We start from the raw sequence: 42798 nt of genomic DNA, 5'->3' as shown, positions 1-42798 counted from the left end.
ATGAATGGTAAAACGGTAAATCCATTGAGCACCTCCATCTTTACGCTTATGAAGTAACAAGCCGGCACCATCATTATATTTACCAGCTCGTGGGTGTTGCGACAGCCCTTGCATTAAGACGATTCATAAGAACCATTTTTACTCCTTTCTTATACAGTTTTTATCCACACACTCATCCCACTTGTTATGTGCAAATGAGTGGTTTTGATTGATTCAAGATAAACAGATTTGAAATGAGAGAATCCTACGTTATTCGAGACTCTCATTCAACATACAAAACAGTAAATTATCATTATAAATCAATATCTTGTTGTAGCCAAAACCTAAACCATGGGAGATTGTTGGAAATGTTGGAACTATCCTTGGTACTTTTGCTGGGCTTAGCGACATCAGAGCGAAAGAAAATATTGTACGAGTAGGGCAGCGAGATGGACACAAACTCTATGAGTATAATTACAAGGGCTATCCAGAGCGGCGCTATCGCGGGGTGATGATGCAAGATGTTTTGAAGTCAAAACCTGAAGCTGTTTTCTTGTATAAGGCGACAGGCTTTTTGCATGTGGATTATGGCAAGCTTGGCTTTGAGATGGAAAGGGTGCAGTGATGGAACAAGAAAACACAAATTCTCTTTTAAAGTTGTTTGATCCAAAATTTTTGCGTCCCTTGATATATCAGGGTATGTATCAATTGCCAAAGCATTTGTTCGAACAGCTTTCTACGCCTCCAAGCACACCGTTTGAAGGGCGATACAAGCCAAGTTTTTTAGAACGTGCTGCTTTTAGCACAAACCCTTTTGATGCNGTTCGAACAGCTTTCTACGCCTCCAAGCACACCGTTTGAAGGGCGATACAAGCCAAGTTTTTTAGAACGTGCTGCTTTTAGCACAAACCCTTTTGATGCGAGCAATGGGGATAATACTCCACAAAAATTGAGTCCTACAGAGCTTATTCGTGGTTCTCAAGCAGGGACAGAACAAGCTGGGAAAAAAACGCCAGCAGAATTGATTATGTCTACAGATGATTTAAAGCGCCAAATGCCTCCATTGCCGGATGTTTCAAAGGATACTGTTAAGATACAAGAGGCGCCAGAGCAACAAAAGCATGACTTCTCAGAGCAGGGAGGTGTTGCATCAATGATTCCTCAATCTCCACTTGTTGCGAACATTGATTAGTCTAGTGGGGATGAAGCTGGGCGACAGCAAAAAGATGTGATGGATTATATTGCTCAACTTAATGAGAAATCTATAGCGGAAAACTCTTTGAAAAACGATTCTGGAAATGATGAGGAAAAGCTTTTTGAGGCACCTATAGGAGAAGAAAAACATTTGAATGCACACTTACCAGAAGAGGAACATTTAAAAGCAAGTGGTGATCTTGAACAAAAAACAGATTATATCAAGTCACTTGATAACTTTGTTCAGACAGGAGCAAATCCAAGTAGCTTATGGGAGCGTTTTAGAAAATCAGAATTTTCCGAGCATTTAATGGATTTTTTTGCGGGGCTTGCGTTAGGAAAGACACCACAAGAAAGTTTTTCAAATGCATCTATCCTTATGCGGCAGGGCAATAAGGAACGCGCACAACATAAACAAACTTTGCAATTTTTACGCTCTAAAGGGTATAGCGATGAAGATGCGCAAGCACTCACACAATATCCAGATCTTGCCATGAAAATCATAGGCAACACGTTAAGCCCTCAAGAAGGCTATAGAACATTGCTTAAAAGGCTTAATCGGGGTGATTATGAAGCTGTACCAACCGAATTGCAGAAAATGGACCAAAGCCAAGTGGCAAACGTTTACAAGGTCTTGTACTCCGGCGTGTATCAGAGGCAGGGCTATGGACGAAAGGGGCTTGTGCTTCTGCTAATTATCAAACAGTAGAAACGGGGGGGTAAAGCAGAAGCATTGGCACCCATTATTGGTTCTTTCTCAGGTCTTGGCGGTTTTTTAGCGGGCAATGGTCTAGTTCAATGGGCTTTAGCCGCCATTATGGTTTGAGCCGCATATGCTGGCATTTTCTTTGTTGCTAAACGTTTTCAGGAGCACTGCCTATGAATCTTATGGATGAAAAGAAATCTGATGCTAACAGGTGCGGCTTTAGACGCTTTTTTTTATGATTTTAGCAAGAGCCTTTACTCTTGGAAAAAAAGCAGAACAACAAAAGCAAACAGAAAAAGCTTTAAAAGCAGCCACAATACGTCTGGAGGTGGAAAGTGAAGTTAATCAAAAAAGTGCTGCTGATGTGCGTGCTGCTCTCTTTGATTGATTGCGCGACAAATAAATATGCTTCTTCTTGTGTTGGTTGGTTACCTGTTTATTTAAGCCGGCAAGATCTGAACACCATCAGTTCCAATTTAGTAAGAGAGATCTTAAAGCACAATAATCTAGGTGAACGCTTGTGTGGGTGGAAACATGGTTAGAAAAAAATCCAAAAAACACATAGAGCTTACAGAAGTAGAAAAGAAATGCTTCAAGAAATGATCATCACCTATCAAAGCGTGAAAATGATGTCTCGCTTGATGAAGTGGATAGCATTTTTTCTTTTTTTGCTTATCCTTGATTTTGCACGCCTCATGGATGCAATAGACAACATCTTCGCACATTTAAAACAATGGTTCTTAAAGAATTAGAAAAACTGTCATACAAGCAAAACTTCGAAAAATCCTTTTTACTATGAATTGGAGATCCAATCATAAGCGTAGTTCAGAATGCAAACCAAGTCGTAAGAGCTCTAGTGTTTTGGTATCTGGCTTTCGATAGATCACAACTAAATCTGGCTTGATATGACAATCACGACAATTGCGCCATTGACATGTTAGTGCATGATCTCTCCAATGCGCCGTTAGCGGTTCATTCTCCGCTAACGCTTTGACCACAAGCAGTAAATTCTCCTCTAGTGCATTAGCATACCTACCTTTGCTTTCATGTTTAAGATCACACCGGAATGAACGCGTATAGACAATTTCCCGCATAGCAAGCTTAGGTTTGCTTTTCAGATTTACGCATTTCGGTTCTATCTTCCCGTATCATGGTCCTTAAGCCGTCTAATGATGTATGTTCGATGCGTCTCATTTCAGCATCCTCGATAGCTCGTAATGTTTCCGGATTTGGTTGGAATAGATCAAGCGGTAATGCTCGATCTCTAGCAATGCGGGTCATAAACATGCGTACTGCATCCGATACAGTTAAACCCGTAGACTTAATAACTGCACTTGCAATTTCTTGAACTTCATCAGGTATGCGGGCTTGAATTTTTCCCATTGCTAAACCTCCTATTCAATTGTAGTACAATGTACTACACGTTAAGTTTATGTCAAGAGTTTCAACAATAGCTTTTCACAAGAGAACTTAGCAAAATTCAAAAAATGATTAGAGAAAGTTGGCAGAATAAGATATGTTTTGTAGAAGAATATTGGAAAATCCTATTCCCTAACCTTTATTTATGAACCTCGCACTTTTAAAAAAACTATATAAAATCAATGTGATATATGAATAAAAAAGAGCATAATATCACTAAAAGAGTGTTATAGAAATGATGTATCATGACGATTCTACCACTCGATAGTGCTTCGATAAGAGAAGCAATAGCGCTTCTTGAAAAAGGGAAGTTAGTAGCGTTACCAACGGAAACTGTTTATGGATTAGCGGGCGATGCAACCAATGGGAGGGCAATTTCTTCTATTTATTCTACAAAGGGTCGTCCGCAAATTAATCCTCTTATTGCGCATGTCAGCGGCATCGAAATGGCACAACGTTATGTTGAAATTGACTTTCTTTCACGCCAATTAATGGAGGAATTTTGGCCAGGGCCTTTGACATTGGTTTTGCCTTTAAAGGAACAGCATAATATCCATCCTTTAACAACCTCTGGTTTGAATACCTTGGCTGTTCGTTTTCCAGACAGTCGTTTTGCGGAAGTGGTACAACATTTTGGCCGTCCACTTGCTGCTCCTAGTGCGAATCAATCGGGGCGTCTTAGCCCTACTTCAGCTGAGGCTGTTTTTGCATCTTTGGGGGAATCTGTTCCTTTAATATTGGACGGAGGACCTGCTAAAATAGGGCTAGAATCAACGATTATTAAAATTTGTGGTGAAAATATTTATCTTTTGCGTCCAGGGGGGCTTACGGCTGATAAAATTGAAGAAGTTGTGGGGAAGTCTTTAAAACGGATAGATCAAAGGGCGGCGATTGAAGCTCCTGGGATGTTAAAATCGCATTATGCCCCCAATGCCACGGTTCGTTTGAATGTAGAAAAGGTGGAAAATGGTGAAGCGCTTTTAGCATTTGGTTCAAAGCGTGTTATGGGGGCTGAAAATGCCGTTTCTATTTTAAACCTTAGCGAAGATGGAAAGTTGGAAGAGGCAGCCTCTCATTTATTTCAATATATGAAGGAATTAGATTCATTTAAAGTGAGATGTATCGCAGTAGAACCTATTCCATCATACGGATTAGGGGAGGCTATCAATGATCGTCTTATACGGGCTGCAGCTCCAAAGGAGAAATGAACATGGAGCAGGAATTAATTGAGGGGTTTAGGGAAATTGTTGGTGCTAAGCATGCTATAACAGATCAAGCGTTGATTGCGCCGTATTTGCTTGAAGAGCGTGGGCTTTTTCATGGAAAAACACCTTTACTTTTACGTCCATCTTCTTGCGCAGAGATCTCATCGATTATGCAGTTAGCGAGCAAAACGCGCACACCGATTGTGCCACAGGGTGGAAATACAGGGCTTGTGGGGGGACAACAACCAGATGAAAGAGGAGGGAGCGTTCTTTTATCCATGGAGCGATTAAATAAGATTAGAGCTATAAATCTTGAGGGAAATTTTGTTGTTGTAGAGGCTGGTGTTATTTTACAGGATTTACAGAAAAAAGTGGATGAATCAGGTCGTTTTTTCCCTCTTTCTTTGGCATCTGAAGGTTCTTGCCAAGTAGGAGGCAATCTTTCGTCGAATGCTGGAGGGACAGCTGTTTTAGCTTATGGCAATATGCGTGATCTTTGTCTTGGTTTAGAAGTTGTTTTACCGGATGGGCGTATTTTAGATGATTTGCGTTTTGTTAAAAAAGACAATAGCGGTTACGATTTAAAAGATCTTTTTATTGGTGCAGAAGGCACATTGGGAGTTATAACCGCAGCCGTTTTGAAGATGTTTCCAAAAATAAAAGGAAAAGCTGTTGCTTTGGTGGGATTATATAGTCCGGCGAAGGCTTTAGAGTTTTTATCTCTGGCTCAAGAATATGGAGGAGGGATGTTGACAGGTTTTGAGCTCATGGGAAATCTCAGTTTGCAAATGGCTTTAGATTATAAGGTGTGTGAGAAGCCTCCTCTTCAGCGGAAACATGAATGGTATGTATTAATGAACATTTCATCGTTGCAAGGCAATGATGAGGCATTATCGGTATTGAGTACTATTTTAGAAGAAGCTTTAAAGAATGCGGTGATAGAAGATGCAGTTGTTGCGCAATCTTTAAAACAGCAAGATTTTTTTTGGCAATTACGAGAAAGTATATCATCAGCACAAAAGTTAGCAGGAGGGTCCATTAAGCATGATATTGCAATCCCACTTGCTTCTATTCCTGATTTTATTGCTGAGGCAGCGCTTATTGTAGAAGATATTGCTCCAGGAGCACGGGTGATTTGTTTTGGACACATGGGCGATGGAAATTTACATTATAATATTACACAACCTGTAGGAGCTGATACGACAGTGTTCTTGCAGTTATGGTCAACAATGAATCATCGCATTCATAGTTTAGTGGTGGACTATAGAGGTGCATTTTCTGCTGAGCATGGAATTGGTCAGCTTAAGCGCGAAGAACTTCGTTCTTTTAAATCGCCTGTCGCATTGGATATTATGCAAGGGATTAAAAAAACGCTCGATCCTTTAGGGATAATGAATCCTGGAAAAGTATTATAATTCAAGAATGGTTATCATGTATTTTTGTTTAGATTTTAATAACCAAAAAAGAAACCAGTTGTTTTTTATTCAAACTTTTAATAATCCAATGAGAAAAAGCTGCTAAAGGGTGTATGTTATTTAAGATAAATTGGGATAATGTATATGGCTAATCAATGCTTTAATCAGGCAAAAGCGGTGCTTGAATTTCGGTTAGATCCGTGCCATTTGCCACAAACGACGACATATTTTTCATCCAAAACGGGTAATCAGGTTATTTGTTCGTTAAATGAGCGTGGTGTTTCTTTTAAAACGGATATGCCTTCAAGTTTATCGCATTTAATACCCCCTTATCATTTCCAAGGAATTGCAGCACGTACCGTAAAAACGCGTTCAGGAGAAAGAGCTGTTGCATTAGAATTACTTCATGCCGATGAGGAAGCTTGTATACCGCTTTTGGTTTCCAGAGATTTGAATAATGTTCTTCTGGATTGGCGGTTATGGGCGGATACTTATGGCCTTCCCATGCTTATGATCAATGAAGATAATCGCATTCTGGTTGTAAAAGATCGTTCTGATTTACATCGATTTTTTGGTACAACAGCACATTCTAAACAAAAGCGTTTTTTACTTCGTTATAGCAATCCGTTAGGCTTGCGTTTGGTGATTGCGAATCGAATTGCACTCCAGTAATATTAACATGCATTTATTTTTGTACTACCGTCAGCATTTATCTTGTTGTGCTGTAAAACATCGTTGTTTGGAGCGGTAATATAAGGCATGTAAACTTCACACATGAAGTGTTTTAGGAGATATGGCAAATATTCTTAAGTTTGCTTGTAGGTATTTGTGTAAGTGCAGCATAGGAGTGGGAAGCAAGAGGAACCCGCTCAATGAGAATCCAGACCTTTACAGACGGGATTTGGTGTGACTTTTGGTTCTTGAAAACAAAAAGAGGAAGTCAATGATTGTAAATGAGAGTTTTTTGACACCATACATTGGCAGCAGGAATCGATTATGTAAAACGCTTTTTTCGGAGAGGTAAAAACGGTTTTCATAACAATAGAAACTGTTTTTTTTGGCGGTATAATTTTGGGTTTTTGCCACATCATAAAAACACCAGCAGATTGCTGGAAGTGTTTTTGAATTTTTTTATAAATAATTTCTCCATGTTGAATGAGAGCTTTGAATATTGCAGAATATTCTTATTTCATCTCTCTCTCTTATAATCAAAATCATTTAGATAGAAAGGGTTATCGTAATATTGAGAGTTGGAAAATACAAAGATGGTATCGGTTTTTATTTTTATTCCAGAAAGATGGAAGAGTGGATTTATACTATTTGCAGGTAGTGTCGTAAAATGGGAGTGATGAGCATGAGAGGTATTGTTTAAGAATTTGTATGTGAATAATATAACTATCTTTTTTGGGCATTTTATTTTTTGTAAAAGCGGAATTTCATTAAAAACGCGATAGATAAAAGAAATGATAGTATATATGTTTTTCTTCAGGACTTTATAAGAAAGAAAGTGTTTATAAAAATGATGAGAAAATACGTTTAAAGTAACAGTAAAATGATCATTTTATATTACATTTTCAGATTCAAAAAATTTTCCTATTTTATCATGAGTAGATATTCTATTTATAATATTTGATTGTTCAAAGGAAAGCACACTCATTTTTTCAAAATTATGGTCAACGTAAAACAGTGAGAAAATTTGTGTGTCATGCTCTTATATAAAATAATAAAATCGTAAAAAAGAATATTCAAAGGATTTTATTTTCTCGCGCAACGGCTCTCCATCCGATATCACGACGAACAAAACCTTCTGGCCAATCAATACAATCAACAGCTTCATAGGCACGTTTTTGTGCATGCGTAATCGTTTTTCCTGTTGCAGTTATATTGAGAACACGTCCACCATTTGCAATGAGTTCTCCATCACGCAACACTGTACCAGCTTGAAAAACTTTCACATCGGGAAGAGAGTTTACTTGATCAACGTTACGGATAACAGTACCTTTTTGGGGAGAGTCTGGATAACCATTAGCAGCCATAACAACGGTGAGAGCAGCTTTTTCAGACCACCGAAGAGGCTTATTTTCAAGTTTTCCTTGAGCAGCAGCAAGAAAAATTGGCAAAATGTCATCTTTGAGGCGCATCATTAAAACTTGACATTCAGGATCACCGAATCGTACGTTAAATTCAATTAATTCGGGTCCTTTTTGCGTTATCATTAATCCGACGAAGAGAATACCTTTAAAGGGAGCGCCCATTTCTTTCATGCTTTTTAAAGCTGGTTCAACAATTTCTTTGAGAGTACGATTCACTATTTCTTTGGTCATGATGGGCGCTGGTGAATAAGCACCCATACCACCGGTGTTTGCTCCAATATCCCCATCACCTACACGTTTATGATCTTGAGCAGATCCAAAAGGAAGAGCAACTTTACCATCACAAAGGCAGAAGAAGCTTGCTTCTTCACCTTCAAGAAAAGATTCTACAACAATTTTGTTTCCTGCATCTCCAAATGTACTTTTGAAGCAGGCATCAACTGCGTTAAATGCTTCTTCCATAGTTGTTGCAACCACAACACCTTTGCCAGCTGCTAAGCCATCAGCTTTAATAACAATGGGAACATCTTGTTGCTGAATGTAAGCTTTAGCTTTAGAGGCATCATTAAAGCATTGGTAACTTCCTGTAGGAATGTTATTCTTACGACATAAATCTTTTGTAAAAGCTTTTGAACCTTCTAGTTGAGCAGCTTTTTGAGTAGGACCAAATACACAGATGTTAGCGCTATTAAGAGAGTCTGTTATACCCGCAACCAATGGTGCTTCTGGTCCTACAATTACAAGATCAATAGAACGTGCTTTACAAAAATCAATAACAAGGGAATGGTCATCAATGTTTAAATTAATATTTTCACCAAATTCTGTTGTTGCAGGATTTCCAGGAGCACAGTATAACTTTGTTAGCAGTGGTGATGCTGCTATTTTCCATGCTAAAGCGTGTTCTCGTCCACCTGAGCCAATAAGAAGAATATTCATTGCTTGCTCCTCTCATAAAAGATGATTAATCTCATCCCCTTCTCATAAGAATGAAATGTCTCTATCGCAAGACCAAAGGTAAATCATTTGATGAAAAAAAATAAAAATATCGCGCATGTTCAGTCCTATGATAGCCAAGGACGGGTTATGGATGCATCTTCCAAACAATGGGTCTACAATTTCCTTCCCTGTTCTTTATGGTTTTATGCGCAATTGGCGCGTTGGGATCGGCCTATTGGATGGCAATTGTTGATGTGGCCTTGTTTTTGGTCAACAACAATGGCTTTTTTCTCTTATAAAATGCATTACGATACTCTTTTATCAATGTTTCTTCATTGGGTTTGGTATCTTTTTCTTTTTTTTCTGGGATCTATTGCTATGCGAGGGGCAGGATGTACTTGGAATGATCTTATTGACCATAAAATTGATGCTCAGGTAGAAAGGACACGTTCTCGCCCATTGCCGACAGGTCATGTGAGTCGGTTTCAAGCAAGAGTTTTTATACTTGTGCAATGTTTGGTTGGTTTAGTTGTTTTATCACAATTTAATAGGTTTAGTTTTTTTCTAGGTATTTCGTCATTGATAGCTGTTGCATTTTATCCTTTTATGAAACGCGTAACATATTGGCCGCAGTTTTTTTTAGGCGTTGCGTTTAATTGGGGGGCATTAATGGGGTGGGCTGTTGTCTTTGGAAGTTTAAGCTGGGCACCAATCTTGCTTTATGTGGGATCAATTTTGTGGACCATAGGATATGATACAATCTACGCACATCAAGATAAAGAAGATGACGTTACTGTTGGTGTCCGTTCTACGGCTCTTCTCTTTGGTAAAGCAACCAAGCGTGCTTTAGTATTTTTGTATGGTGGTTTTGTGATGTTCATTAGTCTAGCATTTTATTTAGCTGGAGTCCCTTTTCTTAGTTTTTTGGGGATTTTTGTGGCAAGCATCCATATGTTTATTCAAATTAAAGTCATTGATATAGATGACAGTTCACAATGCCTCAGGCTTTTCAAATCTAATTCGCTTATTGGTTTTGTGATTTTTGCTGGTTTAGTATGTGGGGGTATATGGACGATATTTTATCCTGCGGTCTAAAAATAAGTTAGCTAAAATCATAGTTTCTACTGAATACAGTATGTTTTTTAAAATAAGCTTGTTGCTAATCTATTTTTAAGCGATACAGTAGAAAATATTACTAATCAACTGTTACAGTGGAAATGAAATTCTTCTATTTAAATAAAATAAATCATCTTCTTTTAGAATTTTTCAAATAAAAAATATTTGTTTAACTGTTGGGAAGAAAAAATCTTCATAACGATGAAATTTGAAGGATTAGGGATAAAGTTTTTGTCTTTTCCAATCGCTGTGTTCAACACAATCGCGTGTAAAAAGCAGACGATCATGTAAACGAAATGGGCGATCACACCAGAACTCTATAGAAAGGGGTTTAACACGAAACCCAGACCAATAAGGTGGTCGTGGAATATTACCTAGAGCATAACGCGCAGTATATTGAGCAATTGCTTTTTCGAGCACAAAACGATTGTCTAAAGGTTGAGATTGTTTAGATGCCCATGCACCAATTCGACTACCACGTGGTCGTGATTGGAAATAGGCATCGGCTTCCTGTTGACTTACTTTTTCAACAATTCCTCTAATTCTTACCTGACGACGGAGCGATTTCCAATGAAAACCTAAGGATGCTTTCATTGATTTTAAAATTTCTTGTCCTTTACAGCTTTCATAATTGGTATAGAAGACAAAGCCTTGGGGACTGTAGTCTTTGAGGAGAACCATACGAACATTAGGGAGTCCTGTTTCGTCAACTGTTGCTAATGCCATAGCATTCGGATCATTTATTTCACTTATCGTTGCTTCTTCAAGCCACTTTGCGAAAAGTTCAAAAGGTTTTTGCATTTGCATAAAATGATCATCTGTTGGTATTTTTTTGCTCATAGCTTCTCCAAATATCAGTGAGCATGGGTGAGGCATTTTCTCATTTACTTTATCATCAAAAAGTCACAGTACCATTTTTTCTCATTTTCAAAAAGCCAATGCTATCGTGTATTTCTATGGTAGTTTAATTATTTTTACTTTAGCATAGACTACAATGAGCTATATTAAATAAATGTCTCATTTTATCTGGTATTTTAGTTTATTGATAGACATATAAAGAGAAAAGAAGAAATTATTCTCTAGAATAGATTGATGAAGCTATAAAGGGTATTAACAACGTATCAGTTGATATTTTGAAAACGAAGAAATTGAAAAGAGGGCAATATGCGTGATCCCTACACGATTCTAGGTGTGGCACGTACCGCAAAATCGCAAGAGATTAAATCGGCATTTAGAAGATTAGCAAAGAAGTATCATCCAGATCATAATAGAGATGATGCAAAGGCTAAAGAAAAATTTGCTGAAATTAATCAAGCTTATGAAATTATAGGTGATAAAGATAAAAAGGCACAATTTGACCGCGGTGAAATTGATATGGAAGGAAAACCGCTTTATCAAGCCTATGGTACTGGTGAAAATTTTAGCAATAAACAAAATCCCTTTTCAGGAAGAGCAAAGGGATTTGATTTTTCCTCTTCAGGTGGTGCAGGTTTTGATGCGAGTGATATTTTTCGGGATCTGTTTGGAGGAGGAGGTAGCTTTTCGAATTCCACACACTATAACCGTCCCCAACAAGGAGCACATGTTCGTGCTAATCTTGCCATAACACTAGAGCAGATGGTTGGCGCAGAAAAGGTGGAAGCTGTTTTTCCAAATGGAAAAAAGTTAAAAATTAAACTTCCATATTATATTGAAGACGGACAGGTTATTCGTTTAAAAGGTCAGGGAGAAGAGGTAGCTCTTGGGCAAGCAGGAGATGCGTTGATAACCATTCAGATTCAAAAACATCCTCGTTTTCGGGTTGAAGGAAGAGCACTTCATCTTGATTTACCAGTTTCTCTTAAACATGCTGTTTTGGGAGCAAAAGAAGAAGTTGAGACGTTGGAGGGACGTGTGGTTTTAACGATTCCTGCGTGGTCAAGTTCTGATCGCGTTTTACGGTTGAAAGGGAAAGGGCTTCGTTTAAAAAATGGTACAAGAGATGATCTTTATGTGCATGTTCGCATTATGTTGCCGGAAGGTGAAAATGCCGCGCTAGAACAGTTTTTGCAAATGCAACAAGATTAATTTTAAAATTTTTATATATAAAAGCGTAGTTTTTGTTTGATTTTAAACCAATTGCTTGAAGAAAAAGTTGACCTGTGTCATAGGCAGATGAATAATATTAATTTTAAGTAACAATGGGGCAGTGCTGATGGCTAAGGGTAATGGTTTATTGTACGGTAAGCGTGGTTTAATTTTGGGGTTGGCCAATAATCGCTCCATCGCTTGGGGAATCGCTAAAGCGGCAAGTAGCGCAGGGGCAGAGCTTGCTTTTACCTATCAGGGTGAAGCAATGAAAAAGCGTGTTGAGCCTTTGGCTGAAGAATTAAAGGGGTTTGTTTGTGGACATTGTGATGTTTCTGACAGTGTCTCTATTGATACGGTCTTTAAAGAAATAGAGAAGAAATGGGGAAAACTCGATTTTTTAGTTCATGCTATTGGTTTTTCTGATAAAGATGAATTAAGTGGTCGTTATATTGATATCAGCGAATCAAATTTTATGATGACCATGAATATTTCCGTTTATTCCCTAACGGCTCTAACGAAGCGTGCAGAAAAATTGATGCCAGATGGTGGTTCAATCTTGACACTGACCTATTATGGAGCAGAAAAGGTTGTTCCAAATTATAATGTAATGGGGGTTGCTAAAGCGGCTCTTGAAGCGAGCGTGAAATATTTAGCGGTAGATTTAGGTCCTCAAAATATTCGTGTTAATGCTATATCTGCTGGACCCATTAAAACGTTAGCAGCTTCTGGTATTGGTGATTTTCGTTATATTTTAAAATGGAATGAATATAATGCTCCATTACGTCGTACGGTAACAATTGAAGAGGTTGGTGATTCTGCGCTTTATTTTCTTTCAGATTTGTCTCGTTCTGTTACTGGTGAAGTCCATCATGTCGATTCGGGTTATAATATCATAGGTATGAAAGCCGTTGATGCACCAGACATTTCTGTCGTTAAAGAATAAAGTTTGGTTTATAGGATTTTATTGGACAGCAGTAATTTGACCAAATTTAAAGTGGCTAAGAGTATTTGAGCGCAAAGAGCTACCTTGTGTATAGCATACAACATGCGTTGTCGTTGTAATATTTGACAGAGAAACGGATCTTTTTCATGTCGCATAATACATTTGGTCATTTGTTTCGTGTAACAACATGGGGTGAAAGTCATGGTGCTGCTCTTGGTTGTGTCATTGATGGTTGTCCACCTGGAATTATTTTTACTCTTGCAGAAGTTCAAGCTTATCTTGATAAACGCAAACCAGGACAATCAAAATATACAACGCAGCGCCGAGAACCAGATAAAGTAGAGGTCCTTTCAGGAGTTGTTGTTCAAGACGATGGGACGACATTGGTGACAACAGGTACACCAATTTCTCTGTTGATTCGAAACACAGATCAGCGTTCGAAGGATTATAGCTCGATTGCCCATCAGTATCGTCCAGGACATGCGGATTATACTTATGATATTAAATATGGCATTCGTGATTTTCGAGGCGGGGGACGTGCTTCGGCACGGGAGACGGCAGCACGTGTTGCAGCTGGTGCATTTGCTCGTAAAATCGTTCCTGGTTTGATTGTACGAGGAGCAGTGATAGCAATTGGTCCTCATAATATTAATCGTGATCGTTGGGATTGGTCAGAGGTTAATAATAATCCTTTTTTTACAGCTGATGCAGAGATGGTTCACATTTTTAGTGATTATATCAGTGAACTCCGTAAAGAGGGAACATCTGTTGGAGCGGTTGTTGAGATCGTTGCAGAAAATGTTCCGGCAGGTTTAGGAGCCCCTATTTACGCAAAGCTTGATCAAGATATTGCCTCGTTACTTATGTCGATTAATGCGGTAAAAGGTGTGGAAATTGGTGATGGTTTTGCGGCAGCCCGCTTGAGGGGAGAAGAAAATGCCGATGAAATGCGAATGGGAAATGATGGAAAACCGCTTTTTTTATCAAATCATGCGGGAGGTATTTTAGGGGGAATATCGAGTGGACAGCCAATTGTTGCACGTTTTGCTGTAAAGCCTACTTCATCAATTTTAACACCTCGTCGCTCTATTGATGTTGATGGTCATGATATAGACGTTATAACAAAGGGGCGTCATGATCCATGTGTTGGGATCCGTGCCGTTCCTGTTGGTGAAGCGATGGTTGCTTGTGCTATTGCTGACCATTATCTAAGACATCGCGGTCAAGTTGGGTGATTGAAAAGGTGAACAATGGCGTATGATGAAAAAAAAATTGTTTCTGCACTTAAAGCTTTTGAACGCGGTGAAATTGTTGTGGTAACAGATGATGATGACCGTGAAAATGAAGGTGATTTAACTGTTGCTGCAGCGCATTGTACAGAAGAAAAGATGGCGTTTATTCTTCGTCACACAACAGGTATTGTGTGCACACCTATGCCAAAAAAAGAAGCAAAACGGTTTAATCTTTCTCCTATGGTACCAGATAATAATTCTGCACATGGGACACAATTTACGGTTACTGTTGATTTTAAACACGGCATAACAACAGGGATCTCAGCACATGACCGTACATTAGCTGTACGTAATCTTGCGAATTCAAATGCAAGTGCGGATGATTTTGTTCGTCCAGGGCATGTTTTTCCTTTGATTGCGCATGAAGGGGGGGTGCTCATGCGTTCAGGTCACACAGAGGCGGCTGTTGATTTATGTAAATTAGCTAATTTGCCGCCGGTTGGTGTTATCGGTGAGTTAGTTAATGATGATGGAAGCGTTAAACATGGCGATCAGATTATGAAATTTGCGCAAGAACATCGGTTGCATATTATAACGGTTGCAGATTTAATTGCTTACCGCCAACGTAAGGAAATATTGATCAAAAATGTTGGAGAAATGCCTATTGAAACATTTGTAGGTCCCGCTATTATTCAAAGTTATCAACTCCCTTGGGAAGCCGTTCAGCATATTGCAATTGTTTTTGGTGATGTCCGTGAGGGGGAGGATATTCCTGTGTATTTACATCATGAAAACATTATAAATGACGTTTTTTGTCAAACTTCAGATATTATGGTGATGATGCGGCGTATGATGGAAAAAGAAAAACGTGGCGTATTTATTTATTTGCGTGAAGGATCTGTTATACAATCAACTATTGATATTCAAAACATGGCAAGAGACAGTTCAGAAAACCATGTGCAGGCGATTGAACGCGAAGAAGAATGGCGCAAAATTGGTTTAGGATCACAAATTTTAAAATATTTAGGAATAGGCTCTGTTATTGTTTATGCTTCTAAAGAGCGCCATTATGTAGGTTTGGAAGGTTTTGGAATTCGTATATCCAGAACAGATATTTTTTGAGGTTCATATGAAAAAAGAGATACAAGAGGGAGATATTACGACCTTAAGTTTCGAGCAAGCGCTTAAGCAACTTGAAGTTATTGTCGAAAATTTGGAACGTGGCGATGTGCCTTTGGAACAATCCATTGATATTTATGAACGCGGTGAAGCGCTTAAAAAGCATTGTGAAAAACTCTTAAGAGTTGCTGAAGCTAAAGTTGAAAAAATCCAGTTTTCAGAAGAAGGTTCTCCAGAAGGAGTAGAACCACTTGATGCTAAATAATATTAAATCTTTTTGGATATTTATTGTGGGACTTAAGAAATGCAATAACCTTAGTTTATAAACAGAAAAATTTATTGATTTCTTTTTTATATAATAATTTAAAAATGAGGAAATTATAGTTCATCTCAATAGAAAAGAGCATTTTTCAGTAAAAAAAGATGCAAAACTGTAAATAAGAGTAGAGAAGATGTATTTCGTTGCGTTTTCTTGAGTTAAGATAATAGAAAGGATTTTTTTTGTCTCAGGTCCTAACACCATTGCTTGACCGTGTTTGTTTTCCGCAAGATTTGCGGGCATTGCATGAGTCTGATTTGGTACAGTTGGTTGATGAGTTGCGGACAGCAACAATTGATGCGGTTTCTGTAACAGGTGGTCATCTTGGGGCGGGACTTGGTGTTGTTGAGCTCACTGTTGCATTACATTATATTTTTAATACACCAGAGGATAGGATTATTTGGGATGTTGGTCATCAAACCTATCCACACAAGATTTTAACGGGGCGTAGAGAAAAAATTCGCACATTACGTCAAGAGGGCGGATTATCTGGTTTTACAAAACGTTCAGAAAGTGTGTATGATCCATTTGGAGCGGGGCATTCATCTACTTCTATTTCAGCGGGGCTTGGCATGGCGGTGGCAAGTGCTTTGAAAGCAGAGACAAGACGCAATATCATAACTGTCATTGGTGATGGTGCAATGTCTGCGGGTATGGCATATGAAGCAATGAACAACGCTGGTGTTTTGAATGCGCGCTTGATTGTTGTTCTTAATGATAACGATATGTCTATAGCACCACCTACAGGTGCTATGAGTGCACATCTTGCACGATTAGTGTCTCGTCCTTCTTATCGTCATTTGCGTGAACGCGTAAAGATGTTGAGCGAAAAATTGCCAAAGTTTTTTTTGGATAAGGCCCGTCGTTCAGAGGAATTTGCGCGTGGACTTTTGGTTGGGGGAACTTTATTTGATGAGCTTGGCTTTTATTATGTTGGACCCATAGATGGGCACAATTTGGGGCATTTATTGCCTGTTTTTAAAAATGTTCGTGAATATCCTAATGGTCCTGTTTTGGTGCATGTTGTAACCCATAAGGGAAAGGGATATCCACCTGCAGAGGCCTCGTCTGATAAATATCATGGTGTTAATCGTTTTGATGTCACGACAGGAAAACAGGTTAAAGCATCAAGTAATATTCTACCCTATACCAAGGTATTTTCTAAAGCTTTAATAGAAGAAGCTCACCATGATGATAAGATTGTTGGCATAACAGCAGCGATGCCAACAGGGACAGGTCTTGATTCTTTTGCGAAAAAATTTCCTGAAAAAATGTTTGATGTTGGTATCGCTGAGCAACATGCCGTAACTTTTGCGGCAGGACTTGCTTGTGAAGGGTATAAGCCTTTTGTTGCAATTTATTCTACTTTTTTACAGCGTGCTTATGATCAAATTATTCATGATGTATCAATTCAAAAATTACCGGTACGTTTTGCTATTGACCGAGCAGGTTTTGTGGGGGCAGATGGCGCAACACATGCTGGAAGTTTTGATATTGTTTTTTTGTCCACTCTTCCTGAGTTTGTTGTTATGGCACCTTCTGATGAGCTTGAATTGATGCATATGGTGCGTACAGCTGCAGCTTATGATCAGGGACCAATTTCTTTTCGTTATCCGCGTGGTGAGGGGATTGGTATAGATTTACCGCAACGTGGTGAGTTATTAGAAATTGGAAAAGGGCGCGTTCTGCGTGAAGGGAATAAGATCGCTTTGGTTTGTTTTGGAACGCGGATGTCAGAAGTGTTGCAAGCTGCTGATGCGTTGGAGGTTGAAGGGTTATCTACAACGGTTGCAGATGCACGGTTTGCAAAACCTTTAGATAAGGATTTGATGCGTCGTTTGGCACGTGAGCATGAGGTATTGGTGACAATTGAAGAAGGGGCAATCGGTGGATTTGGAGCGCACATATTACAATTTTTAGCGCAAGAAGGGCTCTTAGAGCATGGTTTGAAAGTTCGTACACTACAACTTCCAGATGAATATTTGAATCACGGCTCACCAGAAAAAGTTCTTTCACGTATCGGGCTTGATGCTATGGGCATTGTCAACACGGTTTTTACAGCTTTGGACCGCGAGATTCGAACAGGATAGAAAATTCGAGTATGAGATGGCTGCCAGAAAAAGACTCGATATTCTTTTAGTTGAAAAAAACTTTTTTAAGACACGTTCACGCGCACGTGATGCTGTTATGCGCCAAACTGTTAAAGTTAACGGAGAAATCGTTTTTAAAGCTGGGCAAATCGTTTTTGATGATGCAGAGATTACCGTTTGTGATCCAGCGCAGAATTATGTTTCTCGGGCAGCGTTAAAATTGATTGCTGCACTTGATGCATTTCCAATTATAACAGATAAAGTGACAGCCATTGATGTTGGTGCATCAACAGGTGGTTTTACGCAAGTTCTCTTAGAGCGTGGAGCAGATCATGTTATTGCCGTTGATGTTGGGCATCATCAATTTGATAAACGTTTATTGGGCAACAGTGCTATAACGTTATTAGAAGGCTTGAATGTCAGAGATTTTAAACAGGAACATTTAGGTGGGCGAGAAATTGATCTTATCGTTTCAGATGTTAGCTTTATTTCGCTCAAACTTGCATTGCCTCCCGTGTTGTCTTTAGCCAAGAAGGGTGCCCAAGCTGTTTTACTGGTAAAGCCTCAGTTTGAGGTTGGTCGTAAACATTTTAGTAAGGGAGGAATATTAAGTCCATCAAGTGCTAAAGAAACTTCTGAGGCACTTTTTGTTTGGTTAAATACACAAACAGGGTGGAGTGCAAAAGGTTTAATTTCTTCCCCTATTACAGGTGGTGATGGCAACGTGGAATATTTACTATTCGGAGAAAAACAAGAGTGAATGACAATGTCATAATCGATCATATCGGAGCAAATGGTTATGGTATTGCTAAGACGTCTCACGGCTTCGTTTCTGTTCCTTTTACTTTACCAGGAGAGTGTGCTGAAATTACTGTTCATGGAAAATATGCAACATATATAGCATTAAAAGAAAAATCATCAGAACGCATTGATACTCTTTGTCAGCATTTTGGAGAATGTGGAGGGTGTACTCTTCAGCATTGGCATATGGATGCTTATCGCGTATGGAAACAACAATTGGTTGTTGAGGCGCTTAAAAAGTATGGACTTAATAATGTTGTTGCGCCTTTAATAGAATGTAAACCTTATAGCCGACGGCGGATTACTCTAACAGCATCCATGACCCCACAGGGGCAAAAAGTTGGTTTTAACCGTTATCTCTCTCATGAGATTGTAGCTCTTGAGGAATGCCCAGTAAGCCGTCCAGAGCTTATTTCTCAGTTGCATAATATCAGAGAGCTCTGTGCTTTTCTAAAGAACTCTGCCAAACGGTTTCATGTTACGATAACATGTGTTGAAAATGGTTTAGATGTTGCTTTAAGCGGTTGCATTATACACCATGAATCACTTCGTCAGAAAATGATCAGTGCTGCTCTTTCATATGGGATTATACGTTTATCTGTTGACGGTGAAATTTTGGTTGAACGAGAAAAACCAGAGATTTACTTTGGAGATGTCCGTGTTGAATTTCCTTCTGGTGGTTTTCTGCAAGCAACTTGTGAAGCGGAAAATATAATGGGCAATATTATTTTGACTCATTTAAAAAAAGCAAAGAATGCTGTTGATTTGTTTTCAGGGGTAGGAACATTTACCTTGCGTATGGCAAAAAAGATGAGTGTTCATGCAGTAGAAAATAATGAAGATGCATTAAGAAATCTAAATACAGCAGCACGTTTTGCGACTGGTTTAAAAACGGTCACTTGTGAAAAACGTGATCTTTTCCGACATCCCCTTTCTGTAAAGGAACTTGAATGTTTTGAGAGTGTTGTTTTTGATCCTCCCCGTGCTGGTGCAGAGCAACAAGTACGTGAATTAGCGAAGACAACAGTATCACGTGTTGTGGCAATTTCTTGTAATCCTACTACATTTGCTCGTGATTTATCTCTTCTTGTTGCAGGGGGGTATACAGTAGAAAAAATCATACCGATCGATCAATTTTTATGGTCACCACATGTCGAAATTGTTGCTGTTTTGAGCAAAAAGAAAAAAAAGAAAGGTTGGAAACTTTAGCCTAATTTTTTTTAAAAGTTTACCTGAGTATTATTATAAAATCTCTCCAAAATTTATCTATAATAATAACCTTTTTCTCGTTGATCTAAGAGCACTGAATGTAGAAAGTGCTTTTTTATTATGAAATATAAAAGACAAGTTACCCCACACAAAAAAACCACAAAAAAGACGAATGGATTACGAAGAATATGTGTCTGAATAAGCCTGTTCCATCGTTATATTTGCCATCTCCCAATGTTTCTAAAATTCTTGGTACTTGAGACGGTCCATAAGAAGAATCTTTAGTTCTTTCTTGTACAGTTTTTATCCATATAACTCTCCCTGCCTGTAATGTATAAACGAATGATTTTGATTGGTTCAACAGACACAGATTTAAAATGAGAGAATCTTACGGTATTCAAGGTTCTAATACAATATGAATAACGCTAGATTATCTTTATAAATCAATGCATTGTACCCCCTCACAAAATGGTCGTAATAGACGAGAAGGAGGCAATACGGGGAAGGAATGAGCAAGCTTATTCCTCTATAAGCGCAGTTCCACCGATTGTCATATTATTGATTCGAAGGTGAGGTTGGCCAACACCAACAGGGACATTTTGGCCAGCTTTTCCACACATACCAATACCATTATCTAGTTTACTATCATTACCAATCATTGTGATACGTTTCATAGCATCCGGTCCATTTCCAATAAGAGTTGCCCCTTTGATTGGTGCACAAATTTTACCATTTTCTACTCGGTATGCTTCAGTACATTCAAAGACGAATTTTCCAGAAGTAATATCAACTTGTCCTCCACCAAATGAAACAGCATAGATACCACTTTTAAGTGAAGAAAGGATTTCTTCAGGTGTTTTATCTCCTCCTAGCATGATTGTATTGGTCATTCGTGGCATTGGTGCATAAGCATAAGATTCACGCCGTCCATTTCCAGTTGATTTACCTCCCATAAGCCGTGCATTAAGCCTGTCTTGCATAAAACCAACGAGCTTTCCATCTTCAATGAGAACGTTATATCCTGAAGGGGTCCCCTCATCATCAACAGTGAGAGAGCCACGGCATTGTGGAATTGTTCCGTCATCAACAACTGTAACACCTTTTGCTGCAACTTGTTGTCCTAAAAGTCCAGCAAAAGCGGATGTTTTTTTACGGTTAAAGTCACCTTCTAAACCATGACCTACGGCTTCATGGAGCATAACACCAGGCCATCCGTTGGCTAAGACAACATCAAAAGATCCAGCAGGTGCTGCTTCTGCTTCTAAATTTGTTAAAGCCATACGTAAGGCTTCATCTGCAGCTTTCTTCCAATTGTCTTCATGAATAAATTGGTTAAATGCTTGTCTCCCTCCACACCCATAAAAACCATTTTCACGTCGATTGCCTTCAGCTACGACCACAGATATAGAAAGTCGCACAAGGGGACGAATATCACGAACCAAATAACCATCTGCACGTAAAATTTCAACATGTTGTAGCGAGCCGGAAAGAGAAACAGTCACTTGATGCAATTTATCATTTTTAGCACGTAAATAGGCATCAATTTTTTGCAAAAGAGCACTTTTTTCTTCAAATGATGGAGCATCAAGGGGATTATGCGGTTGATAAAGTCTTTTGTTTGTTTGTTGAGGTGCTATACTATAAGGCCCTGCATGATTATTATAGGTAACAGCTTTAGCAGCTTCACTGGCACGTTTGAGTGCAGCAGCTGATAACTCACTAGAGTGAGCATATCCAGTAGCCTCTCCAGCAACAACGCGTAGTCCAAATCCCATATCTTGATGAAATGAGCCGTTTTTAAGCTGCCCATTATCAAATAAAAGAGCTTCGCTTTCTGTGTACTCAAGGTAAAGCTCACCATCATCAGCATGATGAAGTGTTTCCTGTACAAGTGATTGCACTTTAGAGGAAGCAATATCAAAATGATCAATCAGCGATTTCATAAGAATTATCCTATTTTTATGGGGGCTTAGAAGATTTTTATCAATCTAATTTTAAGAATCTTTCAAAATATACGATGAAATTTCAATCGTTTAAAGTGTATTGATTTCACTCATGTTGGTAAGGTTGCATAGGCGTCGCCAAGACCATGAAGGTCAACAAAACCTCCAATCCCTTGTTCCGGAGTTGTAAAGATAAAATAGGTTGCCATTTTTCCTTTTAAAAAGAGCTGCAATATGTCTTCTTTAAGAAAGGCTTCAGCAACACAATTATCACCAAGACAACGACGATATTCCATTCTGCCCATATTTTTATCGTCAATTTTAATTCCAACGCCAGGACGTAATTCAACGCGAATCGGAACAAAAACACGCATCAAGGCACCTTGCTTTTGAGGAAGTTTATAAAATGTAACGCGCAAGGTAATATCTTGACGCCCTTGTGTGTGAACGTTTTGTACAACTTCACACTGCATGTTAGGTGTACCTGGTGGTAGAGAACAAACTTTTGTCCATGCACCATAGGTTTGTGGAGCAGGGACACTTTGCGCATAGGGTGTTTGTGCAAATGCATGACTGATAAAACTACTATAAAGTGTGTAAAAAACAGTGCCAATAAAAAAAGTTTTTTTGAGTAATTTATAAAGTATCACAGAAAATCCTATCCGACTCAACACTCACAACCATGCATAGATTTACATAAAAAATGAATTCCCTATAAAAACTATAACACAAAATCAGTATTTACCCAAATATATTAATTCATAGGATATATTTTTATGATACACTTGTAATATGGGAAAGAACGTTGATTGAAAAAATGTGTTTTTATTGCCAGTATTTTCATCTACTTTTAGGGTATACGTGCGAAAGAGATATTTCATATTTTCTCAAAAATACGATTGGTCTTAATTGGTCATTTCCATACGCTAGATAATATTTGTCAGATAATATTGGGTTTGTGAATGACAGAAATGGAAAAGGGCTTTGAGTGGAATGTCAGTTTCAGAAAAGTTATCGGTTGTGAATGGTAAATCAACGCCACCAAAATCCACTATTAGTGATTATATCACATTATTAAAGCCACGTGTTATGTCTCTTGTGATCTTTACGGCTTTAGTTGGTTTGATGGTGTCTCCTGTTCCTATCAATCCGTGGTATGGTTTTTTAGCAATTTTATGTATTGCTGCTGGTGGCGGTGGTGCGGGAGCACTGAACATGTGGTATGATGCTGACATTGATGCTGTGATGGAACGAACTAAAAAGCGTCCCATTCCCATGGGTAAAATCAGCTCTCAAAAGGCATTTATTTTTGGCATGGTTCTTTCTATGCTCTCGGTATTGGTTATGGGGAGCTTCATTAATTGGTTTGCGGCATTTTTTCTTGCTTTTACGATTTTCTTTTATGTCGTTATCTATACAATTTGGTTAAAGCGTATCACACCACAAAATATTGTTATTGGTGGTGCTTCTGGGGCTTTTCCACCAATGATTGGATGGGCCGCGGCAACAGGGACAGTGAGTATTGATAGCTTTTTATTATTTTTGATCATTTTTATGTGGACCCCCCCCCATTTTTGGTCTCTTTCTTTATTTTCATCTCTTGATTATGAGGCTGCAGGCATCCCTATGATGCCTAATGTACGAGGTGAACATTCAACAAAAAAACAGATTTTATTTTATACTATTTTGATGGCATTATGTGCTGCTGCTCCTTGCTTTATTGGTCTTGGCGGAATTTTTTATGCTATTTTTTCAACAATTTTAAGCATTATCTTTATTTATTTTGCCTATCGTTTATGGAAAGCTGATACACATAATGAAACTATTTTGATGGCTAAAAAAACGTTTTTCTTTTCGTTACTCTATTTGGCAGCTATCTTTGGAGTTCTTTTGATTGAATCTCTTGTCTGGTATTTTATCGCTCTTTAGGCAAATAAAATGAAAAAGCAAATTTAAAAAGAGCTTTTCTTCAAGAAAATTCTGTAAGAAAACACGATAGAGTCTGTTCTTATGCAAAAGATGATATTGCGCGTTTTTTTACATTGCTTATTCATGTATAATAATAGGTTGTTTGAATATATAGCTAAAACTATAGAGATTAAGGATGATTTATGTCTGGACTTCCCCCTTTAACGATACGTCTTTGTGGTCCACGTGGATTTTGTGCAGGGGTTGATCGTGCTATCCAGATTGTTCTGCTTGCATTAAAAAAATATAGTGCTCCAGTATATGTTCGTCATGAAATTGTACACAACCGCTACGTGGTTGAGGGATTACAGCAACGGGGAGCTGTTTTTGTCGAAGAACTTGATGAGATTCCAGAAGAACATCGCAATCAACCGGTTGTTTTTTCTGCTCATGGTGTACCAAAATCTGTTTCAGAAGAAGCGCGATGCTATAATTTGTTTTATCTCGATGCAACATGTCCGTTGGTCTCGAAAGTGCATAAACAAGCGATACGACATCAACGTCATGGTCGTCATGTTATATTGATTGGTCATGCTGGTCATCCTGAGGTGATAGGGACAATGGGACAGCTTGAAGAAGGGGCTGTGACGCTTATTGAAACGATAGAAGATGCTTTGCATTATCAACCCAATGATCCAGATAAATTAGGATTTGTGACACAAACAACGCTTTCTGTTGAAGATACTGCAGGAATTATCGATATATTACAACAACGTTTTCCTACATTAGCAGCCCCAGCGGCTGAGTCAATTTGCTATGCTACAACGAATCGACAAAATGCGGTTAAAGCAGCGGCAAAGGGGAGCGATTTGTTTTTGATTGTTGGAGCACCAAATTCTTCTAATTCACGACGTTTAGTAGAGGTTGCCGAAAAGTCTGGTGCGCGGCAAGCTATTTTAGTTCAGCGCGCTGATGAAATTAATTTTGAAAACCTAAAATCTCTTTCTATTGTCAGTCTTTCAGCAGGGGCTTCGGCTCCTGAAATTATTATTGATGAAATTATTTCAGCATTTCGTGAGCGTTATGATGTCACAATAGAATTAGCTGAAACAGCGGTAGAAACGGAAAAATTTTTAGTGAGTCGCGAATTACGTGACGTCATTTTAACGTCTCAAGATATGGCTTTCGTCAATGGTCAAGCAAATAATGCAAAAAATGAAAATCAGAATACAAACATATCTACAACGAAAGCAGAATAATGGCCGTTTATACAGATATTCACCCAAATGATTTAAAAGTGTTTTTAACACGTTATGCAATAGGATCACTTTTGTCTTATCAAGGTATAGAGGAGGGGATTGAAAATTCTAATTTTATGTTAGAGACAACACAAGGGCGATTTATTTTAACACTTTATGAAAAGCGTATTTCAAAAGATGATTTACCTTTTTTTTGTCGCTTGATGCAGCATTTAGGACAGCGTGGAATTCCTTGTCCTCAACCTGTTATTCAAAATGATGGAATGATGATCTGTGAATTAGCAGGACGTCCTGCCGCTATTATTACTTTTCTGGAAGGAGAGTGGATCCGCCAGCCCAATATAGATCATTGTGGCGAAGTGGGGATGGGGCTCGCACAATTACATTTAGCAGGACAGGATTTTACACTTAGTCGTAAAAATACTCTTTCTGTTATGGATTGGAAGGTCTTGTGGCAACGTTGTCAAACCAAAGAAGATGCATTGTTAAAAGAATTTGGACAAAAAATTGAGTTGGAATTGGCTTTTTTACAGAAAAATTGGCCGTTCAATTTACCAATAGGCATTATTCATGCAGATCTATTTAATGATAACGTCTTTTTTGTGAATCATCGTCTTTCTGGGATGATAGATTTCTATTTTGCTTGTAATGACTTTTTTGCTTATGATTTAGCGATCTGTTTAAATGCTTGGTGCTTTGAGCCTGATCATTCCTATAATCTTACCAAAGCACGTAAGTTATTGGAAAGTTATCAAAAAATAAGACCATTGATCCCTTTAGAATTGGACAAGATGGTTTTATTAGCTCGTGGTGCGTCTCTACGTTTCTTACTCACACGTCTATATGATTGGTTTAATACACCGCCTAATAGCTTTGTTATTAAGAAAGATCCATGGGAGTATTGGCACAAGCTTTGTTTTTTCAGTAATGTAAATTCGCTAAGTGAATTAGGTTTTTAAATTTTATGGCAACTCAACAAAAAGTCGTTGAAATTTATACAGATGGTGCTTGCTCAGGGAACCCTGGAATTGGAGGATGGGGGGCAATTTTACGCTGGAATGGTCATGAACGGGAGCTTTATGGCGGTAAGGTTCATACGACAAACAATCAAATGGAACTCATGGCGGCTATTTGTGCATTAAAGGCGCTTAAAGAGCCCTGTTTGGTCGATCTTTATACAGACTCAGTTTATGTGCGTAACGGTATATCTAAGTGGATTGAAGATTGGAAAAAGAATAATTGGCGCACCGCATCAAAAAGTCCTGTTAAAAATATGGAGCTATGGCAAGCTCTTGAGGATGCTAGTTCTTGTCATACAGTCAGATGGCACTGGGTAAAAGGGCATGCGGGACATCCAGAAAATGAACGCGCAGATGCCCTTGCTCGCAAAGCAATTACTCAATATCGTGAAAATGGACGTTTTTCAGCATAATTGCTGTTTGGGAGCTTTTTCTTTTATCACGGAGTCGCAAGCGGGGTTGGCTGCGTATGGAATATGAATGTTCCACTTAAGGCGTGATCTTTAAAAGAAACTGTATAAAAAATTTTTTGGTTTATTTCTTCTGGTGCGAAATAGAGTGGAGCACTGAAGAGTGTATATTCTGCGTTATCACTGACTTTTCTTGCTGCTCCAATTTGCATTTCTCCTCCATCTAAAAAGAGAGAGGAAGGTGTAGTTTTGTTGTTATTTTGTATTTTTATAAGAAGGGTACTGTTATTTTTTTCGGCACTTATTTTTAGTGCATTCTGCATCATGCGGGGCAAAGAATCTTGCGCCTTTTTTAAGAAGGAAGCAGGAAGATGTTTATTTTTAAGAGCAGATGGCGAAAAATCAAAGTTAATAGTAAATGGAAGACAGATTTTATTACATAATCCAAGAGTGAAAGCACCACTTAAATTTTTGCTTGAACCAGAAAGATTGAAGGGCAATATTACTTTATCTTTATAACCTAATGACCAATCATTTTCTGTTTCAAAAAGCTGTGGAGTAGGATAGAAGATTTCATAAGAAATCTGTTGGTTGAAATTAAAAAATGGTGCCATGCCAGAATTACCTGGATTACGCCAGTAAGTTTTCCATCCTGGTTTAAGTTCAATTTCAATAATGCCTTCTCTTATTCCAGAAAGAGAAGGTTCAGTGATCGCTAATCGGATACGACCACCATCTGATTCATACCAAGATGTTGCGAAAAGCTGGAGTTTTTGTTCTGTTTGAGCATTTACAGGAATGTTAAGTAATTCTAAAACTATGAATGTTAAGCTTAAAGTAACGAAAAGCTTTTTATAAAAGAAAGTTGCGATATTTTGTAAATTTGTAAATATACGACTTTTTTTCATTGGAGTTTTATTTTCCTAGTGTGCTAAATGAACAAACTTTTATCATGTAAATTATGGAGAATAACAGATTAATGAAGCGGTGTAATGGCTTTTTAGGTGGACAATTACTCATAGCAATGCCTGGGATGAATGACAAACGCTTTATTCGTTCTGTTATTTATATTTGTGCGCATTCTAATGCCGGTGCGATGGGCATCATTCTTAATCAATTGCATCATATTGATTTTCCAGAGCTTTTGCTTCATTTGGGAGTCATAGACAGTGGCCAAAAAAAAAGTCTTTCTGAACCAATAAAACAGTTTCCAGTTCGCTATGGTGGTCCTGTTGATCCTTTGCGTGGTTTTGTCCTTCATTCAGATGATTATGCTTGTGAAGAAACTGTTTTTATTGCAGATAAGATCTGTTTTACTGCGACAATTGATATATTAAAAGCGATCAGTTGCGAACAAGGTCCGCAACATGCACTGGTCGCATTAGGCTATGCTGGATGGAAAGCGGGGCAACTTGAGGCAGAAATTTCTACAAATGGTTGGCTAATCAGTTCTACATCACCTAGTTTTCTTTTTGAAAGCGATTTAAGCTGCAAGTATGATAAAAGTTTAACACGCATGGGTATCGATCCAACTTATCTTGCTTCTGAAATGGGACACGCGTAGAGTTTTTTCTAAGCTTTTTAACTTTACACGTTATTTTATCCATTATGTTTTTATTTTATAAGGGAAATGGCTCTGAACGAGTGTAATTAATTCTTCTATGGCAATCGGTTTCGTCACAAGTGTACTTTGAACATATTTACAGCCTTCTTGACGAAGAAAGATTGCTTCTTTTTCATTTTCAACACCTTCTGCGATAATTTGCAAATTAAGATCTGTTGCCATATTAATGATAGACTTTAGAACAATTTTCTTCTTAAGAGAGTCGATTGAGATAAGTGAACGATCAAGTTTAACCATATCAAATGGATAACGTACGAGATAGGTCAGAGACGAATAACCTGTTCCAAAATTATCGAGTGCGAGATTCATTCCCAGTGTTTTAATTTGTTCAAGAAAGTGCGCTGATTGTTCAGGATTATTTCTTAAGACAAATTCAGATATTTCAATCATCAGACGCCCTTTGTGGAGCGGATGGCGAAGCAAAGCGGCACGCAATTGACTGATAAAACGAGGATGAATCATTTCTGCGCTTGGTAAATTAATTGAAATAAAGAAAGATTGTTGGGAAAACTTTTCTTGTACATTTATAAGATCAATAATGGCATTATCGATGATAAACTGTGACAAATCCATAACAATTTGTTCATTTTCTACGATTTTTATGAAATCAGAGACATTTAAATTTCCATAAGTGGGATGATGCCATTCTACAATTGTTTCAAAACCAATAATATGTCCGTCTGATAAATTAAGAATAGGATGGTAGAGGATTTTCATCTCATTACGTTTTATGGCATAATGAACATCTTTCTCCAGAGTATTATGTTCGAGACCCAAAGTGCGAAAATTAGGACGAAAAGGTTCAATATGGTTTCCACCCATTTGTTTTGCGCGAATCATCGCTAATTCACTATCATTAAAAATATCTTTAGCCGTCGATCGGCTTTCACTCCATGTAACCAATCCGATAGAGGTTGAAAGGATTATTTTGTTTTCTGAAAGTGAAATAGGTGCTGAAATTGTTTTGTGCAAATGATCTGCAAATGCTGCAATTTTTTGTGGTTCGGTTTCACTAAGTAAAATAATTGCAAAGCGGTCTGCTGAAAGACGCGATAAGGTGTCTTGAAAGTTAATGAGACGATTTAAACGACGTGCGATTATAAGCAGTACAGTATCCCCAACTGCTATGCCTAATTTGCGATTAATTTGGCGAAAATTGTCAAAATCAATCATAAAGACAGTCGGTCTAATTTTGATATTTGCTTTCGCTAAAGAGGTATAATTTTGTAGTCTATCAAAGAAAATTTGTTGGTTAGGAAGTCCGGTTAAGCTGTCGTGGATTGCATCATGCAATAAGCGTTCTTCGGATTTTTTATGGTTAGTAATATTGACAATGGTTCCAATGACACGTGTGATTTTTCCATCTTTTTGCATAGCCGGACGTGCACGAAGAGAAAACCAATGATAATAACCACCACCGGAAGAAAGACGAAAAATTTGATCAATGCGCCCTTTTTTATTTTTAAGAATGATATCCAATACAGCTTGAAAGCGTTCACGATCATCATGGTGCAAGGCTGAAATCCAGTTGCGCATAGGTCCATTGAGGTTATGAATTTCAGTACCAAAAAGGGTTGCCATGTTTGGATGTACAACAATACGGTCACGCTCGATATTCCAATCCCAAATAATATTTCCAGCTCCCTTTGCTGCGAGTACTTGTTGTTCCAGGTCGGAAAATATTCCTTCATGGAAAGCGTCATTAGAAAAAGTTTGTTGCAGGACAGTAAAGCTTATGAGAAGAACAATGAGCACTAATCCCCCCGCTAATGCTGGCTGGATAATATCATTGTTTAAATGTCCAGCTATGCAAGCATAGGCTCCAACACACCAAAAGCTAATGAGCAACCATGTTGGAATAAGCATAATAGCGCGGTCATAGCTTCTGATTGAGAAATAGATGATTAATATTATACCAAGCACAGCGGTAAGGCCAAAAGACAAACGCGCAATTCCAGCTGCTCTGATGGGATCATAAATAGCAAAGGCTCCTAGACTGCAAAAGGCAATGGTCCAAACGATAGCACCGTAACTAAAATGATAATGCCAGCGGTTAAGGCTGAGATAGGTAAAAAGAAAAATGAAGAGTGTAGCAGTAAGAGCTACTTCTGTACCAGCACGCCAGATTGGTTGTGTTGTGAGTGTAACTGCAAAGAATTTATTTAAAAAGTTGAAGTCAATACCAATATAAAAAAGCACTGCCCAAGCAACAGCAGCTGTTGCAGGAAACAGCCCTGTTCCACGGACGACGAAGAGAACAGTTAACAAAAGCGCTAAGAGACCTGATATCCCAAGAAGAATACCATGATAAAGCGTATAAGAATTAATTGCATCTTTATAAGCTTCAGGTTGCCATAAATAGATTTGCGGTAGATTTGCAGAGTTAAGTTCGGCCACAAATGTAACAACAGCACCAGGGTTAAGAGTAATACGAAAGATATCAGAGTTTGCACTAAGTTGACGATCGAGGGAAAAACCTTCGCTTGGCGTTATGGATTGAATCCTTGCTGATCCAAGGTCTGGCCAAAAAAATCCAGAACGTGCCATGCGGTAATGGGGGGCAACAATGAGACGATCAACTTGTTCATCTGTTGGATTTGCAAGAGAAAAAACTGCCCAATTTCCGGAAAATTTTTCATTTTTTGCCTGCACTTCAATACGCCATACAATACCATCTGGTCCTGGCGCTGTACTTGTTTGAAAAATAGAGTTGTTTGTATGGTGAATTTCAATTGCTTTTGAGAGATCAAGAGCAGCATCTTGAGAAGAAATTTTAACTGGCTCAATTGCTTGTGCTGATGTAAGATGGACAAAAGAACTAACGACTACAATGAAAATGATGTCAATTATTTTACGCAAACTCTTCACAATGTCCCACTCTCAATATTTTAGGATGTTTAATTTTCATTTCGATTTTTGAGAAAAAACGTCCACCTTTTATAATTTATTTACATAATAAATTGTTATCACTTTTTCTTAAGTTGTGTGATTTTATATACAAATAAACCACATACCCATTTGCTCCAATAGAACTTGAAGCGAATGAAGTTTTATATTTTAAAAGGGCAAAGTTAAACCATAAATTTCCAGATTTCACGGATATACCTTCACTCATTAGAATCTTTATCACATGAAGTATGAATTGGGTAGTTTTGTACGCCTCTTTGCCCAATATTTCCAAAACTTATTTAATGAGAAGAGCTTTTGTGGTAAATTTTATGATAAAATATGTGATGTTATTGTGATGCTGCTTTGAAAAGAAGTTTTTACTTTAGCTTGTATGAAAGAGTTGACGTTAAATCATCAAAATTTATGAGGGGTCCTACAGGTCCGACAGCAGTTAGTGTTGGTGTGGAGTTTGTAAAAAGACGATGTGCTAAATCAGTTAATCTTTTAGGAGTAATGAGATTGAGGCGTTCAATTGTTTCCGATATTGGAATTGGTCGACCATAAAGGAGTATTTGGCGAGCAATGAGATGTGCTTGACTAGAAGGATTTTCCTGTGACATTGTCAGGTTCGCACGATATTGCGTTTGTGCTCGTTGTAGTTCATTGGCGTGAATATTTTTGCTGACCTTGGAAAGTTCATCAAGAATCACAGGAATAAGTTCTTTGAGCCCTTCTTGTCCGGTAGCTGCGTGAACACCAAAAAGTCCAGTATCTGAAAATCCCCAATGAAAAGCATAAATAGAATAGCATAATCCACGTTTCTCTCTTACTTCTTGAAAAAGACGTGAAGACATACCACCACCAAGAATGATTGAAAGAATTTGGGCTGCATAAAAATCACGCGCGTGATAAGCGCGTCCTTCAAACCCTAGAACAACTTGTGTATCCATTAAATCGCGATATTCACGAAAGTCGCCACCGACATAATTTGCAAGATTAGTAAGAGGTGCGGTTGAATGGGAGCGAAAAGTACCAAGACGACTTTCAACTTCTCGCACGAAACTTTCGTGCTTTACAGCTCCTGCTGCAACGACAATCATACGATCTGCACTATATTGTTTATTGATGAAATCATGGAGATCAGTAGATGTAAATGATTGAATAGTTTTAGCTGTTCCTAAAATAGAGCGCCCAAGGGATTGATGACGAAAGGCTGTTTCTGTAAAATGATCAAAAACAATATCATCAGGAGTGTCATGGGCAGCACCAATTTCCTGAAAGATTACTTGTTTTTCTCGTTCTAGTTCATTGTCGTCAAATTTTGAATGCATTAAAATATCGGCTAAAATATCTATAGCAAGAGGGATATCGCTTTTAAGTACACGTGCAAAGTAAGCTGTTGTTTCAATACTGGTTGTAGCATTTATTTCACCGCCAACATCTTCAATATCAGTTGCAATTTGAAAAGCAGTGCGGTTTTCGGTTCCTTTAAAAGCCATATGCTCAAGAAGATGAGCAATACCATGCTGTGTGGAGGTTTCATTGCGTGAGCCCACTTTAACCCATATCCCGAGGGCAACACTATCAATTTGTTGCATTGTATGTGTGGCGATAGTCAAACCATTACTAAGGCGACATATATCTACATCCATGTATTTACAACTCCATTAATAAGCTAAATACCTCATTGTAAAGGTATTAGAATATTCTTGATTTAAATTAATGCAGCTAACTTTAATAAGATGCACGCGATTTTAAAGAAATATAATCTTTTACTATTTTTTCATCATTAGCAAGACTTATAAAATGTTCTTCGTGTTTCATTACATCATTGAGATGAGATGGCCATGGAGCATGAAGGCCACAAGCGCTTTTAATCGTATCAGGAAATTTAGCTGGATGAGCCGTGGCAAGAACGATCATTGGAATATGCGGTTTTTTGTTTTCACGCGCTACTTGAAGAGCAACCGCTGTATGTGGATCAACAAGATAGCCACTTTCCTTATAGACACTATCAATTGTTTGAGCTGTTGTAGCCATGTTGCTTTTCCCGGCGGAAAATAGGGAACGAATATTTTTGAGTTGCTTTTCATCAAGAGTAAAGAGCCCCGTTTTTTTCAAGTTTTCCATTGCATTGCGAATCCAGATTGGATCACGATTGCCACTTTCAAAGAGCAAACGTTCAAAATTAGAAGAGACCTGAATATCCATAGAAGGTGATGTTGTATGGACTATTGGTTGTGTTTCATAAGTACCACTGGTCAATGTACGTACAAGGATGTCGTTATCATTCGTTGCGATGACCAGTTGAGCAATGGGTAATCCCATACGGGCTGCGACATAACCTGCAAAAATATCACCAAAATTTCCAGTAGGAACAGTAAATGAAACAGCTCTATCAGGAGCTCCTAAAGAAAGTGCAGATGAAAAATAGTAAACAATTTGCGCCATGATACGCGCCCAATTTATAGAATTCACACCTGAAAGTGCTCTTTTTGTACGAAAATTGTGGTCATTAAACATTGCTTTGACAAGGGCTTGGCAATCATCAAAATTTCCTTCAATGGCAATGGCATGAACATTTGAACATTGATTGGTTGTCATTTGCCGTTGTTGAACAGGTGATACACGTCCTTTAGGAAATAAAATAAAAATATCTGAGTGTTCTTTTCCAGCAAAAGCTTGTATCGCAGCTCCACCTGTATCACCTGATGTTGCAGCAATAATCGTTGCACATCTATTTTTTTCAGTCAAAACATAATCCATCAGTCGAGAAAGAAACTGCATTGCTACATCTTTAAAAGCTAAAGTAGGACCATGAAAGAGTTCAAGGATAAATTCATCTGCTCCAGTTTGTCGTAACGGACAGATTGCTGGATGGTGAAAGGTTGCATAAGATTCAGCGATCATATTTTCAAAAGCTGTATATTCGATTTCGTTATTCACAAAGGGCCACAGAATAGTTTTAGCAATTGTTGTATAGGACTGACCACGAAGTGCTCGTAACGCATCAAATGATAGCTGAGGAAATTTATCTGGCAAATAAAGTCCCCCATCATTTGCCAACCCTGTCATGATTGTTTCCGTAAAGCTTAAAGCAGGAGCTTCACCTCTCGTGCTGATATATTCCATAAGTCTTATCCTTTTTTTTATTTCTGGCAAATTGGTGAAGTTATTTATTTCACGTTTTTCATAATATTTAAATTATTAAATGGATAGAGCTTCTTTTCTTCTTTTTAACTCAATAATGAAAGGAAATAGTCTTAAGCATTTTTATTTTTAAGATATAAACGTCAAATGTTCACAGAAAATCTGTTGCAGACGAAAATTTCCTCTCTATTATTCACTCACTTAAATTTTACAACGTATCTTCACTTGTGCACCTTCTAAAATAATAAAATTAAATAGATAGAATGGTAGTTACTGAAGAACTTTTGTATAAAACTCAATCATTCATAGTTATTTTATGCTCTTAATACTTTGTAACAATTACATCTGCTAAACCGAATGTTAAAATGATACATCTCAGAATTCACACTGGAAGATTTATAAGGTAATTTTATGGCATTTCGTGCGCAAATCTATACTTTGCATAATCTTTTTTTAGCATAATTTATCATTTTGTATAATAATAGATATTATATTTATGCTATACAGTATGGTAACTTAAAGTTTATCCATAGAAAACATACAACAGCCTGCTAAATGATGTGAAGCAGGCTGTAAAGTATTCTCATTTTTAATAGAAAAAATACTGAGTATCTTTGAATTATTTTCCTTTAATTTTTCCTATTGCACATCCGATTATCCCGCTAAATATGGACATAACAAATCCAGTCAAGAATCCAAAACCTAAAGCTCCTACTGTAGAAAAAATTCCTAGCGTAATTGGTTCAAACACTTTCTCAAATTTTCCTTCAAAGGCAGATTCACTTTTTGCTTTATGAGTGAAACTTGGGACATAAAGAGCCGCTATATCGATAGCTTTTTTCTTTCCTTGTTCTATTAAAGAGACAGTTTCCCATTGAGTATCATTGTTCAAATGATTGGCATGAACATTTATAACTTGTGAAAGCAAAAAAGAAACTGCTATTAAAATATTTAATACGTAAGTTTTCAATACTTTAATCATAATTTTTCACCAATACTTTTACTTTTATTTTAATCTGAATTGAATAGATTCGTCGGCAGAATTAGTGCACATTGAGAGAAACAGAAGCATTTAAAGCTTTTTTCATTCTTAGTGTGATAATTCATTAGTTTTTTGTCATCAACAATCGATCAACACAGAATATATCCATAGTTTATATTTCATATGAGAAGGTTTTATTCTGATGAAATTTCAATTCTAACGAGATTTAAAACACGATATTATTTTACTTATTATCCATCCTAAAAACATGCCTATCGTACTTGATGCATATCCAAGTGCCATCCCCATACCAAAAGCCCCGATTGTAAGAGGTTCAACGACCTTTTCAAATTTTCCTTCAATAGTAGTTTCATTACTCACTCCACGATTTAGACTGGGTCTATAGAGAGAAACGGTATGGACTGCATCCTTTCTTTTCTGCTTTATTGCAGAAACAAAAGTATTCTCACGATGAGTACTATTTTGCAAAGAGTTTGCATGTACATTTACAACCTGAGAAAGAGAAAAGGCAGACATAATGAAAATACTTAATATATGATTTTTAAATAATTTAATCATAATTTACCTCAAATATTTTATACTATATATATGCGTAAATTTATACTTTGGATATTTGGATATAATCTACAACATTTATATTTTGTAGAAAGATGAGCTTCATTATGTAATTATTTACAATAAATTATAGACACACAATGAAGCTAATATTCTAGAGTTCTAGATGAGGTTGAATTATTTGAACATCAATACTATGTCCTTTATCCAACTTATTATCGATCCTATAAAGCTCATTGCATATCCAGTAAACAATAGTCCCATTCCTATAGTTATAGGCTCAACGACCTTTTCTAATTTTCCTTCACCAGTTGTTCCATTTTCTGTTTGATAATTTACAGATGGAACATAGAAAGCAGTCGTAGAAACTACATCGGATGTCGCATATTTTACTTGTTCCATTGGGAAAACAGAAAGTTCCTCTTTTGGAGTATCATTTTTCAAATAGTTTGCATTAACATTTACAGTTTGTGAAATAAAAAAAGTGCTCGCTATAAAAATGCTTAAGATATAATTTTTAAATATTTTTATCATAACTTTACCTCAAATATTTTTAAGTTATATATGTAAGAAATATACATAATGTTTATGTATCTCACACTATATATAATTTATATATTTCAATATGTATTTTTAGTCAATAATAAAAATACATATAAAAATATAACTGTAATTTTTTATAAACATTATTGTAAAAAAGTAACAGTAATAATTACAAAAATATTTTTTAAAAAATTTTATAAAATATCTTATTATGTGTTATATATAAAACAACACGTGGTTATCGTATGATTTTTATAAAATGATATTAATATTATTTTTTTTAATACAATTATAAATAATAAAGTTGATCAAACTTTTTACATAATAAATATATATAAATTTATTTATTATAGATATTATAATAAAAACATAAAAATTATGATGTATTTATAAAAATATTCTTAAAAAATAAAATATTAATGGACATGCTAAAATATTATTATTTATATGAGTTATTATAGATAGTCATTATTGTAATAATATGTGTTATATAGATATTATTAAGTTATTATTCAATGATTATTAATTGCATCATGATAGCATAATACTACTGCTTACTTAACTATTAATTATATACATTTATCTTATAGACAATAATATGTTATAGATACTAAAAAATATACAGCTCTCTCATAGTGGAAAGTAGAGCTCGAATTGGATAGAGATAAATGATATTATCTTTTTCTCGCCAATGTGAGCGGCGTATTACTATGATGTAAAGTGTATAGAAGAATGTCAATTCAGACATATTTATGAGTGCCGAAAGATCAGCATTGGATAATATTTTTCGACATGTTCTTCTTTCCAAACTGAAAAGCCGCTTTTATTTTTAGAAAGGGTGTTTTTCCTAAAGTTGGATTACTTTTGAAAAGATCTGATTTCATTGCTTATTTAAAAAGTCTATTAAGTGCTTTTGGAAAATTTTGAGCAACTACTGGTATCTCTGTACGTTGTTTAACATGATTGTATGTTTCATATTTAAGTGCTTTTTTAAAGAAACCGTTCTCAAGGTACTCAAGCCTATTTTGCAACGCTATATATGATGATAAAGTCCCATAATATAAAATTCTTAGGACATCAGAATTTTTGACGTTTATAAAGAAGAAAGATGGCAGTGCCATACACTTTGCTCGCTCCTAATGTTGCTACTAATTTTTGCCTTTTGAGATAATTCATTAAAAGGCATTTTTATTTCTTTAATTCAGCATATCCAGATTTTAAATGAGAGGATCTTACAATATTCGGTTTTTTTGCTTAATTTGAATAATGATTAATTATTGATTATAAATCAACATGTTGTCTGTAAATTACTTGGTATGAAATGTTTTTTATAAAAGGCACATTTTTCATAAAAATGTATTCTTTTTGTTTTTTGTAATCTTAGGGAGGTTGTACTAATTGATGCTGTTAAAATACTGTTTGAGCAGCAAAGTAAATAAGCCTTCAACAAGTTTACGAGATTTGGATTGAGTAAATATAAGCCCGTGTAACTCAACAAGGACGCTTTTGTCATTTTCAATAAACTCTTGTGTTCCATAGATTCCGCGAATTTTAATATTTTTTTCCATGATCAATAGGCACATCCCTTACAATTTTACCATAGTATGTGATTTTTTTGATCAGATGAAAGAGGCTAGCAATTCTCACATCTTATCGAGCAAGGCATCGTAATATTCCTTTTTTGACAAATATAATAATTTATCAGGATGAGCTGCTGAGGTTGGGAGTGGGATATCGGAGTTGAGATAGATAAGCAGGGTTTAATTTTTATGAGTTGGCACCCCTGTTTTTTGCTTTTTTAAAAGCACGTGCAATGGTTAACAGACTTATGATTTCAATGAGGCGCTATATTTTTCCTTCACATTGAGATGCAATTCACCCGTGTCGTGAATTACGCATTTATTGAAGTTATTATAAAAGGAGCAGCGAGAAGAGAAGGACATTTGAATAAAAATGCTTCTTACAAGAGTTTACAAATTGATATATTCAAGAGATTTTTTATAATAGATCTCGCCATACTGCCATTGCTTCTAAGACTTCTCCTAAATGAGCATGTTTTGCAATAACTGTTTCTGCACCAGCTTCTGCAAGTGCATTAGAATGGCCAAAATAGCTATGTGATCCTCCCGTAAAGCCGATGACACGCATGCCTGCTGCTATGGCTGCGTGTACACCATGAAGTGAATCTTCTATAACGATAGTGTTTTGGGGCTCTGCCTGTAATTGTTGTGCGGCAAAAAGGAAAACATCAGGGGCCGGTTTCGTTCTTTTTGTTCCAACTTCAGGTGCTGAAAATATTTTACCTTCAAAAAGGTCATAGAGATCAACCGTGGTGAGCATCTCTTTTATATCTACGCTTTTTGCATTAGAGCAGATACAGTAGGGATAGCGTGTTTGAATAATTTCTACAGCTTCTCTTACATCATCAATAGCCCGTAATTTAGTTTTTATTTGTGTACGAAAAATATTAGTCATTTGGTCTATGAGATGAGCAGAAATTGGTTTTTCTGTTTCCTGTTCAACGTGTTTAAGAATATCGCGAAAGATAAGCCCTGCAAAACGCTCACTCAATTCTTCGGGTGATATTTCATATCCTGCTTGTTTGAGCAATTGTGATCCAATTTTTGCTGCAAGATATTCAGAGTCAACGAGAACTCCGTCACAATCAAAAATAATAAGATCTATCTGAGGCATAAGATATTCCTTTACATGTTACGAGATGGACAATTTTCATGAAAACGATATTGAGAGGATCTTATTTCATAAAAATAAGTTTTGAAAATGATTCTTAATTCTTTTACGAAATAAAAGATATGGGAACAGTACATTGAAAAAAAGAAAATTAAGGTTTCATTCATGTGAAAGTTTTTTTTACTAAAAAAACAAAAACAATTATCAATTTTGTAGAATTTTAACGATACGTTTACGCTATTTTGTAAATATGGATTGGTAATGCGGGCCTATAAACTATTTTAGTTGATTATAGGGCAAATTTAGTTAATTTTGTTGGGTTTTTCATGACAGTTATTCAGCTTCAAAAAGATTTCCTTCGTATCCCCTCACAAATGCCATGGCGCAATAAAATTTTTAAAGGAGATTGTGTTTCCGTTCTAGAAAAACTTCCAAAACATTCTGTTGATATGATTTTTGCAGATCCACCCTATAATTTGCAATTGGATGGAGCTTTATACCGTCCAGATCATTCGCTTGTTGATGCGGTTGATGATGCATGGGATCAGTTTGAGAGTTTTGCTGCTTATGATGCTTTTACCCGTGCATGGTTGCTTGCTTGTCGTCGTGTATTAAAACCCAACGGAACACTTTGGGTTATCGGATCTTACCATAATATTTTTCGGGTTGGGACGGCATTACAAGATTTAGGTTTTTGGATGCTTAATGATATTATTTGGCGCAAGAATAATCCGATGCCTAATTTTCGAGGGCGCCGTTTTCAAAATGCTCATGAGACGCTTATTTGGGCCGTGCGAGATCAAAAAGATAAAAAGTACACATTTAATTATGATGCCTTAAAAGCGGCAAATGAAGATCTACAAATGCGTTCAGATTGGCTTTTCCCTCTCTGCACTGGAGCTGAACGTTTAAAGGATGATTCAGGGCGTAAATTGCATCCAACACAAAAACCGCAAGCGTTATTAGCGCGTATTATTATGGCTTCTAGTAAACCTGGTGATGTTATTCTCGATCCGTTTTTTGGTTCGGGAACAACAGGTGCTGTTGCCAAGCTTTTAGGGCGTGATTTTGTTGGGATTGAACGCGAGCAAGATTACATCGATGCAGCATGTGAGAGAATTGCGGCGGTTCAACCTTTAGCGCAACCAGAACTAGCGATTTTGGATAGAAAAAAAGCAGAACCGCGCGTAGCATTCAACAGTTTGCTTGAAGCAGGTTTACTCTATCCTGGAGAAGTTCTTTATGATCGTAAGAAGCAAGTATCTGCTATTGTAAGAGCTGATGGTACGATTATGCATGGTGGTGAAGCGGGTTCAATTCACGCAATGGGAAGAAAGGCTCAAGATTCGCAGAGTTGTAATGGTTGGACCTTTTGGTATTATGAGGAAAATGGACGGTTGAAGTCCATAGATCATTTAAGAATGATCATACGTTCACAAATGTTAAAAACGGGTGTTTTATGAACTAAGCTGATCGCTTCATTCTATTGACCACCAATGTACCTGATCTTGATTAAGATGGACGTGAGGGCGTTTTATGCCTTTCTTAGATGTTTTTTATTGACACACTAATCTCGCTTGTAAGCGGCAAGCGAGTATTTTTATGCTTCTTGTAGAAGAAATTAAAATGAGAAATTTTCACTCTATGTTCTAGTTTTAGTTCCAAGACAGTAAAATTTCAATATAAGCTTATAAAAATGAAATATCAGAATTAAAAGGTTCATTCAGAAGTTCCAAATTAAGTGCTTTTTTGAATACGTACATCTGTAAAGTGCGTAAAATGTATTTATTTATAAAGATAATTTAACGCAACTCATATTGAATTGCCCTCGGAATATCGTCAAGTTTTTTCATTTCAAACTTGTTCCATATTGAATCGATGAAAATTACTTGCTTGCATGTCATAAACGGGGTTGGCGTGTGAATAAAAATTGTTAACGAAAGAACTAAAAGTACCTCTTATGAACCGTTTCACGTACCAAGGGATGTTGAGGGGGCTGGTAAATATAACGATGGAGCCGACTTACTCCTTCATAAGCGAAAAAAGGATAGAACCTGAAATTTAAATTTAAGATTTCTAAGCTTTTCTATTCCTCCTTAATTCTTATCTGTAGAAAAAATTGGTTATTTCATTTTTTTAATTTTTCTTTTGCAGATTAATAAATAATCGCTAGAGATACAAAAGTCTCTGTTAGAAAACATTTTTATGAATAGGGAAGGTTATTTAAATCTGAAAGAATTGGGAAGTGCTACGGAAATGGCTTTTTTCATAACAGTAGGTAATGCTTCTTCGGTAAGATGTTGAATGTTACACCACCAACCATTTTCACAATTCATTTCATGAACATCTTCGGTATAGTAAACATCGAGTTTTAGAGAAAAGTGAGTAAAAACATGTGTAATTTGTCCCTTGAATTGCCAATTGGCAGTAAAGGGTGCGTTTTGGAGCCCATTTTCGTTGTTTATGCCAATATTGTTAGGAATTTGGGTCATTCCACCAAGGAGCTTTTGCGTCTGTCGTTTTTCCAAATAAATTTGTCTCTTTTTATTAAGGACCACAAAAGCAATACCTGTTTTTGAAGGGCGTTCTTTTTTAGGGGCTTTAACTGGAAAAGACTCCGGTTGTTGCATCTTTTCTGCTTTGCATAAACATTGAAGAGGGCAGGTATAACAAGATGGTTTGCGTGGAGTACAAATTGTTGCTCCCAAATCCATCATTGCTTGAGCAAAGTCACCAGGACGATTTAAAGCAGTAATTTTTTGTGTTTTTTCTTTAATTTCAACTTTTGCTTTTTGCAATATTGAAGTGATAGCAAAAAGTCGCGCTACCACACGTTCGACATTACCATCAACCACTGCTACAGGGTGGTTAAAAGCAATCGCAGCAATGGCTGCGGCAGTATAATCTCCAATACCGGCTAGAGTTCGCAATTCTTTTACAGATTGTGGAAATTGTCCCGCGTAGTTTTCAACAAGCTGTCGCGCACATTTTTTAAGATTACGTGCGCGTGAATAATAACCAAGTCCAGCCCATGCTTTCATGATATCATCTTGTGAGGCTTTTGCTAAAGAGAAAAGATCAGGCCATAGTTTTAGAAATTTTTTAAAATAAGGCTTAACTGTTTCAACGGTTGTTTGTTGAAGCATGATTTCAGAAAGCCAAACTTGATAAGGATCAGGACGGATACCTTGTTTTTGCTTTTCAGGGGTAATCCGCCATGGAAGATGTCTGTGATTTTGATCGTACCAAGCAAGGAGGTGCGAAGAAATTTCATACATGATTGCTTTCAAGCATAGGGAGATATAAAATGCAAAAGAAAAAATTATTTATTTTGTAATTCATGTTTTTTGCTCTTTATTGTCAAGGCTCTGGTGAGAAAAGGCTTTTTATTTTGTTGATATTTCATAAATTGAGGAGGCAACAATTTTTAGATGAAACAAATGATTTTAATTTAGTAAGCGGTTGAACAATGATCTAAAAATGAGAAAACAACTTAAAAAACGTATCTTTTATTCTCTTTCTGAGACGGTATACAAAATACTTGATCCAGTTTTACGCAAACGGACAGGGCTTAATGTAGCGCTTATAGAACATTGGCCACAGATTGCGGGCTATGATATCAGTGAACATACAATGCCGCTTAAAATTATTTGGAAACGTCGTGCAGATCAAGATGAAGTTTTTCAGCCAGCAACACTTGTTGTCGCATGTGAAGGATTTGCTGCGTTAAAATTGATGCATGAAACAGAGGAATTACTTCATAGAATTAACGGATTTTTTGGCTACATTGCTATTGATCGCATCAAGATTGAGCAAAGGAGTATGTCGGTTTTTATGAATCACTTGCCTCTAAAACCGCCTTTGAGTGAACAAGACAAAAAATGCGTGGAAAAAATGCTTGAAGGAATTGAAGATAAAAGCTTGCACCAAGCACTTTATAAACTTGGCTGTTGCATTT

At 37.0% G+C, this 42798-nt stretch carries 36 protein-coding genes and 4 pseudogenes (1 of these 40 only partly in view); 23 read left to right on the top strand and 17 right to left on the bottom strand.

Annotation, left to right across the window (positions count from 1 at the left end; translation table 11 throughout):
• Positions 1–136: pseudogene (locus tag ACFIKN_RS00900) on the bottom strand (integrase); the annotation flags it as partial.
• Between the two features lie 201 nt (positions 137–337).
• On the opposite strand from ACFIKN_RS00900, the gene ACFIKN_RS00895 reads away from it, so the two are divergent.
• The 4 genes and pseudogenes from ACFIKN_RS00895 (at position 338) to ACFIKN_RS00880 (ending at position 2631) form a co-directional block, all read left to right on the top strand.
• Positions 338–604 carry a tail fiber domain-containing protein gene (locus tag ACFIKN_RS00895; protein ID WP_375657762.1) on the top strand — a complete coding sequence of 89 codons (267 nt, stop codon included), beginning with the start codon at positions 338–340 and terminating at the stop codon, positions 602–604.
• Between the two features lie 1107 nt (positions 605–1711).
• A pseudogene (locus ACFIKN_RS00890) lies at positions 1712–1999 on the top strand (glycoside hydrolase family protein); the annotation flags it as partial.
• A gap of 66 nt (positions 2000–2065) precedes the next feature.
• Positions 2066–2267, top strand: a pseudogene (locus ACFIKN_RS00885) (hypothetical protein).
• 146 nt (positions 2268–2413) lie between these two features.
• Positions 2414–2631 (top strand): annotated as a pseudogene (locus ACFIKN_RS00880) (hypothetical protein).
• A 60-nt stretch (positions 2632–2691) separates the two neighbouring features.
• On the opposite strand, the gene ACFIKN_RS00875 reads toward ACFIKN_RS00880, so the two are convergent.
• Together ACFIKN_RS00875 and ACFIKN_RS00870 are read right to left on the bottom strand one after the other, a co-directional pair.
• Positions 2692–2973 carry a type II toxin-antitoxin system YafQ family toxin gene (locus ACFIKN_RS00875; RefSeq protein WP_273791336.1) on the bottom strand — a complete coding sequence of 94 codons (282 nt, stop codon included), beginning with the start codon at positions 2971–2973 and terminating at the stop codon, positions 2692–2694.
• Between the two features lie 7 nt (positions 2974–2980).
• Entirely contained in the window at positions 2981–3262 is a 282-nt protein-coding gene (locus ACFIKN_RS00870) for a type II toxin-antitoxin system RelB/DinJ family antitoxin (RefSeq protein ID WP_273791337.1), read from the bottom strand.
• A 281-nt stretch (positions 3263–3543) separates the two neighbouring features.
• On the opposite strand from ACFIKN_RS00870, the gene ACFIKN_RS00865 reads away from it, so the two are divergent.
• From ACFIKN_RS00865 to ACFIKN_RS00855, 3 genes are all read left to right on the top strand, one after another.
• Positions 3544–4506, top strand: coding sequence for an L-threonylcarbamoyladenylate synthase (locus ACFIKN_RS00865; RefSeq protein WP_273791338.1), 963 nt, complete (start codon positions 3544–3546; stop codon positions 4504–4506).
• 2 nt (positions 4507–4508) lie between these two features.
• A complete protein-coding gene (locus ACFIKN_RS00860) occupies positions 4509–5918 on the top strand; it encodes an FAD-binding oxidoreductase (RefSeq protein WP_375657759.1) in 1410 nt (469 codons plus the stop codon).
• 144 nt (positions 5919–6062) lie between these two features.
• Positions 6063–6590 carry a DUF6101 family protein gene (locus tag ACFIKN_RS00855; RefSeq protein WP_012754813.1) on the top strand — a complete coding sequence of 176 codons (528 nt, stop codon included), beginning with the start codon at positions 6063–6065 and terminating at the stop codon, positions 6588–6590.
• A 1073-nt stretch (positions 6591–7663) separates the two neighbouring features.
• On the opposite strand, the gene purD is transcribed toward ACFIKN_RS00855, so the two are convergent.
• Entirely contained in the window at positions 7664–8947 is a 1284-nt protein-coding gene (gene purD / locus ACFIKN_RS00850) for a phosphoribosylamine--glycine ligase (RefSeq protein ID WP_375631379.1), read from the bottom strand.
• 90 nt (positions 8948–9037) lie between these two features.
• Between purD and ubiA the strand changes: the two genes are divergently transcribed.
• Positions 9038–10042 (top strand): 4-hydroxybenzoate octaprenyltransferase, encoded by a 1005-nt coding sequence (ubiA, locus tag ACFIKN_RS00845; RefSeq protein ID WP_375657758.1) that lies wholly within the window; start codon positions 9038–9040, stop codon positions 10040–10042.
• A 237-nt stretch (positions 10043–10279) separates the two neighbouring features.
• Here ubiA and pdxH read toward each other — a convergent pair whose 3' ends face one another.
• Positions 10280–10903, bottom strand: coding sequence for a pyridoxamine 5'-phosphate oxidase (gene pdxH / locus ACFIKN_RS00840; protein WP_375628318.1), 624 nt, complete (start codon positions 10901–10903; stop codon positions 10280–10282).
• Between the two features lie 324 nt (positions 10904–11227).
• On the opposite strand from pdxH, the gene ACFIKN_RS00835 reads away from it, so the two are divergent.
• From ACFIKN_RS00835 to ACFIKN_RS00800, 8 genes are all read left to right on the top strand, one after another.
• A complete protein-coding gene (locus ACFIKN_RS00835; RefSeq protein ID WP_273791343.1) occupies positions 11228–12130 on the top strand; it encodes a J domain-containing protein in 903 nt (300 codons plus the stop codon).
• A gap of 127 nt (positions 12131–12257) precedes the next feature.
• On the top strand, positions 12258–13076 hold the full coding sequence (fabI, locus tag ACFIKN_RS00830; RefSeq protein ID WP_273791344.1) for an enoyl-ACP reductase FabI: 819 nt from the start codon (positions 12258–12260) through the stop codon (positions 13074–13076).
• A gap of 146 nt (positions 13077–13222) precedes the next feature.
• Positions 13223–14311, top strand: coding sequence for a chorismate synthase (gene aroC, locus ACFIKN_RS00825; protein ID WP_375622315.1), 1089 nt, complete (start codon positions 13223–13225; stop codon positions 14309–14311).
• 15 nt (positions 14312–14326) lie between these two features.
• Positions 14327–15430, top strand: a complete 1104-nt coding sequence (gene ribB, locus ACFIKN_RS00820) for a 3,4-dihydroxy-2-butanone-4-phosphate synthase (RefSeq protein WP_375641951.1) — start codon at positions 14327–14329, stop codon at positions 15428–15430.
• A gap of 7 nt (positions 15431–15437) precedes the next feature.
• Positions 15438–15692: an exodeoxyribonuclease VII small subunit gene (locus ACFIKN_RS00815; RefSeq protein WP_273791347.1), complete on the top strand. Its 255-nt coding sequence runs from the start codon at positions 15438–15440 to the stop codon at positions 15690–15692.
• A gap of 236 nt (positions 15693–15928) precedes the next feature.
• Complete coding sequence (gene dxs, locus ACFIKN_RS00810) at positions 15929–17836, top strand: 1-deoxy-D-xylulose-5-phosphate synthase (RefSeq protein WP_273791348.1); 1908 nt, start codon at positions 15929–15931, stop codon at positions 17834–17836.
• Positions 17837–17852: 16 nt separating this feature from the next.
• A complete protein-coding gene (locus ACFIKN_RS00805) occupies positions 17853–18596 on the top strand; it encodes a TlyA family RNA methyltransferase (RefSeq protein WP_375657757.1) in 744 nt (247 codons plus the stop codon).
• Positions 18593–19846 (top strand): class I SAM-dependent RNA methyltransferase, encoded by a 1254-nt coding sequence (locus tag ACFIKN_RS00800; RefSeq protein WP_375657756.1) that lies wholly within the window; start codon positions 18593–18595, stop codon positions 19844–19846. Before ACFIKN_RS00805 ends, ACFIKN_RS00800 begins: the two co-directional genes overlap by 4 nt.
• Before the next feature lie 518 nt (positions 19847–20364).
• Here ACFIKN_RS00800 and tldD read toward each other — a convergent pair.
• A complete protein-coding gene (tldD, locus tag ACFIKN_RS00795; protein WP_273791351.1) occupies positions 20365–21789 on the bottom strand; it encodes a metalloprotease TldD in 1425 nt (474 codons plus the stop codon).
• Between the two features lie 110 nt (positions 21790–21899).
• Positions 21900–22439 carry an invasion associated locus B family protein gene (locus ACFIKN_RS00790; RefSeq protein WP_273791352.1) on the bottom strand — a complete coding sequence of 180 codons (540 nt, stop codon included), beginning with the start codon at positions 22437–22439 and terminating at the stop codon, positions 21900–21902.
• A gap of 343 nt (positions 22440–22782) precedes the next feature.
• On the opposite strand from ACFIKN_RS00790, the gene cyoE reads away from it, so the two are divergent.
• The 4 genes from cyoE (at position 22783) to rnhA (ending at position 26388) form a co-directional block, all read left to right on the top strand.
• Positions 22783–23718: a heme o synthase gene (gene cyoE / locus ACFIKN_RS00785; RefSeq protein ID WP_273791365.1), complete on the top strand. Its 936-nt coding sequence runs from the start codon at positions 22783–22785 to the stop codon at positions 23716–23718.
• Between the two features lie 182 nt (positions 23719–23900).
• Complete coding sequence (gene ispH / locus ACFIKN_RS00780) at positions 23901–24956, top strand: 4-hydroxy-3-methylbut-2-enyl diphosphate reductase (RefSeq protein ID WP_375657755.1); 1056 nt, start codon at positions 23901–23903, stop codon at positions 24954–24956.
• Complete coding sequence (locus ACFIKN_RS00775; protein WP_273791354.1) at positions 24956–25915, top strand: homoserine kinase; 960 nt, start codon at positions 24956–24958, stop codon at positions 25913–25915. The genes ispH and ACFIKN_RS00775 overlap by 1 nt, the downstream gene beginning before the upstream one ends.
• A 5-nt stretch (positions 25916–25920) precedes the next feature.
• On the top strand, positions 25921–26388 hold the full coding sequence (gene rnhA, locus ACFIKN_RS00770; protein WP_375657754.1) for a ribonuclease HI: 468 nt from the start codon (positions 25921–25923) through the stop codon (positions 26386–26388).
• A 26-nt stretch (positions 26389–26414) separates the two neighbouring features.
• On the opposite strand, the gene ACFIKN_RS00765 is transcribed toward rnhA, so the two are convergent.
• Entirely contained in the window at positions 26415–27293 is an 879-nt protein-coding gene (locus ACFIKN_RS00765; protein ID WP_273791356.1) for a protein-disulfide reductase DsbD domain-containing protein, read from the bottom strand.
• A gap of 71 nt (positions 27294–27364) precedes the next feature.
• Here ACFIKN_RS00765 and ACFIKN_RS00760 point away from each other — a divergent pair, with 71 nt between their 5' ends.
• Positions 27365–27949: a YqgE/AlgH family protein gene (locus tag ACFIKN_RS00760; RefSeq protein ID WP_375631387.1), complete on the top strand. Its 585-nt coding sequence runs from the start codon at positions 27365–27367 to the stop codon at positions 27947–27949.
• Positions 27950–27991: 42 nt separating this feature from the next.
• Here ACFIKN_RS00760 and ACFIKN_RS00755 read toward each other — a convergent pair whose 3' ends face one another.
• The 8 genes from ACFIKN_RS00755 to ACFIKN_RS00720 all read right to left on the bottom strand — a co-directional run bounded on the left by ACFIKN_RS00755 (position 27992) and on the right by ACFIKN_RS00720 (position 38843).
• On the bottom strand, positions 27992–30877 hold the full coding sequence (locus ACFIKN_RS00755) for an EAL domain-containing protein (RefSeq protein WP_375657753.1): 2886 nt from the start codon (positions 30875–30877) through the stop codon (positions 27992–27994).
• Between the two features lie 398 nt (positions 30878–31275).
• Positions 31276–32550 (bottom strand): M16 family metallopeptidase, encoded by a 1275-nt coding sequence (locus ACFIKN_RS00750; RefSeq protein ID WP_375631389.1) that lies wholly within the window; start codon positions 32548–32550, stop codon positions 31276–31278.
• An 82-nt stretch (positions 32551–32632) separates the two neighbouring features.
• Positions 32633–34030 (bottom strand): threonine synthase, encoded by a 1398-nt coding sequence (gene thrC / locus ACFIKN_RS00745; RefSeq protein WP_375643150.1) that lies wholly within the window; start codon positions 34028–34030, stop codon positions 32633–32635.
• A 637-nt stretch (positions 34031–34667) separates the two neighbouring features.
• Positions 34668–35030 carry a hypothetical protein gene (locus ACFIKN_RS00740; protein ID WP_273791361.1) on the bottom strand — a complete coding sequence of 121 codons (363 nt, stop codon included), beginning with the start codon at positions 35028–35030 and terminating at the stop codon, positions 34668–34670.
• A gap of 216 nt (positions 35031–35246) precedes the next feature.
• Complete coding sequence (locus ACFIKN_RS00735; RefSeq protein ID WP_273791362.1) at positions 35247–35609, bottom strand: hypothetical protein; 363 nt, start codon at positions 35607–35609, stop codon at positions 35247–35249.
• 174 nt (positions 35610–35783) lie between these two features.
• Complete coding sequence (locus ACFIKN_RS00730) at positions 35784–36140, bottom strand: hypothetical protein (protein ID WP_273791363.1); 357 nt, start codon at positions 36138–36140, stop codon at positions 35784–35786.
• An 896-nt stretch (positions 36141–37036) separates the two neighbouring features.
• Positions 37037–37270: a hypothetical protein gene (locus tag ACFIKN_RS00725; protein WP_273791557.1), complete on the bottom strand. Its 234-nt coding sequence runs from the start codon at positions 37268–37270 to the stop codon at positions 37037–37039.
• 877 nt (positions 37271–38147) lie between these two features.
• Positions 38148–38843, bottom strand: coding sequence for an HAD family hydrolase (locus ACFIKN_RS00720; RefSeq protein ID WP_375654551.1), 696 nt, complete (start codon positions 38841–38843; stop codon positions 38148–38150).
• A 371-nt stretch (positions 38844–39214) separates the two neighbouring features.
• Here ACFIKN_RS00720 and ACFIKN_RS00715 point away from each other — a divergent pair, with 371 nt between their 5' ends.
• Positions 39215–40303: a site-specific DNA-methyltransferase gene (locus ACFIKN_RS00715; protein ID WP_375613050.1), complete on the top strand. Its 1089-nt coding sequence runs from the start codon at positions 39215–39217 to the stop codon at positions 40301–40303.
• Between the two features lie 756 nt (positions 40304–41059).
• On the opposite strand, the gene mutY is transcribed toward ACFIKN_RS00715, so the two are convergent.
• A complete protein-coding gene (gene mutY, locus ACFIKN_RS00710; RefSeq protein WP_273791560.1) occupies positions 41060–42118 on the bottom strand; it encodes an A/G-specific adenine glycosylase in 1059 nt (352 codons plus the stop codon).
• Between the two features lie 202 nt (positions 42119–42320).
• On the opposite strand from mutY, the gene ACFIKN_RS00705 reads away from it, so the two are divergent.
• Positions 42321–42798, top strand: the 5' portion of a protein-coding gene (locus ACFIKN_RS00705) for a DUF721 domain-containing protein (protein WP_273791561.1). Its footprint extends 23 nt past the window's final position; only the first 478 of its 501 coding nucleotides appear in the window; it begins with the start codon at positions 42321–42323; its stop codon lies beyond the right edge, outside the window.

This window comes from Bartonella sp. CL436QHHD (genome assembly GCF_042195105.1).
Taxonomy (GTDB): Bacteria; Pseudomonadota; Alphaproteobacteria; order Rhizobiales; family Rhizobiaceae; genus Bartonella.
Note: the sequence above shows the minus strand (reverse complement) of the source record. Positions and strands in the feature narration are given on the sequence as shown.

Bases quoted from the DNA above. Each gene is read 5' to 3' on its own strand.
- ACFIKN_RS00875 (WP_273791336.1), bottom strand. From the start codon at position 2,973: ATGCGGGAAATTGTCTATACGCGTTCATTCCGGTGTGATCTTAAACAT.
- ACFIKN_RS00870 (WP_273791337.1), bottom strand. From the start codon at position 3,262: ATGGGAAAAATTCAAGCCCGCATACCTGATGAAGTTCAAGAAATTGCA.
- ACFIKN_RS00865 (WP_273791338.1), top strand. From the start codon at position 3,544: ATGACGATTCTACCACTCGATAGTGCTTCGATAAGAGAAGCAATAGCG.
- ACFIKN_RS00860 (WP_375657759.1), top strand. From the start codon at position 4,509: ATGGAGCAGGAATTAATTGAGGGGTTTAGGGAAATTGTTGGTGCTAAG.
- ACFIKN_RS00855 (WP_012754813.1), top strand. From the start codon at position 6,063: ATGGCTAATCAATGCTTTAATCAGGCAAAAGCGGTGCTTGAATTTCGG.
- purD (WP_375631379.1), bottom strand. From the start codon at position 8,947: ATGAATATTCTTCTTATTGGCTCAGGTGGACGAGAACACGCTTTAGCA.
- ubiA (WP_375657758.1), top strand. From the start codon at position 9,038: ATGAAAAAAAATAAAAATATCGCGCATGTTCAGTCCTATGATAGCCAA.
- pdxH (WP_375628318.1), bottom strand. From the start codon at position 10,903: ATGAGCAAAAAAATACCAACAGATGATCATTTTATGCAAATGCAAAAA.
- ACFIKN_RS00835 (WP_273791343.1), top strand. From the start codon at position 11,228: ATGCGTGATCCCTACACGATTCTAGGTGTGGCACGTACCGCAAAATCG.
- fabI (WP_273791344.1), top strand. From the start codon at position 12,258: ATGGCTAAGGGTAATGGTTTATTGTACGGTAAGCGTGGTTTAATTTTG.
- aroC (WP_375622315.1), top strand. From the start codon at position 13,223: ATGTCGCATAATACATTTGGTCATTTGTTTCGTGTAACAACATGGGGT.
- ribB (WP_375641951.1), top strand. From the start codon at position 14,327: ATGGCGTATGATGAAAAAAAAATTGTTTCTGCACTTAAAGCTTTTGAA.
- ACFIKN_RS00815 (WP_273791347.1), top strand. From the start codon at position 15,438: ATGAAAAAAGAGATACAAGAGGGAGATATTACGACCTTAAGTTTCGAG.
- ACFIKN_RS00805 (WP_375657757.1), top strand. From the start codon at position 17,853: ATGGCTGCCAGAAAAAGACTCGATATTCTTTTAGTTGAAAAAAACTTT.
- tldD (WP_273791351.1), bottom strand. From the start codon at position 21,789: ATGAAATCGCTGATTGATCATTTTGATATTGCTTCCTCTAAAGTGCAA.
- cyoE (WP_273791365.1), top strand. From the start codon at position 22,783: ATGTCAGTTTCAGAAAAGTTATCGGTTGTGAATGGTAAATCAACGCCA.
- ispH (WP_375657755.1), top strand. From the start codon at position 23,901: ATGTCTGGACTTCCCCCTTTAACGATACGTCTTTGTGGTCCACGTGGA.
- ACFIKN_RS00775 (WP_273791354.1), top strand. From the start codon at position 24,956: ATGGCCGTTTATACAGATATTCACCCAAATGATTTAAAAGTGTTTTTA.
- rnhA (WP_375657754.1), top strand. From the start codon at position 25,921: ATGGCAACTCAACAAAAAGTCGTTGAAATTTATACAGATGGTGCTTGC.
- ACFIKN_RS00765 (WP_273791356.1), bottom strand. From the start codon at position 27,293: ATGAAAAAAAGTCGTATATTTACAAATTTACAAAATATCGCAACTTTC.
- ACFIKN_RS00760 (WP_375631387.1), top strand. From the start codon at position 27,365: ATGAAGCGGTGTAATGGCTTTTTAGGTGGACAATTACTCATAGCAATG.
- ACFIKN_RS00750 (WP_375631389.1), bottom strand. From the start codon at position 32,550: ATGGATGTAGATATATGTCGCCTTAGTAATGGTTTGACTATCGCCACA.
- thrC (WP_375643150.1), bottom strand. From the start codon at position 34,030: ATGGAATATATCAGCACGAGAGGTGAAGCTCCTGCTTTAAGCTTTACG.
- ACFIKN_RS00740 (WP_273791361.1), bottom strand. From the start codon at position 35,030: ATGATTAAAGTATTGAAAACTTACGTATTAAATATTTTAATAGCAGTT.
- ACFIKN_RS00735 (WP_273791362.1), bottom strand. From the start codon at position 35,609: ATGATTAAATTATTTAAAAATCATATATTAAGTATTTTCATTATGTCT.
- ACFIKN_RS00730 (WP_273791363.1), bottom strand. From the start codon at position 36,140: ATGATAAAAATATTTAAAAATTATATCTTAAGCATTTTTATAGCGAGC.
- ACFIKN_RS00725 (WP_273791557.1), bottom strand. From the start codon at position 37,270: ATGGCACTGCCATCTTTCTTCTTTATAAACGTCAAAAATTCTGATGTC.
- ACFIKN_RS00720 (WP_375654551.1), bottom strand. From the start codon at position 38,843: ATGCCTCAGATAGATCTTATTATTTTTGATTGTGACGGAGTTCTCGTT.
- ACFIKN_RS00715 (WP_375613050.1), top strand. From the start codon at position 39,215: ATGCCATGGCGCAATAAAATTTTTAAAGGAGATTGTGTTTCCGTTCTA.
- mutY (WP_273791560.1), bottom strand. From the start codon at position 42,118: ATGTATGAAATTTCTTCGCACCTCCTTGCTTGGTACGATCAAAATCAC.